The 50,417-nt window shown below is 61.6% G+C and carries 47 protein-coding genes and 2 riboswitches; of the genes, 24 read left to right on the forward strand and 23 right to left on the reverse strand.

All coding sequences use genetic code 11. The features are described from left to right. Window positions 1–489: 489 nt before the first annotated feature. On the reverse strand, window positions 490–1,413 hold the full coding sequence (locus D109_RS0111660) for a carbon-nitrogen hydrolase family protein (RefSeq protein WP_026077900.1): 924 nt from the start codon (window positions 1,411–1,413) through the stop codon (window positions 490–492). A 92-nt stretch (window positions 1,414–1,505) separates the two neighbouring features. On the opposite strand from D109_RS0111660, the gene D109_RS0111665 reads away from it, so the two are divergent. Next, a complete protein-coding gene (locus tag D109_RS0111665) occupies window positions 1,506–2,423 on the forward strand; it encodes a LysR family transcriptional regulator (RefSeq protein ID WP_026077901.1) in 918 nt (305 codons plus the stop codon). Here D109_RS0111665 and D109_RS0111670 read toward each other — a convergent pair. Continuing rightward, complete coding sequence (locus tag D109_RS0111670) at window positions 2,398–2,649, reverse strand: hypothetical protein (RefSeq protein WP_003217960.1); 252 nt, start codon at window positions 2,647–2,649, stop codon at window positions 2,398–2,400. The genes D109_RS0111665 and D109_RS0111670 overlap by 26 nt on opposite strands. Before the next feature lie 175 nt (window positions 2,650–2,824). On the opposite strand from D109_RS0111670, the gene D109_RS0111675 reads away from it, so the two are divergent. Further along, window positions 2,825–3,145: a YqjD family protein gene (locus D109_RS0111675; protein ID WP_003217958.1), complete on the forward strand. Its 321-nt coding sequence runs from the start codon at window positions 2,825–2,827 to the stop codon at window positions 3,143–3,145. A 40-nt stretch (window positions 3,146–3,185) separates the two neighbouring features. On the opposite strand, the gene D109_RS0111680 is transcribed toward D109_RS0111675, so the two are convergent. Beyond that, on the reverse strand, window positions 3,186–4,223 hold the full coding sequence (locus D109_RS0111680; protein ID WP_017477044.1) for an Ldh family oxidoreductase: 1,038 nt from the start codon (window positions 4,221–4,223) through the stop codon (window positions 3,186–3,188). Window positions 4,224–4,393: 170 nt separating this feature from the next. Here D109_RS0111680 and D109_RS1000000134900 point away from each other — a divergent pair, with 170 nt between their 5' ends. From D109_RS1000000134900 to D109_RS1000000132310, 3 genes are read left to right on the forward strand one after another with little or no spacing between them, the layout of a single operon-like run. After that, window positions 4,394–4,708 (forward strand): hypothetical protein, encoded by a 315-nt coding sequence (locus D109_RS1000000134900; protein WP_032868492.1) that lies wholly within the window; start codon window positions 4,394–4,396, stop codon window positions 4,706–4,708. Further along, entirely contained in the window at window positions 4,705–5,079 is a 375-nt protein-coding gene (locus D109_RS1000000134905) for a hypothetical protein (RefSeq protein WP_032868494.1), read from the forward strand. The genes D109_RS1000000134900 and D109_RS1000000134905 overlap by 4 nt, the downstream gene beginning before the upstream one ends. Then, window positions 5,045–9,535 (forward strand): DUF6543 domain-containing protein, encoded by a 4,491-nt coding sequence (locus D109_RS1000000132310; protein ID WP_256219490.1) that lies wholly within the window; start codon window positions 5,045–5,047, stop codon window positions 9,533–9,535. Before D109_RS1000000134905 ends, D109_RS1000000132310 begins: the two co-directional genes overlap by 35 nt. Here D109_RS1000000132310 and D109_RS0111690 read toward each other — a convergent pair. Continuing rightward, window positions 9,523–9,792: a PepSY domain-containing protein gene (locus D109_RS0111690; protein WP_017477045.1), complete on the reverse strand. Its 270-nt coding sequence runs from the start codon at window positions 9,790–9,792 to the stop codon at window positions 9,523–9,525. The genes D109_RS1000000132310 and D109_RS0111690 overlap by 13 nt on opposite strands. Before the next feature lie 150 nt (window positions 9,793–9,942). Between D109_RS0111690 and D109_RS0111695 the strand changes: the two genes are divergently transcribed. The 7 genes from D109_RS0111695 (at window position 9,943) to D109_RS0111725 (ending at window position 15,939) form a co-directional block, all read left to right on the forward strand. Further along, the gene (locus D109_RS0111695; protein ID WP_017477046.1) at window positions 9,943–10,938 is read left to right on the forward strand and encodes a FecR family protein; all 996 of its coding nucleotides are present in this window, start codon (window positions 9,943–9,945) and stop codon (window positions 10,936–10,938) included. Window positions 10,939–11,257: 319 nt separating this feature from the next. Beyond that, on the forward strand, window positions 11,258–11,704 hold the full coding sequence (locus tag D109_RS0111700; RefSeq protein WP_026077902.1) for a hypothetical protein: 447 nt from the start codon (window positions 11,258–11,260) through the stop codon (window positions 11,702–11,704). A gap of 1 nt (window position 11,705) precedes the next feature. After that, the gene (locus D109_RS0111705) at window positions 11,706–12,263 is read left to right on the forward strand and encodes a hypothetical protein (RefSeq protein WP_017477048.1); all 558 of its coding nucleotides are present in this window, start codon (window positions 11,706–11,708) and stop codon (window positions 12,261–12,263) included. Between the two features lie 79 nt (window positions 12,264–12,342). Continuing rightward, window positions 12,343–13,047 carry a hypothetical protein gene (locus tag D109_RS0111710; protein ID WP_017477049.1) on the forward strand — a complete coding sequence of 235 codons (705 nt, stop codon included), beginning with the start codon at window positions 12,343–12,345 and terminating at the stop codon, window positions 13,045–13,047. A gap of 61 nt (window positions 13,048–13,108) precedes the next feature. Further along, entirely contained in the window at window positions 13,109–13,789 is a 681-nt protein-coding gene (locus tag D109_RS0111715; protein ID WP_017477050.1) for a C39 family peptidase, read from the forward strand. Between the two features lie 37 nt (window positions 13,790–13,826). Further along, the gene (locus D109_RS0111720) at window positions 13,827–14,576 is read left to right on the forward strand and encodes a hypothetical protein (protein ID WP_017477051.1); all 750 of its coding nucleotides are present in this window, start codon (window positions 13,827–13,829) and stop codon (window positions 14,574–14,576) included. 49 nt (window positions 14,577–14,625) lie between these two features. Continuing rightward, window positions 14,626–15,939 (forward strand): hypothetical protein, encoded by a 1,314-nt coding sequence (locus tag D109_RS0111725; protein ID WP_026077904.1) that lies wholly within the window; start codon window positions 14,626–14,628, stop codon window positions 15,937–15,939. Window positions 15,940–16,004: 65 nt separating this feature from the next. On the opposite strand, the gene D109_RS0111730 is transcribed toward D109_RS0111725, so the two are convergent. Further along, window positions 16,005–17,333 (reverse strand): sigma-54 dependent transcriptional regulator, encoded by a 1,329-nt coding sequence (locus D109_RS0111730; RefSeq protein ID WP_026077905.1) that lies wholly within the window; start codon window positions 17,331–17,333, stop codon window positions 16,005–16,007. A gap of 343 nt (window positions 17,334–17,676) precedes the next feature. On the opposite strand from D109_RS0111730, the gene D109_RS0111735 reads away from it, so the two are divergent. After that, complete coding sequence (locus D109_RS0111735; RefSeq protein WP_010172941.1) at window positions 17,677–17,937, forward strand: hypothetical protein; 261 nt, start codon at window positions 17,677–17,679, stop codon at window positions 17,935–17,937. A 137-nt stretch (window positions 17,938–18,074) separates the two neighbouring features. On the opposite strand, the gene D109_RS0111740 is transcribed toward D109_RS0111735, so the two are convergent. From D109_RS0111740 to gnd, 3 genes are read right to left on the reverse strand one after another with little or no spacing between them, the layout of a single operon-like run. After that, entirely contained in the window at window positions 18,075–18,899 is an 825-nt protein-coding gene (locus tag D109_RS0111740) for a Cof-type HAD-IIB family hydrolase (protein ID WP_017477054.1), read from the reverse strand. Beyond that, window positions 18,896–20,419 (reverse strand): glucose-6-phosphate dehydrogenase, encoded by a 1,524-nt coding sequence (zwf, locus tag D109_RS0111745; protein WP_017477055.1) that lies wholly within the window; start codon window positions 20,417–20,419, stop codon window positions 18,896–18,898. Before zwf ends, D109_RS0111740 begins: the two co-directional genes overlap by 4 nt. After that, on the reverse strand, window positions 20,416–21,423 hold the full coding sequence (gene gnd, locus D109_RS0111750; protein WP_256219491.1) for a phosphogluconate dehydrogenase (NAD(+)-dependent, decarboxylating): 1,008 nt from the start codon (window positions 21,421–21,423) through the stop codon (window positions 20,416–20,418). The genes zwf and gnd overlap by 4 nt, the downstream gene beginning before the upstream one ends. A gap of 259 nt (window positions 21,424–21,682) precedes the next feature. Here gnd and D109_RS1000000134575 point away from each other — a divergent pair, with 259 nt between their 5' ends. From D109_RS1000000134575 to D109_RS0111770, 4 genes are all read left to right on the forward strand, one after another. Then, entirely contained in the window at window positions 21,683–21,844 is a 162-nt protein-coding gene (locus D109_RS1000000134575) for a DUF6026 family protein (RefSeq protein WP_017477057.1), read from the forward strand. Between the two features lie 156 nt (window positions 21,845–22,000). After that, window positions 22,001–23,743: a phosphoethanolamine transferase CptA gene (locus tag D109_RS0111760; protein WP_017477058.1), complete on the forward strand. Its 1,743-nt coding sequence runs from the start codon at window positions 22,001–22,003 to the stop codon at window positions 23,741–23,743. A 156-nt stretch (window positions 23,744–23,899) separates the two neighbouring features. Then, window positions 23,900–26,149 carry a TonB-dependent siderophore receptor gene (locus D109_RS0111765; protein WP_017477059.1) on the forward strand — a complete coding sequence of 750 codons (2,250 nt, stop codon included), beginning with the start codon at window positions 23,900–23,902 and terminating at the stop codon, window positions 26,147–26,149. 151 nt (window positions 26,150–26,300) lie between these two features. Then, the gene (locus D109_RS0111770) at window positions 26,301–26,516 is read left to right on the forward strand and encodes a hypothetical protein (protein WP_017477060.1); all 216 of its coding nucleotides are present in this window, start codon (window positions 26,301–26,303) and stop codon (window positions 26,514–26,516) included. Window positions 26,517–26,614: 98 nt separating this feature from the next. Here the strand turns inward: D109_RS0111770 and D109_RS0111775 are convergent, their stop codons facing one another. The 4 genes from D109_RS0111775 to D109_RS0111790 all read right to left on the reverse strand — a co-directional run bounded on the left by D109_RS0111775 (window position 26,615) and on the right by D109_RS0111790 (window position 29,464). Next, complete coding sequence (locus D109_RS0111775) at window positions 26,615–27,106, reverse strand: GNAT family N-acetyltransferase (RefSeq protein ID WP_017477061.1); 492 nt, start codon at window positions 27,104–27,106, stop codon at window positions 26,615–26,617. A gap of 91 nt (window positions 27,107–27,197) precedes the next feature. Further along, window positions 27,198–28,331, reverse strand: coding sequence for a cell division protein ZapE (gene zapE / locus D109_RS0111780; protein WP_017477062.1), 1,134 nt, complete (start codon window positions 28,329–28,331; stop codon window positions 27,198–27,200). A gap of 22 nt (window positions 28,332–28,353) precedes the next feature. Continuing rightward, window positions 28,354–28,695, reverse strand: coding sequence for a nuclear transport factor 2 family protein (locus D109_RS0111785; protein ID WP_017477063.1), 342 nt, complete (start codon window positions 28,693–28,695; stop codon window positions 28,354–28,356). A 52-nt stretch (window positions 28,696–28,747) separates the two neighbouring features. After that, window positions 28,748–29,464 carry a YafY family protein gene (locus D109_RS0111790; RefSeq protein WP_026077906.1) on the reverse strand — a complete coding sequence of 239 codons (717 nt, stop codon included), beginning with the start codon at window positions 29,462–29,464 and terminating at the stop codon, window positions 28,748–28,750. Between the two features lie 184 nt (window positions 29,465–29,648). Here D109_RS0111790 and D109_RS0111795 point away from each other — a divergent pair, with 184 nt between their 5' ends. Next, complete coding sequence (locus tag D109_RS0111795; protein ID WP_017477065.1) at window positions 29,649–30,704, forward strand: aldo/keto reductase; 1,056 nt, start codon at window positions 29,649–29,651, stop codon at window positions 30,702–30,704. 140 nt (window positions 30,705–30,844) lie between these two features. Here D109_RS0111795 and pepN read toward each other — a convergent pair whose 3' ends face one another. Genes pepN through D109_RS0111825 form a run of 6 tightly spaced genes read right to left on the reverse strand, consistent with a single transcriptional unit; the run spans window position 30,845 to window position 37,352 of the window. Then, window positions 30,845–33,502 (reverse strand): aminopeptidase N, encoded by a 2,658-nt coding sequence (gene pepN, locus D109_RS0111800; protein ID WP_017477066.1) that lies wholly within the window; start codon window positions 33,500–33,502, stop codon window positions 30,845–30,847. 13 nt (window positions 33,503–33,515) lie between these two features. Further along, on the reverse strand, window positions 33,516–34,346 hold the full coding sequence (locus D109_RS0111805; protein WP_017477067.1) for a DUF2797 domain-containing protein: 831 nt from the start codon (window positions 34,344–34,346) through the stop codon (window positions 33,516–33,518). After that, window positions 34,343–34,603 carry a YeaC family protein gene (locus D109_RS0111810; RefSeq protein ID WP_003217900.1) on the reverse strand — a complete coding sequence of 87 codons (261 nt, stop codon included), beginning with the start codon at window positions 34,601–34,603 and terminating at the stop codon, window positions 34,343–34,345. Before D109_RS0111810 ends, D109_RS0111805 begins: the two co-directional genes overlap by 4 nt. A gap of 15 nt (window positions 34,604–34,618) precedes the next feature. Then, window positions 34,619–35,494, reverse strand: a complete 876-nt coding sequence (locus D109_RS0111815; RefSeq protein ID WP_017477068.1) for a rhomboid family intramembrane serine protease — start codon at window positions 35,492–35,494, stop codon at window positions 34,619–34,621. Further along, entirely contained in the window at window positions 35,491–36,465 is a 975-nt protein-coding gene (locus tag D109_RS0111820; RefSeq protein ID WP_172834610.1) for a metallophosphoesterase, read from the reverse strand. The genes D109_RS0111815 and D109_RS0111820 overlap by 4 nt, the downstream gene beginning before the upstream one ends. Next, on the reverse strand, window positions 36,462–37,352 hold the full coding sequence (locus tag D109_RS0111825; protein ID WP_003217892.1) for an NAD(+) kinase: 891 nt from the start codon (window positions 37,350–37,352) through the stop codon (window positions 36,462–36,464). Before D109_RS0111825 ends, D109_RS0111820 begins: the two co-directional genes overlap by 4 nt. A 144-nt stretch (window positions 37,353–37,496) precedes the next feature. Here D109_RS0111825 and D109_RS0111830 point away from each other — a divergent pair, with 144 nt between their 5' ends. After that, window positions 37,497–38,540, forward strand: a complete 1,044-nt coding sequence (locus tag D109_RS0111830) for a DUF1853 family protein (RefSeq protein ID WP_017477070.1) — start codon at window positions 37,497–37,499, stop codon at window positions 38,538–38,540. A 55-nt stretch (window positions 38,541–38,595) separates the two neighbouring features. Here D109_RS0111830 and D109_RS0111835 read toward each other — a convergent pair whose 3' ends face one another. The 5 genes from D109_RS0111835 to D109_RS0111855 form a co-directional block, all read right to left on the reverse strand. Then, on the reverse strand, window positions 38,596–39,198 hold the full coding sequence (locus tag D109_RS0111835; RefSeq protein WP_026077907.1) for a VWA domain-containing protein: 603 nt from the start codon (window positions 39,196–39,198) through the stop codon (window positions 38,596–38,598). A 53-nt stretch (window positions 39,199–39,251) separates the two neighbouring features. Then, window positions 39,252–40,250 carry an ATP-binding protein gene (locus D109_RS0111840; protein WP_017477072.1) on the reverse strand — a complete coding sequence of 333 codons (999 nt, stop codon included), beginning with the start codon at window positions 40,248–40,250 and terminating at the stop codon, window positions 39,252–39,254. Then, window positions 40,250–44,023, reverse strand: a complete 3,774-nt coding sequence (cobN, locus tag D109_RS0111845; RefSeq protein ID WP_017477073.1) for a cobaltochelatase subunit CobN — start codon at window positions 44,021–44,023, stop codon at window positions 40,250–40,252. Before cobN ends, D109_RS0111840 begins: the two co-directional genes overlap by 1 nt. Window positions 44,024–44,026: 3 nt before the next feature. Continuing rightward, window positions 44,027–45,088: a cobalamin biosynthesis protein CobW gene (gene cobW, locus D109_RS0111850; protein WP_003217887.1), complete on the reverse strand. Its 1,062-nt coding sequence runs from the start codon at window positions 45,086–45,088 to the stop codon at window positions 44,027–44,029. Window positions 45,089–45,180: 92 nt separating this feature from the next. Next, a riboswitch (cobalamin riboswitch) is annotated at window positions 45,181–45,383 on the reverse strand. Then, window positions 45,380–45,898 (reverse strand): helix-turn-helix domain-containing protein, encoded by a 519-nt coding sequence (locus tag D109_RS0111855; protein ID WP_017477074.1) that lies wholly within the window; start codon window positions 45,896–45,898, stop codon window positions 45,380–45,382. It overlaps the preceding riboswitch by 4 nt. Before the next feature lie 113 nt (window positions 45,899–46,011). Here D109_RS0111855 and fabF point away from each other — a divergent pair, with 113 nt between their 5' ends. The 5 genes from fabF (at window position 46,012) to cobM (ending at window position 49,745) form a co-directional block, all read left to right on the forward strand. Continuing rightward, on the forward strand, window positions 46,012–47,280 hold the full coding sequence (fabF, locus tag D109_RS0111860) for a beta-ketoacyl-ACP synthase II (RefSeq protein ID WP_026077908.1): 1,269 nt from the start codon (window positions 46,012–46,014) through the stop codon (window positions 47,278–47,280). A gap of 36 nt (window positions 47,281–47,316) precedes the next feature. After that, a riboswitch (cobalamin riboswitch) is annotated at window positions 47,317–47,533 on the forward strand. A 94-nt stretch (window positions 47,534–47,627) separates the two neighbouring features. Next, a complete protein-coding gene (locus tag D109_RS0111865; protein WP_003217883.1) occupies window positions 47,628–47,816 on the forward strand; it encodes a CbtB-domain containing protein in 189 nt (62 codons plus the stop codon). A gap of 11 nt (window positions 47,817–47,827) precedes the next feature. Beyond that, window positions 47,828–48,526 (forward strand): CbtA family protein, encoded by a 699-nt coding sequence (locus D109_RS0111870; RefSeq protein WP_017477076.1) that lies wholly within the window; start codon window positions 47,828–47,830, stop codon window positions 48,524–48,526. Continuing rightward, entirely contained in the window at window positions 48,523–48,915 is a 393-nt protein-coding gene (locus tag D109_RS0111875; protein WP_017477077.1) for a cobalamin biosynthesis protein, read from the forward strand. The genes D109_RS0111870 and D109_RS0111875 overlap by 4 nt, the downstream gene beginning before the upstream one ends. An 83-nt stretch (window positions 48,916–48,998) precedes the next feature. Further along, window positions 48,999–49,745 carry a precorrin-4 C(11)-methyltransferase gene (cobM, locus tag D109_RS0111880; protein ID WP_017477078.1) on the forward strand — a complete coding sequence of 249 codons (747 nt, stop codon included), beginning with the start codon at window positions 48,999–49,001 and terminating at the stop codon, window positions 49,743–49,745. Window positions 49,746–50,417: the final 672 nt, after the last annotated feature.

Consider the following 50,417-nt stretch of genomic DNA (forward strand, 5'->3'; position numbering starts at 1 on the left):
GCTAAAGCGGGCACAGTCAAATGTGGGAGCTGGCTTGCCTCGATAGCATCAACTGGGTGTACCTGATGCACCGAGGTGTCTGCATCGCAGGCAAGCCAGCTCCCACAGAAAAGCAGAGCTGCATCCGCTTCAGATTTGGCTTTCGCTCTGGATCTTGCCTTTGCTTTTAACACTCAAGCCGGCCGGGAGGCCGCTGTGCTCTTGCTTTTGATCTTGATCTGCTGGCCCCGTTAACCACGATGGCCGCAAGTAGGCACGGTGGAGCGGGTAAATCGGCAGGGATGCCGATTTAGCCGCGCCGGGCCAATGGATGGCCCGTCGCGGCGGCCCGCGGTAATCGGGCCGGAGTGCGGGCATGCCGAGCCTAGGCGAGGCACCGAGTGGTGGGGCAAAGACCTTTTGGTTACTTTTGGGGCGGGCGTTTGCCAAAAGTGACCCGCTGTAAGAGCGGAACCATAAGCAGCCGTTACCTAAATAACGGATATGTACTCAACCCAAAAACCGCACCCCGGGCTTAGCACGCTCATCCACCGTCAACTCAAAAATATCCGGCCGGGCATAGTGCCCAACCACATCATAGTCATACCGCGCCCGCGCCAAATCATCCGTATCAATCCGCGCCACCAGCAACCCCGCCCCACCGAGCAATGGCCCGGCAAGAATGTCCCCCATGGGCCCGACAATCACACTGCCCCCCGCGATCAAAGGCCGATCCACCGGCCAGTTCGCAATCTCCACACCCAACGCCTGGGGTGACGCCTGCACCTGACACGCACTCACCACAAAACACCGCCCCTCATGGGCAATATGCCGCATGCTCACCTGCCACATTTCCCGCTCATCCACCGTCGGCGCGCACCACACTTCCACGCCCTTGGCGTACATCGCCGTGCGCAACAACGGCATCATGTTCTCCCAGCACACCGCACCACCGATGCGCCCTACCGCCGCATCAATCACTGGCAACGTCGAGCCATCGCCCTTGCCCCAGATCAGCCGCTCAGTGCCGGTAGGCATCAATTTGCGATGCTTGGCCACCAACCCGCCCACCGGCTCGAAATACAGCACCGTGCAATACAGCGTGCTGCCACTGCGCTCGATCACGCCCAACACCAGGCTGGCCCCGGTGCGCGCCGACAAACCGGCCAGTGCTTCGGTCTCCACACCCGGCACATCAATCCCATTGGCAAAATAACGGGCGAAGGCCTCACGGCCTTCAGGCAGGCGATAACCCAGCTGGGTGCCGAAACCTTCACCCTTGGGATAGCCCCCGAGCAACGCTTCGGGCATCACCACCAGTTGCGCACTGCTGCGCAGGATTTCGTCCTCGTAGGACAGGATCTGTTCCAGGGTCTCAGCCTTGCCACCCGGCAAGGAACCGATTTGCAGCGCAGCCACGGTAGAAACAGGCATCACGATCACTCCGAATCAATGGGGGTTGCCCATTCTCCGGCCAGCGGCAATCATGAATAAAGCCCACTTCGCTGCTAACTGATATGAGCCAAATGAATATCGTAAACGTCGATCTCAACCTGCTGAAAACCTTCGAGGCCCTGCACGACGAGTCCAGCGCCAGCCGCGCCGCTTTGCGCCTTGGCGTCACGCAGTCGGCGATCAGTGCGGCGTTGCGCCGGCTACGGGATGTGTATGGCGATCAATTGTTCGTGCGCACCGGTCGAGGCCTGGCGCCGACCTTGCGCGCCAACCAGTTGAAACCGGTGATCAGCGAAGCCCTGGATCGCTGCCGCCAAAGCCTGGCGATGGTCGACCCCCAGGGCAGCCAGTATCAGGGCCGCTCTGTGGTGCTGGGGCTATCGGATGATTTCGAGATCGCCTACGGCCGCCGGCTGATTGAAGAGATCGCCCGGCGTGCGCCGAAGCTGCGGCTGATTTTCCGCCAGACCCACAGCCAGATCGTTGCCAGCGCCCTGCTCGACCGCAGCCTGGACCTGGCGATCACCGCCGGCGGGTTTGCCGAGCGCCGGTTGAGCCGGCAGGTGCTGGGGGAAGGCCATTATGCGTGCCTGGTGGACCCCGCCAGCCTGGCGCCGGGGCAACCGGCCATCGACCTCGACGAGTTCGTGAAGCGCGAGCATCTGCTGGTGTCATCTGGCGGGTTTATCGGGATTACCGACGAGGGCCTGGCCGCACAGGGGCTGAGCCGGCACGTAGGCGCCTCAACCACGCACTTCGCGGCGCTGCCGTTCCTGCTCAAGGGCAGCCAGGCGGTGGCAACGATTCCCGGTCATGCGGCCCAGGCCATCGCGCAGATGACCGGGCTGAAGGTACTGCCCTGCCCGCTGGCCTTGCCGCGTTACCCGGTGGAGCTGGGCTGGCGCACCCAGGCACAACTGGATCCGTTGCTGCTCAAGGTGCGCGAAGCGATCGAGGCTTGTTTTACTTCGCCGCCATCAGGCGATTGACTTCACTGCGCACCATGTTGGAAAACTCCGGCGGTGACATGCCGTCCAGTTCTGCACGCACCCACTCGGCCCATTTGCCCTTGCGCTTGGCGCGCTCGCCAAACAGTCGGGCGGCCTCGCCCTTGGCCTTGCCCAGGTTGCTCTGCCACAGGTCGTAGAGACGGGACTTTTCATCTTCCAGCGCGGCGCGCTCGGCGAGGGGCTTGTTGGCCAGATTGAAGCTCATGTTGAATTACCTGCTGCACAAATAGGTGACATCTTACACTGTAGGTCGAAATTTCCTGACCTGGATTTCACCTAAGCTGACCGTAGGAAAAAAACTGCAACTTTTGCCTGCTTCAAACACTCCATTCTTCATCAAGCGCATTCATTGCCACATTCACCCGCAAGGAGTTAACCCAATGGCCCGCAAATCTGCCGCCCAAGCCGTCGAAGACCAAATCAAGGATCAAGCCTTCAGTGAACTGACCGCGCTGATCGAAGAATCGGACAAGCTGCTCAAAAGCAGCGCGTCACTGGTGGGAGAAGAAGGCGAAACCCTGCGTGAGCAGGTCGCCATCAAGCTCAAGCAGGCACTGGACTCGGTGTCCAATGTGCGCGAGCGCAGCAAGCCGGTGGTGGATGCCACCGAAACCTATATCGGTGGCCATCCATGGCAGACCGTAGCGATTTCCGCCGGGTTTGGCCTGGTGGTAGGCCTGTTGCTGGGCCGCCGCAACTGATGTGATGTAACGGCTGCGCCCTCCCTGGGCGCAGCTCGCTTCACGCCTGTGCCAATACCCGCAACCGGCTTAATTCTGCCGTTTCTATCTCAATCCCCCCTGCCAGCGACTTTGTCCTTGTGCGATGACGCCGGTCCCCCGGCAAACGCCGCAACCCCGCCGCATGCATCTGCCGCACCAGTTCCTGGCTGCGCTCGGCGAAGCTCTGCCCGGCGGTCTTGCTCGGGTCGATCACAATCAGCAGTTGGCCGGTCCATGGGGTGCGGGCGCCCGGGTGATCGGACCAGTTGAACTCAAACGAGAAGTTACCGCCCGTGAGGGCTGCCGCCAGCAACTCGACCATCATCGACAGGGCCGAGCCCTTGTGCCCGCCAAACGGCAACAGTGCGCCGCCTTCGAGGATCGCCTTGGGGTCCTGGGTGGGCTGGCCGAGGCTGTCCACGCCCATGCCGGGTGGCAGGCGTTCGCCCTTGCGCGCGGCAATCTGCACGTCGCCATGGGCAATGGCGCTGGTGGCCAGGTCAAACACGATCGGCAGGCCATCGGCGCGGGGCGCGGCGAAGGCAATGGGGTTGGTGCCGAACAGCGGGCGGTCGGCGCCGTGGGGCACCACGCAGGTCATGCTGTTGACCACGCTCAAGGCCACCAGGCCCTCTTCGGCGAAAGGCTCCACATCCGGCCAAAGCGCCGCGAAGTGGTGGGAGTTATGAATGGCCAGCAGAGCAATCCCGGCACTGCGGGCCTTCTCCACCAGCAGCGGGCGGGCGGCTTGCAGTGCAGGCTGGGCGAAACCATTACCGGCATCAACCCGCACAAACCCGCTGGCCACATCCTCGACCACCGGCACCGCCTTGCCGTTGACCCAGCCACTGGCCAGGGTCGAGACGTAACCGGGAATACGGAATACACCGTGGCTATGGGCACCGTCGCGCTCGGCGCTGGCGCAGTTCTCGGCAAGCACTTGGGCCACGTCGGCCGACGTGCCATGGCGCACGAATACCTGGCGCAGCAGGTCAGTCAACTGCGCATAACTGAGTCGCTCTGATGAAGACTCGACATCCAAAGGCGATGCAGACATCTGAAGCTCCCGTTTAATTATTGGAATGGGCAACAGCGTACAAGAACCGGTCCGTCGATTAGACAGGGTTTGCCCCGTGGCTGTCGACAGGGAGTGCCAGACATATCTAGCCCCTTGTGGCGCCAGGCCTGGATAGGTTGCAGGCCTCTACCCCTTCAAGGACCCGGATGATGAGCCACACCCCACTCCCCTATTTTTTCCCCGAAGCCCTGCGCGTGGACTGGAGGGCACTGGAGCGTGAGCGCCAGTTGAACATCGACAGCCGGGACATCGAGTTTCTCGGCAAGGTGTTTTTTGCCAGCGACGCAGGCCGTCGCCAACAGTCGCCGCCAATGATTGCGCAGCGCATCTGGCTGAATAAAAGTGCCGCCAACGCCGTAGAACTGGCGGGCAGCTTCATGATGAGTCCACCAGCGCCTACCCGCACGCCTGGCTCTACACCCCGTACGGCGGCCTGGAAAAATTCGACAGCCCCACCCACGTGATCACTGCGTTGACCCAGCGCTTGAAAATCCCCGCCGACGCTACGCGACTGCTGTGCTTCCTGCCCTTGCAACAACAGGCATCGCAGGTGCTGGACAACAGCTTGGTGCTGACACCGGAGACGATGCTTGATGATGTGTGGGGTGAACAGGAAAAAACCCTCAAGCGCTATCAGCAGGAAAATCGCCAGGCACTGTTGGCGGAGTTGAAACAGTTGCCGCCATTGGGCACCCTGCTTTCACAGCTGCTCGAAAGCATCTGCCGCCCACTCTTCCCCGGGCTCGCCCCCAGCGAAGCCCATGTCAGTTTTTTCGCCAGTCCCCCCCCCCGGGCACGCGGTGCCGCGCTGGCTCGACTCGTTGCAGCTCAATGACGCCGTGCTGTTGTATTACCGTGAGCAGGCTTGGCCAGCCGGGCAAACCCGGACGTTTTTCCATCCCAGGCGGCCTGACGACGCCAAAGACCCCGACCGCAAGGCCCGCGACGCGCAGCGTTGGGAAAGCGCGATCAAGCAAGCGGCCGGCCAACTGATCCCGTTCCTGCACAGTGCACTGGAGACGTTCTGGAACACCGAGATCGCGCCGGGCGTTTCACGTCGGGCCTGGTTCGCCCAGGCCATGGCGGCCAATGCGCGCCTGGATCTGTTGTTCAAGCGCCAGCAATCCATCATCAGTCCAGAGCAAAGCCTGGCATTGGCAGCGCTGTACTCATCCCAGGCCCCGCTAGGCGGCCAGACACTGCAGGTGGAGAACGTGAAGATCTGGGAGCAGCCAGCCAACGCCGTCGAACTGGCCAGCACCTTGATGATCGGCAACTCGCAGACCTTTCTCTACACCCCCGACAAGGGTTTGCAAGTACTCGGTACCTACGACGACCTGATAGACACCCTCAAGGCCATGGTCAAGGCGCCAGGGTATGAAGACGACCTCTACAACCTGATGTCTCTGGAGGAGCGGGCGTTGTTTGTCGGGCTCAAGACGCCGCAGTTTTCCGGCACTCCCATCGCAGGCCCTGTGTTTGAGCAGGTGCTCGAAGCCATCATCGGCAAGCAGCAACAGAACCTTCGCTACGCCCTCGATCTTTACCGGCGCACCCGCGCTGGCATTGACCCCTCGGCCTTGTTCGATTACGCGCTGGATGTGCGGTACATGATCGACAGCCACCTCCCGGGCCTGGATACAGCCGGACGCTGGACGCCCCATTCGGTGCTGGCCGACCCGACCCGACCGGTGTCACTGGCCGGCGACCGGGCTGCCCTGCTGCACAAGCAGATGGTCGACATCCGGGACTCACTGGCAGCCCAGGTGCACGCCCAGCCCACACTGGCCAACACCGTCCATCAGGCACTCACCTTAGAGTTCAACCGCCGGGGCCTGACTGGCCAGGATCCCGGGAAGATCTACGTCAATCGATACGCCGCCGGCGCAAGCGCGACCCACGCCACTGCGCCCCTGGAAAGCCAAAGCCTGCGCAGTTACTTTCTTGCGCGCCTGATACAGGGGCGCGGGCCAATTCCGCAAACGCCGCACTACGGCCTTTATGCCAATCAGGGCAGTGGGCCCGCCACACCACTGGCCGGCCTGGACATATCGCAAGCCAACGCCGTTCTCGATGCCGCACTGATCAAGTTTCATCACTACAACATCACCGATATTCCCCGCGAACACCTGGAACAACTCAAGGCGCCGATGGCCCATGCCATGGCGGTGGCGATCCAGGGCGAAGCCAGGCTCAGGCGCCTCAACCACAGCCTGGACGCCCGTGATGAATCGATCGTGCAAACGGTGTTTGATCTTCAACACTCTGATCGCCGACGGCGCCAGGGCCTGGGTGGCTTCATCCCGGATGCCTATGCGTTGACCGTCGAACCCGAGGGCCTGATGCAACGGGTGCCCCTGGCCCATTGCCTGATGCTCACCGAGCGCGGCGGCCTGGACCCGTCCCACTCAGGCCGGGCCGTGCTGTGGACGCCGGCCCGCGGCCTGGAGAGTTTCGCCAACGTCAGCCAATTGCAGACGGAACTGCAACGACGACTGGCCGCCCCGGACCTTCGCTGGCAGCTACTGGCCAATCTCGACCCGCGCTATCGCAAGCCGCACCAGGCCTGCCCACTCGGTCAGTTCATGCTGATCAGCGGCGCGGTCGCGCAAGACCGCCAGCAGTCCTGGATTGATCACTACAGGGCACAACGGGCCCACTGCCTCAGCCTGACGCTACCGGGAGACGCCTTGCTGAAGCGTCTCGGCGAGCTGGAAAAGGCCTTGCCGGCCAACGACCTGGGCCACGCCTCGCAAATCGCCCAGACCTTCTTGGCACAGCAATCACTGCCCGCCTGGTTGGGGATGGCGTCTGTCAGCCAACAGCGTCGCCATGTGGAAATCCTTGAGCAATACCGCCATAGCCTCACGGGTGACAAAGACTACCTGGACGATTTCCTGTCGCTGCCACAGTACGTTGGCAGCAAGCTCGGCGAGCTGTTGCAGGCCTATGACGTACGCCCCCAAGACGTCTATATCCTCCCCAAGCTGGTGTTGGCCGGCCAACGGCAGAACCTGGTGGACTACGCCCTCAATCACATCAGCCAGCAAGCCGCTGCGTTCGAGGTAGCGTCCACGGCCGCCGGCCTGACCGCGACTGTGGTGCGCCAGATACTCGCGCGCCTGCCGCTCAAGCAGGACAACCAGGCCTATCTGGCCGAAAGGCTCACGCCGGGCAAGCCAGGTGCCGAAGCACGGGAGCAGCGATATATCCGGCAACTGCCCTGGCAGCTGCTGCAAAACGCCCACGCGCTGACGCTACAGGAACTGTTATCGCCTTCGGGATTGAGCCTGATCGAACAAGTCCTCGACATGCCGGATGCAATCGCCCGTGCAGCGGTCAGCGGCGCAACCTCGACTGTCCGTCCCCTGGAGTTGATCGCCACGGCGGGCGCCCGCACCATCAAGGCCCTTGGGGTCTACCTGATTAACGCCGCCGCAAAGGCACCGCTGGTGATGTATGCGCCCTACGGGCCGCAGCAGGCGTTCCAGGAGTTCGAAAACGAGGCGGCTTTAATCCGCCGCCTCAACCTGCCCGGCCCGTTGCAGGACTGGGTGATCGCGCGCCTGCCAGAGGCTGAGCAAGCCACGTATAGAAACCTCTGGGCCAGCACGGTCGGGGAGTTCTCGGAAATCACCCTGGCGGACAATCCGATCAAGGGCCACGTGCTCAAGCAGTTGTACCGCGACAACATTGAATTGATCTCGAGCCTGTTTGAACAGCAAACCCAGGCCAATGGCCGGTCATCCTGGGACACCCTCAAAGCCCTGTTCAGCCGTGGACTGCAACAAGCGCCAGCGTTGCTGCCGGGCAAGCTGGTGGTGCCGTTGGTGATCTGGCAAAGCTACACACTGTTCAAGGCCTCTGCCGAAGACTTGCAGCAACACCGATGGCGCGAGGCACTGCAAACCTTTATTGGCGGGGTCGCGCAAATGGCTTCCATACGCGCATTGATGGATGAATCACCCACGCCTGGCGCCGCGCCACCGCAGCCCGCGCCGACGCAAACAGCCAGTGCCTGGCAAGACATCGATATCACCGCCCAGGCCCGTACCCGGCTGCAAGCGTACGAAGCCAGCGACATCAGCCTGGAGGGCCTGACGGCTGGCAACTCGGGCGCCTACACAACGACGGACAACCTGCATTACCTGCCTTGCGCAGGCAAGGTCTATCGGGCCAAACCGGTTGATGGCCATTGGCGGCTTTTCAGTGCACGGTCCAAAGGACCGTTTGTGCGACTGGATGCCGAGCGTAAATGGACCCTGGATCCGGACGCCTCGGTTCGCCGCCACGGCCCTGGCTGGAGTGCCATGATGGAACGCCGTCAGGTGAGGTCAGAGGTGGATCGGGTGATGAACGTCGAAGCCCGAGGCCTGGCCGAGATTCGGCGTGTTGCGCCCCACAGGGCCCAGGCGATCGTCGAGGCACTGGACCTGGCAACCTTCTACCTGCACAACTGCCAGCAGAACCTGAAACTGCTCGACCACCAATACCCGCCCGTGACCCGGGTGCATCGCTTCATCAACCGCTTCTTCGGCATCCCGATAGACGCCGACACCGGCCCGGCCAAGTTTCCGGCAGTCCTCGCGCAAAAGCTCATGGACACGGTGACCGCCCTCCTCGATGAGGCACTGGAGCCGACACTTTACTCGCTCAACTCCCGGCGTTTCGTCTCCGGTGCGCATACTTCCGAACCCGAACGGCATTGGGCGTTTACCATCGACGGCGACCCGGATCGGCGCATCTACCTCACTGAAAACTTCTTCAACCCGCCTACGGCCGATTTCGAAGGGCGCCTGATCAGTCACTTCGACCAAAGAGCCCATGCCCGGGCGGCTACGTTGATTCATGAGTTGACCCATATCGTGAGCAAGACCGCCGATGTCACCTACCTCAATTCCACCTCGCCTTTTTCCGACCTGATTGAAGTGCAGACCCAAGCCGGGCGCGATATTCAGGACTGGCTGCGCAACGTGCAGGAGAATGCGTACTCGATCAATACGCCACTGGGGCAATTGTTCAAATCATCGGACGCGTGGGGGGCTACCGGGTCTGATCTGGGAACCGATCCGGAAGATGACTACATCAAGCGGCAGATTCTTGCCACAACCGGCGGCGCGGACTTGAGCAGTGCACGGGGAATTTTCAAAACCAACCTGACTCGGCGGTTCAACACACAGATGGATAACGCCGACTCACTGACCTTGCTGATCACAACCCTGGGGCGCCAGCTGGACCCTGTGCCTTCGATTGCCCAAGCCACACCCTGTCAGCTCATTCAGTCTTTCTGATCACGCAACACATTGCCCGACTCACCGTCGATGCGGAACTCATAGACGACGCCATCGGCCTTGCGCCCCTCACCTTCCCAGTAGCCGTCGTTATCGGCTTCGATCTTGTAGATCTCGACGTAGCCGGCCTTGGTCTTGGCGGTCTCGATGGCTTTTTCAATGGTGATCCAGCCTGCGCCTGGCTTGTACGCGAGGGCGACACCGGCACTGAGCAGGGCCGAGGTTGCAACGATGGCGGCTAAGGTTTTCTTAAGCATTTTCGTGCTCCATTAGGGATTGAGTGTTAGCGGTCCTGATTTTTAGGGCCTTGCAGACGAGAATTAGTTCCAATTGATGTGCATTCGCCATGATGGTTGTTCTCGCCGTCCTGCTGTGGAGGTTAGAATGTGCGAAATCAGGATGAGTTAATGACAGATAAGTCCCTATCAGAAGCCGAATATGACGCCATCACCGATGCCGCTGCGCACTGGTGCATGCGTCTGCATGCCAGCGATTGCACGACCGCCGAGCGTCGCGCCTTCGAGCAGTGGCACGATGCGCATCCACTGCATGCCTTCGAATACGCGGCGATGCTGGAAATCTGGGACGTTGCCGATCACCTGCCCCGCAGCGAACCGGCCCCTGCCGTGGTGCGACTCCAGCCTCGCCGCCGTTCAAGCAACTACGCAATAGCGGCGGCGATATGCCTGGTGGCCTTGCCACTGGCGGCCTTTACCGGCTGGGAAGCCGGTTGGTTGCCCAGCTCCTATAAGCACTACGAAACCGAAAACAGCCTGCGCCAGGTCACCCTCGATGATGGCAGCCAGGTGGAACTGAACCTGGGCACCGAGTTGGTCTACAGCCATTACAAAGACCAGCGCCGGGTCACCCTGAAAAAAGGCGAGGCGTTTTTCAATGTCAGCCATGACCCGCAACACCCCTTCATTGTCCACGCCGGAGACGGTCAGGTTCGGGTGACCGGCACTCAGTTCAACGTGTGGAAATACGAAGACCATGTGCGGGTCATGCTGCTGCAAGGCTCGGTGCTGGTGAGCAGCGATGACGCCCACAGCGGCCTGCGCCTGTCGCCCGGGATGCAGGCCAGCTACAACCGTGGCGACGCCAGCCCCCTGGCCCAGCCAATTGCCCCGGGCGACACGGCCCTGGCCTGGCGTGACGGCAAGCTGATCCTCGACAACCTGGCCCTGGCCGACGCGTTGCCGCTGATCAACCGCTACTTGAGCAAACCGGTGATGCTGGCCGACGCCGGTACCGGCGCGATCCGCATTGGTGGCATCTACAACATCAACGAGGTGTCCAACCTCGTCCCCTCCCTGCCCAAGGTCCTGCCGGTCTACCTGACCCAGAACCAGGACGGCAACCCCGTACTCAATTCGATTCCGCGTAAAACACCCAAGGGCTGATCCTGGAGACAGGGCGCATGCTCTCCTCCACGGACGTTCTCTGCCTGGAACTGTCCACTTTTGAAACACTTGCACCGGCTGAGCTGACAGCCGGCTGCGGGCTGCCAGGTTTATGGCGGCCGGTGTTTCATTCCTGAGACAGCTGCCAGGCGAGTTGAATTCAGGCCTGTTGTCTCACCTTTGAAACACATCCCGCCGTCCTTTCTTTTTCATCGATCCCAACTAATTGAATTTCTTCATAAAATCAAAAGCGGCACAGCTCCTGCTCTATTCCTGACAGCGCTGTTTAGGGTCAGCGCCAAGAATAAGGAATGCCGTCGTGAAGACACTTCATACAGGCTCATTGAGCCTTCTGCTGATCAGCTGTGTACTGAGTACCAGCGTGAGTCTCCCAGTGCTCGCGGCAGGCGACGGCGTGATCGTGATTCAACGCACCGTCCACGGCCACATGGCCGGCCGCTCTGCCGGCGTCGATCCCAACCCCACTACCGTGAACGCCAACCCGGCGCCCCAGATCCTGCGGGCCACCAGCGAACTGAGCGACAACGATTACGCCAACATCAGCAGCGGTTCCAGCATCACTCGCGCCATCCTGCCTGGCGGCAACCTGCCCGGCCTGACCAACAACGGTGGCGGCGCGGGTCTCGGTGGTGGCGCAGCGGCCGGTCATGGCGGCGGCTCCAGTCTCTCCGGCCAGATCAACGGCTCAATTTCCCGCGGCATGGCGCCCCTGAACAACATCGGCAGCCTGATGGGGGGCCAGTGAGATGAAACATTCCTGGTTATTCCTCGCGATCCTGGGCTGCTCGGCCGCCATGGCTGACAACAGCGCAGTGATCGACAACTCCGGCAAGCAATACAACGGCGTCGTCTCGATCAACCAGGCGGCCGGCGATCAGCAGCAACAACTCAACAGCCGCGCCATTTCAGCAGGCACTAACACCCAGGCTGGCGGCTCGATCAGCCAGACCCTCGGCGGCGCACCCGCCGACCGCTCCCAGAACGCCAACGTGGCGATCCAGGGCAATTCTTTCAGCAATGGCAGCGGTGTACTGGGTGTCAACCAGTCGGCCGGGGCCAACAACCAGATGATCAATGCCGTGCGGATCAGCGTGAACGCTGGCCCGCAAAGCATCGACGACAGCGCCATGTCGCAACAGAACGTGGCGCTGTCACCAAACTCAGGGTTCACCTCTACCACTGGCAGCCGCCAGGTCGTCACAAGCGACCAGGCCTTCACCGGCAGCCGTGGAGTGGTACAGGTGAATCAGAGTGCCGGGGTGGGGAACCGCATGGCTAACGCCCTGAACGTACAGATCCAATGATTCATTGGAGCTTGAAGCTGGACCGTACCAACACTTAACCAACTAATTAGAAGCAAGGGGAAATACCATGAAAACTACAATGGCTCTTAAACCACTGGCCTTCGCTCTCGCTGCAATCGTCGCCAGTGCCGCACACGCCGGTGGCTATCACCACCCTAAACCTGCTCCTACCTCGGTAGTGGCAGCGGTTTCCGATGCACAGTCGAGCCACGACAACAAAGTGCTCAACCTGGGCACCCAGAACAACGCATCGGCCAACAACTCGTTGAACGGCAGCAGCGGCAACGCCCAGGCCAACATCGCCGCCGGTGACGGCAACCAACAAGACAACCAGACCGCCATTGCGGCCGGCGATGCGGCTACCGTGTTTGCCCTGGGCACCATTACCCAGGACAACCACAGCAACACCTCGATCCAGGTGGCTACCCACAACAACGCGTCGCTCAACAACTCGGCCAACGGCAGCTCCGGCAACCTGGGTGTGAACGTTGGCGCGGGTAACTTCAACCAACAGAAAAACCAACTGGCAATTGCTACTGCCAATGGTGCCGCCGCCGCTGCATCGAGCAACACCACTCAAACCAGCGTCGACAACACCTTCCTCAATACCGTGGCCACTCAGTCCGGGCACTGGGGCAGCACCACCTACCTGCCTGTCGTGAACAACGCCAGCGCCAACAACTCGCTTAATGGCTCTTCGGGCAACCTGGGCGCCAACATTGCTGCAGGCGTGGGCAATCAGCAGGGCAACACCACTGTGATTTCCTCCGGCGTACGTTTCTGATGCAACGGGGCCTTGGCAACAAGGCCCCTTTTTATTCCAGTGTCCATCAGGCCATTCGATCATGCGGATCATCGCCCTCACCCTCCTGTTATTGCTCACCGGCCCGACCTGGGCGGGGCAAATGGCGATTGCTGCCATGCCCGGCGGTGGCGTGATCTTCAAGAAGGTCGAGAGCATCCGTGAACGCAAGTTCGCCAACCTGGTGGAACAGAAAACCGATTTCAGCTGCGGTGCCGCCGCCCTGGCCACCATCCTGCGCCAGGCCTACTGGATGGATGTGGATGAAGACCACATCATCAAAGGCATGCTGGTCAACGCCGATCAGGACCTGGTCCGCACCCAGGGCTTCTCCATGCTGGACATGAAGCGCTACCTGGAAAGCATCGGCATGCGCGCCCGGGGTTACCGGATCAACGCCGACACACTGCTCACGGTGAAAATCCCGGTGGTGGTGCTGCTGGAGATCCGTGGCTACAAGCACTTTGTGGTGATGCAGCGTGCCGACAAGGACTGGGTCTACATCGGCGACCCGGTATTGGGTCACAAACGCTATGCCAAGGACGACTTCGTCAAAGGCTGGAATGGCATCGTCTTCGCCGTACTGGGCGAAGGCTATGACAAGACCAACGTGCTGCTTGACCCGCCCACGCCGCTGACCGCAAAAAACAGAATCAATGAGTTCAGTCCGGTTCGGGACAGTGAGTTGATGGACTTCGGTTTTATCCAGAGCGACTTCTTCTAGAAGCGCAATAAGGAGCAGGACGCTCCAGGAGCAAACGATGAACACTTACCGTTGGCTGACGGTCATGTGCCTGGCAGCCTCAATGCCCGCTTACGCGTCATCGGTGTTCAAGCCGATTGAAATAAGGGACTCGGAACTGGCCGACTTGCGCGGCCGCTACGTGATGCCGGGACGGATCATCAGCTTTGGCATTGTGATGAGCAGCACCTGGACCAATGCCGCCGGCGACAGCGTGACCGGCTCGGCCAGCATGAACGTCAACGCATCGACCGTCACCCCGCAGTTTTATGTGCAGGTAACCGACAGCCCCACCAAAGTCTCGCCCAACCAGCCAAATGGCACCGGCACGGTGGTCGGTGGCGCGGGCCTGGGCAGTGGCCAGGGCGTGACCCAAAGCGTGCGCGCCGCCGGCGATGGCAACACCGCCAGCAATAACGTGAATATCAATGTGAACCAGAACGGCTTGTCACCGGCCAATATCGTGCAATCCGGGCAAGCGCTGGTGGCTGGCCAGTCGGTCACCGGTAGCACCGGCGCCGGCCAGGTTACGGTATCGGCTGCCAATGGCGGGCTGCAAATGGCGATCCTGGCCAACAACAACCAGGGCAACTCGTTGCAGCAGATCGGCGCCGGTAATGTCCTGCAAGGCACGGTTTTGCAGGGTAACAGCAACTTTGTGAGCAACATGACGCAGCTCAATGTGGTGCTGGGCAACAACGGTTTGAACAATTTGGGGCAGAACCTCAACCTGAATCAACTCAAGGGCCTACGCCCTAACGGATATTGAACTACGCTGTGCCTCGACACTTGCGCATTAGAAAGGGACGGCTTATTTCATGCATCGATCGCTATCGCTCCGGGCTGTAATTTGTTTAAGCACGCTCCTGCCCGCATCCATCTTGTATGCAGCGCCGGACGCCGACATCGACACGTTGAAAAAGGAATTGCTGGAACTCAAGCAACGCTACGAAGTGCAGCAAAAAGCACTGGCGGTGCTGGAACAACGGGTACGCCAGGTTGAAGAGCAGCCGGCGGCCCCGCCACCGAAACGCCTGGCCAAATCCCCGGCAGATTTCCAGAAAGGCGGCAACACGGTGGCCGGCAACACGCCTGGCGTCGGCGCGGCTGCGGCCTCGGGCGGTGCAGCCGGTGGCGCATCCTACGGCCAGTCCCTCAAGGACGATTCAGCCCCGGCGCAGAGCGTGAGCAACCTGTACAACGAAGCCAGCGGATTCTTTGGCAACGGCAAGTTCAGCTTCGAAACCGGCGTGACCTATTCCCGTTATGACGCGCGTCAGCTGACCCTCAACGGCTTTTTGGCGCTGGACTCGATCTTCCTTGGCAACATCAACCTGGACCGGATCAAGTCGGATAACTGGACCGTCGACCTTACGGGCCGCTATAACCTCGACAACCGTTGGCAGTTCGACGTGAACGTACCGGTGGTGTACCGCGAGTCGACCTACCAGTCCGGCGGTGCCAACGGCGGCAGCGGCACGGCGACCTCGGAACAATCGGTCACGCGTAATCCAACCATTGGTGACGTCAACTTCGGGATTGCCTACAAGTTCCTCGACGAGAGCGTCAACCTGCCGGATGCGGTGGTATCGGTGCGGGTCAAGGCGCCCACCGGCGAAGACCCGTTTGGCATCAAGCTGATCCAGTCGCCTAGCAACACCAACCTCTATGTGCCGGAAAACCTGCCGACCGGCAACGGTGTGTGGTCGATCACGCCGGGGATTTCGCTGGTCAAGACCTTCGACCCTGCGGTGCTGTTTGGCTCGCTGTCGTATACCCATAACATCGAGGACTCGTTCAGCGATATCAGCTCCAACCCTGTCGAGAAAGTCCCCGGCAAGGTACAGCTGGGCGACAGCTTCCAGATCGGCGCAGGCGTGGCGTTTGCGTTGAACGAGAAGATGAGTATGTCGTTCTCGGTGTCCGACCTGGTGCAACGCAAGAGTAAGCTCAAGCCGGATGGCGGCGACTGGCAGTCGGTGGTTTCCAGCGACGCCAACGCGGGTTACTTCAACGTGGGCATGACGATTGCGGCGACCGACAACCTGACGATCGTGCCGAACCTGGCCATCGGGATCACGCCGGATGCGCCTTCGTTCAGCTTCAGCCTGAAGTTCCCGTACTACTTTTAACGCATGACAACGGGAAAAGCCCCGCAACGATAAGGGTCGTTGCGGGGCTTTTCGGTTTACCCGCCCTAGCGGATCTGGTGTTTGTGCAGCAACCGGTAGAACGTCGGCCGGGAAACCCCCAGCACACGGGCCGCGACACTCAGGTTGTCGCTGTGCCGGTTGAGCACATCGCACAGCGCCTGACGTTCGGCACGGTGCTTGTAATCTTCCAGTGTAGCCATCGGCAGCGCGATTGCCTGCTGGCTTTGCAATCCCAGATCAACGGCTTCGATTTGCCGCCCTTCAGCCAGTACCAGGCCACGCCGCACGCGGTTGGCCAACTCCCGCACATTGCCCGGCCAACCGTGCTCGCCCATGGCCACCAGCGCGTCTTCACTGAAGCTGCGGGGACGCCGGCCGGTTTCCTGGCTGTAGAAGTGTGAGAAATGGTTGGCCAGCATCGCCACGTCACCATGGCGCTCGCGTAACGGCGCAGTCACCACTTGCAGGACGTTGAGCCGGTAATACAAGTCTTCCCGAAAGGCGCCCTTTGCCACCGCGGCTTCCAGGTCAACGTGGGTGGCTGCCAATACGCGTACATCCACCGGAATCGGCTGGCTGCCGCCGACGCGCTCGATCTGTTTTTCCTGGAGAAAACGCAGCAGGTTGGCTTGCAGTTCCATGGGCAAGTCGCCGATCTCATCGAGAAACAACGTGCCGCCATGCGCCGCCTCGATCCGCCCGATCTTGCGCTGATGGGCGCCGGTGAAGGCGCCCTTCTCATGGCCAAACAGTTCGGACTGGATCAGGTGTTCGGGGATCGCCCCGCAATTGATCGCCACAAACGGCTTGGCGTGGCGCTGGGATTGCCGGTGCAAGGTGCGGGCGACGAGTTCCTTGCCGGTGCCGCTGTCGCCGCGAATCAACACCGGGGACTCGGTCGGCGCCAGTTTGGCGAGCAGTTTGCGCAGTTCGCGAATGGGGCGGCTGTCGCCCAGCAATTCATGTTCCGGCTGGCCGGCAGGCGCGTTGTTGCCCTTGCCCCGCAGGCGCGCCATGCCAAAGGCGCGGCCCAGGGTGACCTGCACCCGGGACACATCGAACGGCAAGGTATGAAAGTCGAAGAACCACTCGCAGACAAAATCGCCGACATTCTGCAGGCGCAGCACTTCCTGGTTAAGCACGGCAATCCACTCGGTGCCGCTGCGGCTGATCAGCTCCTTGACCGCTTCAGGCCGCTCCAGATGGAATGGCTGCAGGCGCAACAATCCCACGTCGCAGGACCGCTCACCCACCGACTCAAGGGCACAGCTGTCTACGTCCCACCCCGCTGCGCGCAAACCGGGTAATAGCCGGTGGCAGTCATCACAGGGATCGACCACAAGCAGGCGGCGCGGGGCAGGTGTTACAACCATGACTATTCCTTGGCGTCAAAATCGTTAAAGTTATTTAAAAACAGTTATTTGGAAAGCCTGTTGGTAACCCTAGCAAGATTTTGACGCAGCCTTTGTACCTATTCGTTATAAGCCGCGTACAAATTTGCCGTTTTCGGTCAGCCGGGTGCGGTCAATTGCCGCGGCGTAACTTTCATGAGGCTTTCAAAATAGCCCCTTACATGACTTTAATCAGGGAAAGTTAAAAAATCTTCTTCTAACATGTGACCCGTACCCGGTGATCGTGCATCAGTACAAGTAACCAGTCGTTAGGCACGCCCAACCAACGGCTTTCACTTGAATGGGCATTTAGAGAGAAGACCCCATGAACGCCCCGCTCCGCATCAACGAAGCTCTTTTGATCGCAGACCGTGCTTTCCAGCCCTTTCAATGTGTGGCCTGGCACGACGGCAACGGCGCCCTGAGCCTGAGCGTCATCGACCGCACCAATACCCGCATCGGTAGCAAGCAGCTGTCTTCCAGCACTTATTCCGACCCGGCACAGCTTGAGAACTTGCTGTTGCAAGCCCGTGCCGAACTCGACAAAGATGGCTATCAGTTGCAATCCTGGGCAATGCCCAAGTAACTGAAACTCGTGCGGGGCGGCATCAGAAAGTGTGCCGCTGGACTGCGCAGTATATTGACCCGTAATAACACGAGTAGAGAGTCAGCTATGCAAGTTGAAACTTTGCATAGCTGACTACTTATTAGTGGGGTTGCCAATCAATCGGCCGAGAGAATAAACCGCTCTATGGCTTCCGCTGCACCGTCATCGACATTACTGCCGGTTACGACGCTGGCTTGGCGCTTGACCACTTCTTCGGCCTGGCCCATGGCGATCGACAACCCCGCCACGTGAAACATCGCCGGGTCGTTGCCGCCATCGCCGATGGCCGCCGTCTGTTCCAGCGGCACACCGAGGTGCGCCGCGAGGGTCTTCAAGGCTTCGCCCTTGTTGGCCTTCATCGCGGTCACATCCAGGAACACCGGTTGCGAGCGGGACACTTGCGCCAGCCCTTCGACTCTCGGCTGCAACTGCGCCTCGAGTTCCACCAGCAGTTGGGTATTGGTACTGGCCGCCACAATCTTGTCGACCCGATCCAGAAACGGCTCGAAGCTCTCCACGACGATGGCTGGATAGCCCAGGCCATGTTCCTCGCGAACCGCCATCGGCCCGCCAGGATCGCGCCGCAGCCAGTCGCCGTCGGCAAACAGCCAGACTTCTACGTCCGGCTGCGGCGTAAATAAAGCCAATGCCACCAGCGCCGCTTCTGCCGGCAAGTGATGCGCCACCAGAATACTGCCGTCGGGATTGACCAGCGTGCCGCCATTAAAGCCGGCGATGGGCACATCGACGCCCAGCGCTTCGACCTGCTGACGCATGGCCTTGGGCGGTCGCCCGCTGGCCAGGCTGAAAAACACCCCGGCCGCGCGCAAGGCGCGAACCGTATCAATGGTGCGCTGGCTGAGGCTGTGATCCGGATGCAGCAACGTGCCATCCATATCACTCAACACAAAGCGGATGGGTTGACTCGGCAAGTCGCTCATCCGAGGCTGTGCCAGGTACGGCCATCGCGGGCCAGCAATGCATCGGCTGCCGCCGGGCCATCCTCACCTGCCTTGTAGGCCTGGATGCCGTCATCCTGCTTCCACGCATCGAGGAAAGGCTGCACCGCACGCCAGCCGTTTTCGATGTTGTCGGCGCGCTGAAACAAAGTCTGGTCGCCGGTCATGCAGTCGTAGATCAGGGTTTCGTACCCCGTCGACGGCTGCATTTCGAAGAAGTCCTTGTAGGCAAACCCCAGTTCCACGTTGGCCATATCCAGGGTCGGCCCGGGCTTTTTCGCCAGCAGGTCGAACCACATACCTTCGTTCGGCTGGATCTGGATCTTCAGGTACGTCGGCTTGAGTTCATCGACCTCGGTATCACGGAACTGCGCGTAAGGCGCCGGCTTGAAGCAGATGATGATCTCAGTGTCGCGGATGCTCATGCGCTTGCCGGTGCGCAGGTAAAACGGCACACCCACCCAGCGCCAGTTGTCGATCATCACCTTGAGGGCGACGAAAGTCTCGGTGCTGCTGTCGGGCGCAACGTTGGCCTCTTCGCGGTAACCCGGCAGTTGCTTGCCGGCGACTTCACCGGCGGTGTACTGGCCGCGCACCGAGTTGGCCCGTGCATCTTCCAGCGACCAGGGCCGTATGGCTCCGATCACCTTGGCCTTCTCGCCCCGCACCGCATCGGCGCCAAAGGCGGCCGGCGGCTCCATGGCGACCATCGCGAGCAACTGGAACAGGTGATTGGGCACCATGTCCCGCAACGTGCCGGTGTGTTCGAAGAAGCTGCCACGGGTTTCCACGCCGACGGTCTCGGCGGCAGTGATTTGCACGTGGTCGATGTAATGGTTGTTCCAGAACGCCTCGAACAGCACGTTGGAAAAACGGCTGATCAGGATGTTCTGGACGGTTTCCTTGCCCAGGTAATGGTCGATGCGATAGATCTGCTTCTCGCTCATCACCTTGAGCAGGCAGGCGTTCAGCGCTTCGGCGGTGGCGAGGTCGGAGCCGAAAGGCTTTTCGATCACCACCCGGCGGAACGCCTCCGGGGTTTCTTCGAGCAAGCCGGCAGCGCCGAGGCGCTGCACCACTTCGGCGAAGAAACGCGGCGCAGTCGCCAGGTAGAACACCGCGTTGCCAGTGCCACTGTCAGCGATCTTCTTGCCTATGTCGGCGTAGGTGCTGTCGTCGAGGAAGTCACCCTCGACGTAGCTGATGCCCTTGGCCAACTGGGCCCACAGTTGCGGGTCCAGGGCGTCCTCGCCATTGCCCTTGACCTTGCTCGCGGCCTCGGTGCGAATGAAGTCCTCGAGTTTCTTGGCGAAATCGGCGTCGCTGATGGCGTTGTGATCAACGCCCACGATGCGCAAGCCGTTACCCAGCAGTCCATCACGACTGAGGTTGTACAGCGCCGGCATCAGCAGGCGCTTGACCAGGTCACCATGGGCACCAAACAGAAACAGGGTGGTGGGCGGAGCGGGTTCGGCCTTGGGTTTCTTGCCGTTGGCGGTCATTTTTTGGGCGTCTCCACATGGCCGCCAAAGCCGAAGCGCATGGCAGAAAGCATTTTGTCGCCATAAGTACTTTGCTGGCGGGAGCGGAAGCGCGCGAACAGCGAGTTCGACAGCACCGGAACCGGTACCGATTGCTCCATGGCGGCTTCGATGGTCCAGCGGCCTTCACCACTGTCGGCGACCGAGCCGGAATAACCGTCGAGCTTGGGATCGGTGGCCAGGGCGTCGGCAGTCAGGTCCAGCAGCCAGGACGACACCACGCTGCCACGACGCCAGACTTCGGCGATGTCGGCGACATTCAGGTCGAAGCGCTGGTCTTGCGGCAGGTTTTCCGAGTTCTTGGTCTTGAGGATGTCGAACCCTTCGGCGAAGGCCTGCATCATCCCGTACTCGATGCCGTTGTGGATCATCTTGACGAAGTGCCCGGAACCGGCGGGGCCCGCGTGGATATAGCCGCGCTCGGCACGGCTGTCAGCGGCAGCAGAACGGTCCTTGGTGCGCGGGATGGTACCCAGGCCCGGCGCCAGGCTTTCGAAAATCGGGTCCAGCAGCTTAACGGTCTCGGCGTCGCCGCCGATCATCATGCAGTAGCCGCGCTCCAGGCCCCAGACACCGCCGGAGGTGCCGACGTCGACGTAGTGCAGGCCTTTTTCCGACAGGGCCTTGGCCCGGCGGATGTCATCCTTATAGAAGGTGTTGCCACCGTCGATGATCACATCACCGTCTTCCAACAGATGGCTCAATTCTTCAATGGTGTTTTCGGTCGGGTCGCCTGCCGGCAGCATCACCCAGATCGCCCGAGGCTTTTGCAACCCGGCCACCAGGCCCGCCAGGTCGGCAACGCCCGTGGCGCCCTCGCCCGCCAGACCTTTTACGAATGCTTCATTGCGGTCGTAAACCACGGTGGTATGCCCATTGAGCATCAGGCGCCGCGCAATGTTGCCACCCATGCGGCCTAGTCCAATAATCCCCAGTTGCATGTGCTGATGCTCCTTACTACGAATAAATGTGTGTCACAGTTTATAGCGCAATGAGGCTAATGAGGGTTAGTCCAGAGCGGATTGGCATAGTTTCATGACAAAAAGTGGCCATCCTTTAGCCTTCAGTGGGTTAAAAGTCACAACGACCATCAAAAATAAAAAAGTTCCATTCACTTAAAAAAGAATTCAGAATTGCCCCGACTGTTGCCGAGGGCCTCGAATCAAGCGCTCTGGCACCGCGATACACCGGCTATTTGCGAGGTAAGCAATGCGCACTGCACACATGACCCGTCCGCCCCAGACCCTCTATGTCACCCTTCGCCGCGATGAATTGCGCCAGTTAAAAGACGAGCGCGATCAACTGCAGCAGGAAGTCATGCGTCTGCGCTCGCACTTGCAGGGCCAGCTCAATCAGGCGTCCGGCACCCAGCCCGCCGTTTGCTGAACCTAAGCTGAACGAACCGTTCAGGAATAACTCACGAAGTTTTCACATCCTCATCCCGATACTCCCGCCGAATCGGGCCGCGCCACGTGCGCAGGCCCTCTGTTGGCGTGCATCCCTGCGCGCTGACACTGAAAAATTCTCGGGTTGGAGCGCTGGATGGCGATGTTCAAACGCAGCACTACGTCTGCGAAAGGTTTTGATTGGGCCGGCCTCGGCTGGATGTTCCTGTTCTTCTGGTATTTCTCGGGCATTACCCAACTGCTGATCCAACTGACCGGCACCTCCGGCTTCAGCGGTTTCCGCCAGGCATTTTTCATGAGCGCCCTGTGGCTGGCGCCGATGCTGTTGTTCCCGCGTCGCGCGCGCCTGGTGGCAGGCTTGATTGGCGTGGTGCTGTGGGCCTGCTCCATGGCCAGCCTGGGTTATTTCTTCATCTACCAGCAGGAATTCTCCCAAAGCGTCATCTTCATCATGTTCGAGTCGAACATCTCTGAAGCGGGCGAGTACGCCACCCAATACTTTGCCTGGTGGATCGTGCTGGCGTTCATTGCCCACACCGCCATGGCGATTTTCCTGTGGACCCGCGTACGCCCGGTTTACCTGCCACGTGGCCAGGCCATGCTGGCGGCTGCCGCAATCGTGATTGCCATCGTCGGTTACCCCCTGGTCAAGCAGATCGCCAAGAGCGAGACCATGGAACTGGCCATCGATCGCTTTGAAACCCGCATCGAGCCGGCAGTGCCATGGCAGATGATCGTCGCCTACCGCCGCTACACCGAACAACTGGATAACATGCAAGGCATGCTGACCAGCGCCAGCAAGATCCCGCCCCTGACCAACCTCAAAGACAGCATGGCCGGCCAGCCGTCGACCCTGGTGCTGGTGATCGGCGAGTCCACCAACCGCCAGCGCATGAGCCTGTATGGCTACCCGCGCAACACCACACCGGAGCTGGACAAGCTACGGGACCAACTCGCGGTGTTCGACAACGTCATCACCCCGCGCCCGTACACCATCGAAGCACTGCAACAGGTGCTGACCTTCGCCGACGAAGAAAACCCGGACCTGTACCTCAAGACCCCGTCCATCGTCAGCGTGATGAAGCAGGCCGGCTACAAGACCTTCTGGATCACCAACCAGCAGACCATGACCAAGCGCAACACCATGCTCACGACCTTTTCCGAACAGGCCGACGAGCAGGTGTACCTGAACAACAACCGTAACCAGAATGCGCGCCAGTACGACGGCGACGTGCTGGAGCCGTTTGCCAAGGCGATGTCCGACACCGCCGAGCGCAAATTCATCGTGGTGCACCTGCTGGGCACCCACATGAGCTACCAGTACCGCTACCCGCCGACCTTCGACAAGTTCACCGACCGCCAAGGCGTGCCCGAGGCGATCAGCGACGCGCAGTTGCCGACCTACAACAGCTACGACAATGCAGTGCTGTACAACGATTTCGTAGTGTCGAGCCTGATCAAGGACTACGCCAAGACTGACCCCAACGGCTTCCTGCTGTACCTGTCCGACCACGGTGAAGACGTGTTCGACTCCGCCGGCCACACCACCCTGGGCCGTAACGAAGGCAAGCCGACGGCGCCGATGTACACCATTCCGTTCATGGCCTACGCATCGCCCAAGTGGCGTGAAAGCCATGACTGGAGTTTTGCCGGTGACTTGCAGCGGCCCTACACCAGCTCGCAGCTGATCCATACCTGGGCCGACATGGCAGGGTTGAGCTTCGATGAACTGGACCACAGCAAGAGCCTGGTCAGCGACAGCTTCAAGCCTCGGCCGCGGCTGATTGGCGATCCCTATGCACGCCAGCAAAAACCGCTGATTGATTTCAGCCTGATCAAGCCCAAGCAAAACGACGCCGCCAACGTGGTCCTCAAGTAGCTTGAATCCCCCGGGTTTCATCCGCGCAATGCGGTGAAACCCGACTTGGCCGCCAGCGCAAAGATAATAATTATTCTCGTTTAGCGCTAAAGTTCCCCGCCTCCTTTCGTCTTTGAGCCAATGGCATTTTTCATAGACGACAAGGAGTTCGCCGCGATGTTCGCGCCTATTACCCGTTCCATGACCTTGACCCTGGGCCTCTTCAGCGTGATGCTGAGCCCGGACCTGCTGGCCGAAAACGACCCCGACCAGGAATCGCAAGCGCCGACCAAAGCCCTGGAACTGGGCAGCACCCGCATCACCGCCGACAGCCTTGGCGCCAACACCGAACACACCGGTGCCTACACCACAGGCTCAATGAGCACCGCCACCAAGTTGAACCTGTCCATCAAGGAAACGCCGCAGTCGGTCTCGGTGATCTCCCGCCAACAGATGGACGACTTCAACCTCAACACCCTGACCGAAGTGATGCGCCAGACCACCGGCGTGGTGGTGCAACACCTGGACTCCGACCGGGTGGGCTACTCCTCCCGCGGCTACGGCATCACCAATTTCCAGATTGACGGCATGCTCAACACCTTCGGCCGCATGAAGTCTGACGCCGACACCATCATCTACGACCGGGTCGAAGTGGTACGCGGCGCCACCGGCCTGACCACCGGCGCCGGTGATCCGTCGGCCACGGTCAACATGGTGCGCAAACGCCCGACCGCCCAGTGGCAGGCAAAGACGGGCATCAGTGGCGGCTCCCATGACAATTACTACAGCTACCTGGACGTCGGCGGCCCCTTGGCGTTTGATGGGCGCCTGCGGGGTCGCACGGTGCTTGCCTACCGCGACAGCCAGTCCTATCGCGACAACTATGCGCTGCAACGGGAAGTCGGCTACGGCATCCTTGAAGGCGACCTCACCGAGGACACGGTGCTGGCGGTGGGCTTTGATTATCAGAACAAGCACGTGCAGGGCACCGCGTGGGGCACCTTGCCCTACTGGAACAGCGACGGCAGCAAAGCCAAGCTGCCCCGCTCCGCCAACATCGCGGCTCATTGGAGTTCCTGGCCGCTGAAAGATGAAACCACGTTCGCCACTCTCGACCACCGACTGGCCGGCGACTGGCACCTTAAGGCGGCGTACACCCACCGCGAAAGCGACACGGACGGCAAGGTGTACTACGGCGGCTCAGGCTTCCCCAATGCCGACCGCAGCGGTATGACAGCCTGGACCAGTCACATGCTCGGCACGTCGAACATGGACGTGGTGGACTTGAACCTGGCTGGCTCCTATTCCCTGCTGGGTCGTGAGCACGAATTGATGGTGGGTTACGGCGAGTCCGAACAGCGCGATTCTTCGCCACACCTGCGCGACGGTCCGGTGCCGAAGAATTACACCAGCATCGACGACTGGAAACACATGGGCGGGATCGGCAAATTCCCCGACGCCAATACCGGCCTCAAAGGCGAACAAGGCAGCACCCGGCAAAAGGCCGGCTACCTGGCCACCCGCCTGAGCCTGACTGACCGTCTGCATGCCGTATTGGGCAGTCGTTATGGCAGCTGGGAGATCGAGAGCACCACGTACAACTACCATGAGGACACCGACCAGTTTCTCGGCACCTCAAAATCCAGCCAGACCCACAACGACATGTGGACGCCCTACGTCGGCCTCCTCTACGACTTGACCCCGCAGTACACCGTCTACGCCAGCTACACCGATATCTTCAACCCGCAAGAGCAGCGTGACGCCGGCAAGCAATACCTGGAGCCGGTGGTGGGCAGCAACTATGAAGTGGGCATCAAGGGCAGCCTGCTGGAAGAACGCCTGAACCTGGCAGCCGCGTATTTCTGGAGCAAGCAGGACAACGTCGCGGAACTGGACAGTTCGACGCCACCGGACCCAGACACCGGCGAGCAGTTCTTCGCGTCCGGCGGCAAAGGCAACAAAGTGCAGGGCTTCGAGATAGAGGCTTCCGGAGAGGTGCGCCCCGACTGGAACCTCACCGCCGGCTACACCTACACCCACTCCCTGAACGGCGACAAGCAGCGCAATAACACCCACCTGCCGCTGAACTTGCTGAGGGTGTCCACGGCCTATCGCCTGCCCGGCGAATGGCACGCGCTGACAGTGGGTGGCGCGGTGAATTGGCAGAGTGATTTCTACGATATTGCTTATCGCCCCGTGGGCAGGGACTCCAGTGGAACGTTGATCAGGGAGCAGACCCGAATCACTCAGCAGGCCTATACCGTGGTCAACCTGATGTCCCGCTATGAGTTCGATGACCACTTGTCGGCGTCACTTAATATCAACAACCTATTTGATAAAAAATATTACGAACGTGTCGGCTTTTATAACGGCGTGTATTGGGGAGACCCGCGCTCCATCAGCCTTGCACTGGACTGGACGCTCTGAATTCATCGCTGCGAAAGATGGGAAGTTAACGAAATCGTTAACTTTCGGTCAGCGTGAGGTTAACCCTTACTTAATATCATTGGCCCACAGTCTCCCCATCCCGCCGCTGATCACAACGCGCGGAACCCAACACACTTAATGAGACACTGCCATGAAAATTTCGACTGTTATCCTTGCCGGCCTGATGACCATGACCTCCGTAGCAGCCTTTGCAGAAGGCGGTTCAGAGCGTTCGAAGGCGTTCTACAACAACTTCGCCTTCGTTCAGGAACAGACCCACGGTGCGGCCCAGCAAACAGCAATGGCTGACGGCAAGACTGCAAAACCTGCCACTGCCGATCAAACTACCACGACCCCTAACACCTGATTTATCCGTAATACCCTGTGCTATTCCGCTCTGATAGCTAAGGTCAACTTGGCGCCACTTGCTGGCGCCTTTTTTGCCTTTAATTAAATAAACATTAATTAAAGCGGTTTGCTCCAAAACAACATGCGGCCATGCTCGGTATCAAATACCGCATCGTCGAAACCGAACTTTCGATAAGCCGACTGCGCCACGCCATTGCCCTCAAGCACCTCGAGGGTGATCTTGCAGCAGCCGCGCTGACGAGCAATTTCCTCGACCTTTTGCAGCATCTTCTGGCTCAAGCCCAAGCCGCGGAATTTGTCCATCACCACCACGTCGTGCACGTTAACCAGCGGACGGCAAGCAAAGGTGGAAAACCCTTCAAAGCAGTTCACCAGACCCGCCGGCGTGCCGCCGACAAAGGCCAGCACGCTGAATGCATGGGCACGCTTGGCCAACTCCGCCGGCAGTTGCTGCAAACGGTCGGCCGGCAAACTTTGGCCACCGCCCATGGGGTCTTCGGCGTAATGATTGAGCACCAGGCCAATGGCCTCGGCGTGTACCGGATTGGTGTAGCTGGCTTGCAGCACCAGGATGTCTGCGGTGTCCATTTCCTTCCTCGTTAACGGTGCAACAGAGACTCGGTCCCCATAGAAGGGCTCGATTGTAAGCATGGAGCAGGCATTAGATGAAGGAGATTAACTACATTTGCCCGCGTGAAAGCGCGCCAGCCTCGCCAAACCGCGCCAGTTGCATCTCTTGCAGGCGGCTCAGGGTGCGACGAAATGGAAACTCCAGGTAACCCTCGGTATAGAGGCTTTCCAGGGGTACCTTGGCCTCGATATACAGCGGCACCTTGCGGTCGTAGCACTCGTCCACCAGGGCGATGAACCGCCGCACGCTGTCGTCATGCACCGACAGTTCCGGCAGCTCCCGGTCACCGGCATCCACCCGTTCGGCCGCATCTTCGGTGCCACGGGCGATTCGTCCCGGACGCTTTTGTGCACTTAGATTCGGCACTTCGCCGAGCAAAATGGCCTTGAACCGATCACACAGCAGCATGAAATCCATCGCGGCCAACGGCTGCTCGCACAGATCGGCATAGCGACACCACAGCACCGTCTCACTGGACTGCACCGCCACGATGGTGCGGTAGCCCACCGCAACCGGCGCGCGGCTCACCGCCTGCCCATGGCTCAACTGGCGAAACACCTCGGCCAACGCCTCAGGCTGATCGACCCAATAACGTTGCAGCGCGGCGCCTGGATGCAGGCGATGATCTTCCCCGCCGTCCACCGCCACCACTCGCATATGCCGCTTGATGGCCTCGATTCCCGGCAGGAAACGATCGCGATTGAAGCCATCTGCGTACAGTTGGTCCGGTGGCTGGTTGGACGTGCAGACCATCACCACGCCTTCCTCGAACATCACCTGGAACAGCCGACCGAGGATGATGGCGTCACCGATGTCATTGACGAACAACTCATCAAAACACAGCACCCGCACTTCCCGGCTCAGTTCACGGGCCAGGGCCTGCAAGGGGTCGTGGGTGCCCGTCAGTTGGAACGAGCGCTGGTGCACCCAGCCCATGAAGTGATGAAAATGCTGGCGCCGCGCCGGCACTCGCAGGCTTTGGTAGAACTGGTCCATCAGCCAGGTCTTACCCCGGCCGACCGGGCCCCACAGGTACACCCCGGTGATAGGCCCATGCCCGTGATGCAGGGCTTGATGGCAGTCTTGCAGGGCTTGCACCGCCTCACGCTGGGCGTCGTCGGGGACGAAACCCTGTTCGGTGATGGCGTGCTGGTAGGCGGCGAGTGGCGAGTCAAAAGTCATGCCCGGCAGTATGCCATGACCGCTACAGGGAAATATCCAATCGGGCAATCTTGCCCTGCTCGTTGAGGCGGAAGGTATAGCGCAGCTCCAGTGGGCTGCCGGGAAAGCTGCCGGTGATCAGGTTGCTGACCAGCACCTTGCCCGTGCGGTGCTGCACATTCAGCACCTGGACCTTGGGCTGGTAACGGCGCCCGGTGTCTTCCATCCAGCGCGCAATGGCGGCGGTACCGACCTGATGCTCGCCTTCGTCGAACACGTTGGCATCTTCGGCAAAACAATCGGCGACCAAGGATGCGTCGCCGGCATTCGCAGCGGCAATGTAGGCCGCAATCGCCGGGGCCAGTTCAGGGGTGGGTTGGGACATGGTGACAGCTCCTTGTTAGTGATTTATGGAGCCATGCTAAAGCAGCGTTGTGTCAGTTCTTGTCAGGAGTGAACGGCCCGGATTCGTTCTGCTCCATCAGCTTGCGCCAGCCCCGCAGCCAGTCGCTGCGCCGCCCCGGATAACGCTCGCCGTGAAGGCTGGCGGCGGCCACGCGGTCGGTACGGAAGGTGCGATAGGCCCCACGCAATTCGCACCACGCGACGATCACCCGCACTTCATTCAGAAAGCCCAGGGCCAGGGGCCAGATCAGGCGCTGGCTGGCGGTCTGGCTGGCATCGGCGTAATCGATGTGCAGCTTGGCCTGGCCGCGAATGGCCTCGCGGAACACATTCAACGGCACGCGATTTTCCGGGTAGCCGAACCCTGGCGGGCCCGGCAGCAAGGTGGGATTGCGCAACGCTTCCTGAGCCGCCGGGTCGAGTACATCAGCAATCTTCGCCAGGGCATTGGCCGCCGCCTGGCTCAGTACGTCATCACCGCGCTGGTCGACATACCGCAAGCCCAGCACGATGGCTTCGGTCTCGTCGGCATTGAGCATCAGCGGCGGCAGGAACAGGCCCGCACGCAGCACATAGCCCACGCCCGCCTCGCCATAGATCGGCGCGCCCAACGCCGTCAGCTCGGCGATATCGCGGTACAGCGTGCGTTCGGATATCTCCAGTTCCGCCGCCAGCACGGCGGCCGTCACCGGGCGTTTCTTGCCCCGCAGGACTTGCAACAAGGTCAGCAGACGACTGGTACGCGACACGTTGATCACGCTCGAAAAAAGGAAGGTGGCGCAGCTTAGCAGAGGCCTCTGTCAGAAAGTGTCAGGAGCAGACGCCCTTCCCTTCAACGGTAAAAAAAGCCGCTTGACGAGAAATATGACTCACATCATATTAAATAGATGTTGCAAAACATTTAAATAAAATCACAGCGTCAGGAGTTCTCGTATGCGCAATAAAGTCTTTGGCCGTCGCAGCGGCCTGCGGGTTTCAGAGCTGGCCCTGGGTACCGCCAACTTTGGTACAGGCTGGGGCCACGGCGCCGAGCGCGAAGAATCCAAGCGGATTTACGACGGCTACCTTGAGGCCGGTGGTAATTTCCTCGATACCGCCAACGGCTACCAGTTCGGCCAATCGGAAGTGCTGCTCGGCGAGTTCATTGCGTCAGAACGCGACCGCCTGGTGATCGCCAGCAAGTACACCTTGCGCACCCAGCCTCAGGACGAAGGCACCCTCAAGCTCGGCAATAACCGCAAGAACATGGTGCGCGCCGTCGAAGAAAGCCTTAAACGCCTGAACACCGATCACATCGACCTGTTCTGGGCGCATATCAGCGACAACGTCACGCCGATGGAAGAGATCCTGCGGGGGTTTGATGACCTGGTGCGTGCTGGCAAGATCCACTATGCCGGGCTGTCCAACTTCCCTGCCTGGCGCATTGCCCGCGCCGACCTGCTCGCCGAAGTGCGCGGCTTTGCGCCACTGGTAGCGATCCAGACCGAGTACAGCCTGGCCGAACGCACCGCCGACCGTGAGTTGCTGCCCATGGCCGAAGCCCTGGGTCTGGCCGCCACATTGTGGTCACCGCTGGGGGGTGGTTTTCTCACCGGCAAGTACCGCAACAACCAGGACGATACCCGCGCCAGCAAGCTGGGGATTCTGGTTCACGCGGAAAAAAGTGCCCGGGAAACGGCAGTGCTCGACACCTTGCTGGCCGTCGCCGGTGAACTGGACGCCACGCCGACGCACATCGCCATCGCCTGGCTGCGGGAAAAAGCCCGTCGCTCCACCACCGCGCTGATTCCGATTCTGGGCCCGCGCACCCGCGAACAGCTGGATGGCACCCTGGGCGCGCTGACGGTGCAACTCTCGGCTGAGCAAGTGGCCCGTCTGGACGCTGCCAGCGCGATACCGCTGGGGGTGCCCCACGAGATGATCGCCGAGCGTTTCCCACGCTACACCGACGAAGATGCTCAAGACCTGCGCTGGCCGCCGGTTGTCTAAGGCCAACTTGCTCCCGCTGGACCAGGCTGGCGCTCCAGTGCGCAGCGCTCCCAAGATTTTGGGGCCGCTACGCAGCCCAGCGGGAGCAAGCTCCCTCGCCACATAGGCACTGCTCAGCCTTGAGAAAACGGCGGTCTCAGTTACGCAAGGCTCTTGCTCACCACCTCAAACACGTCACTGGACAGCTCGCCCGAAGCGCGAATCCGCTCCAGTTCACCTTTCATCAACGCCTGCCGCGCGCTGTCGTATTTGCGCCAGCGGGTCAACGGCGCCAACTGCCGCGAGGCGATCTGCGGGTTGAAGCCATTCAACTGGATCACCAGATCCGCCAGGAACCGATAACCCGAACCGTCGGCCGCGTGGAAGTTGATCAGGTTCTGCCCGGCAAACGCGCCCACCAGTGCCCGTACCTTGTTCGGGTTCTTGATATTGAACGCTGGATGCTGCATCAACGCCTTGACCCGCTCCAGGGCGCCCGGCAAACCACTGCCCGCCTGCACGCTGAACCACTGGTCCATGACCAGCGGGTTGTCCTTGAAGTTCTCGGCAAACACCGCGAGGGCCTTGGCCTTCTCTTCTTCGAACGGCGAGTTGACCAACACCGCCAACGCCGTCAGGCGCTCGGTCATGTTGTCGCACGCGTCAAACTGCTCAAGGGTCGCTGCCAGCACTTCCGGCTTGCCGCTGAGCATCAGGTACGACAGTGCGATGTTCTGCAAGGCGCGACGGGCAAAGTGTTCCGCCTCGGCCACGTATGGGGTTTTCTTCGACAGGTCGCGATTGGCCTGGTAGCGCAGCCACAAACCTTCGAACAGGTGATCGGCCAATTGCTTGCGGGCGAACTCGCGGGCCACGTGGATGGCCTCGACGTCCGCCACTTCGCTGATTTCAGTCAGGTAGGCTTCGCTCGGCAGCGACAGCATCTCGGCGACCATCGCCTGGTCCAGGCTTTCGTCGCTCAATACGCTGCGCAGTGCGGTGATCAGGCGTTGATCCAGCACCAATGCCTTGCCCTGCTGATGTTGGGCGATCAGCTCCTGCAACACCTGCACCGACAGTTGCTGGCCGGCGTCCCAGCGATTGAAACCATCGCTGTCGTGCTGCATCAGGAACATCAATTGGTCGCGGTTGTACGGGAAGCTCAGTTTCACCGGCGCCGAGAAGCCGCGCAGCAGAGACGGCAGCGGGTGTTCGGCGATGTCGACAAAGGTAAAGGTCTGCTCGGCTTCGGTCACCGAAATCACCCGGGACGTGGCGCCCGCAGCGGCTTCACCGGCCAGACGCAAGGCGATACCCGCGCCCTTGCTGTCCAGCAGGCCCAGTTCAACCGGAATCACGAACGGCAGTTTCTCTACTTTGTCCGGGGTTTCCGGGCAGCTTTGACGGAAGGTCAGGCTGTAGGTTTTAGCCGCCGCGTCGTAGGACTCGCTCACCGCCAGGCGTGGTGTACCGGCTTGGCTGTACCAGCGCTTGAACTGGGTCAGGTCGGCGCCATTGGCGTCTTCCATGGCCTTGATAAAGTCATCGCAGGTCACAGCCTGGCCGTCGTGGCGTTCGAAGTACAGGTCGCTGCCCTTGCGGAAGCCTTCGGCCCCGAGCAAGGTCTGGATCATGCGGACCACTTCCGAGCCCTTTTCGTACACGGTCAGGGTGTAGAAGTTGGAGATTTCGATAAAGCCGTCCGGGCGTACCGCGTGGGCCATCGGGCCAGCATCTTCAGCGAACTGGTGCGTGCGCAGATAGGCCACATCCTGAATACGCTTGACGGTGGCCGAGTTCATGTCGGCAGAGAACTGCGAATCACGGAACACCGTGAAGCCTTCCTTCAGCGACAGCTGGAACCAGTCGCGGCAGGTGACGCGATTGCCCGACCAGTTGTGGAAGTACTCGTGGGCGACGATCGCCTCCACACGCTGGTGCGCGGCGTCGGTGGCGGTTTCGGCACGGGCCAGCACGGCGCTGGAGTTGAAGATGTTGAGGCCCTTGTTCTCCATGGCGCCCATGTTGAAGTCGTTGACCGCGACGATCATGAAGATGTCGAGGTCGTACTCGCGACCATAGGCTTCTTCGTCCCAGCGCATGGACTTCTTCAGGCTGTTCATGGCGTGCTGGCACTTGTCGATGTTTTCCGGCTCGACATAGATGCGCAGCGCCACGCTGCGCTCGGTCATGGTGGTGAAGGAGTCTTCGACGCACCACAAATCACCGGCCACCAGTGCGAACAGGTAAGCCGGTTTCTTGAACGGGTCTTCCCAGGTCGCCCAGTGCCGGCCGTCTTCGCCAGGGCCGGAAGCAATCGGGTTGCCGTTGGACAGCAGCACCGGGTAACTGTGTTGCTCGGCGATCACCGTGGTGGTGAACACGCTCATCACGTCCGGGCGATCGAGGTAATAGGTGATCTTGCGGAAACCTTCGGCCTCGCACTGGGTGCAGAACATGCCGCCGGACTTGTACAGGCCTTCCAGGGCCGTGTTGGTTTCCGGATGGATCCTCACCGTGGTGTCGAGGGTGAAGGTCGCGCTGGTGGGGTGCACGGTCAGGTGGCTGTCGCTCAACTGGTAGTCGGCGTCGGTCAGTTCCTGGTCTGCCAGGTTCACCGACAGCAGCTCCAGCAGCTGCCCGTCCAGCACCAGTGGCGGCAAGCCGGCGCCGCGCTCGGGGTTGCGGCGCATCACCAGCTGCGCGTGGACCAGGCTATGGTCCTCGAACAACTCGAAGGTCAGGTGCGTCTCGTCGATCAGGTAGTCCGGCGCCTGATAGTCCTTCAGGTAAATCATCTTCGGCTGTTCGGTGCGCATGTCTGTCGTCCTTCTACTGATGCACGGCGAGCTGGTAGGCCGTGTATTTACGAATGTTGATCACGCCGGTATCAAAGATCAGGTATTGGCCCTTGATCCCCATCAGCGTGCCTTCGGCAATCGGGTTCTTGTCCAGGTTGAAGCTGACAATCTTGGTCGGGTACTGCTCGATCGGGTAGCGGATTTCGATCGGTTCGATGTCGGAAACCGGTTGGATGGCTTGTAGGCCAAAGCGCTCCTGCAAACCCAGCAAGCCTTCGGCACAGCTGGCGAACAGTTCGTCGCGGACCTGCGCAAGATTTACCGCCTGGGCGTCGCCCTTGAGCAGCGCGCGCCAGTTGGTCTTGTCGGCCACCTGGCTGCGGAACAGGTCTTCGACGAAGCCCGACTGCTGGCGCGTGGCAACCCGCATGATCGGCAGCGCCTGGCTCGCGCCCTGGTCCAGCCAGCGGGTAGGCAACTGGCTGGCGCGGGTAATGCCGACCTTGATCCCCGACGAATTCGCCAGGTACACCACGTGGTCGGTCATGCAGAATTTTTCACCCCAGGCCGGATCGCGGCAGGTGCCGGCGTCGTAATGGCAGCGCTCGGGGCTCATGATGCACAGGTCGCACTGGGCCAGTTTGGTCATGCACGGGTAGCAGTAACCCTGGCTGAAACTGGTCTTGGTCTTGCGACCGCAATGGGTGCAATGGATCGCACCGAGGTATTCCAGGCGCACGGTGGTGCCAATCAACGGGTTGACCGGCACCTCAATGTCGCCCAGGCGAAACGCGTATTGAACGGTCGGCTCACCCAACTGCGCCGACATCTTGCTGACTGCACCACGGCCAATCTCAATCAATGGATGGCATCCGACTTGAACAGGATGTTCGGCACCGGCGCCGACTTCGAAGCGCACTCCTGCGGGCCCATGTAGCCAGTGCGCTGGTCTTCCGGCAGGTTCTGCAGTTCCCAGGCGATCACCGCCTGCAACGACAGTTCACGCTGCTCGGCGGTGAGCTTGCGGCCATCGGACCACTTGCCGATTTCCACGGCGAGCTTAAGGCTCTCGTAGATGTCCGGGGTGATGTTTTCGATCATTTCGACAAAAGAGGACATAAGACTCTTCCTTAACTAAATAGGAGACATTTTGCGGCGGCTGTACAAGCCACCCAGCAAACCGGTCAGGCAACCCATCACCAGGCCACCCACGTGGGCCGCGTTGGCGATTTCGCCGAAACCGATCATCGAAACCAGGCCCGACAGGCACAGCACCAACCACACCAGCATCATCACCAACACCCCGCGAGGCAGGCGATACGCCGGGTTCGGCGACAACAACTGATAGATCCAGCAATGCCCGAGCAAGCCGTACAGCACCCCGGACAACCCGCCAAACAGGCCAGGACCACCAAAATAGTACTGCGCGTAGTTCGACACCAGGCTGAACAACAGGGTCAAGCCCAGCAGGTTGATACTGTCCTGGCGCAGCTCGATACGCCGCCCCAGTTCCCAATACCACATGCCGTTCATGGCCAGGTGCAGGATGCCGAAGTGGATCAGCATCGGCGTGACCAACCGCCACCACTGCCCCGATGCGAGACTGTCGGCCAGCGGCGTGAAGTGCAGGTACTCGCCCGACACACTGAACGGCAGGAACGTCAGCCAGCTCATGGCTTGCAGGTTATCCCCCAGCAGCGTCACGGCGCCGACGATGATGCTCAGCAGCAGGACAAGTCCGGTCACCGGGCTGTGGCGCAGCTGCTGGACAAACCCCGGACGCTTGGCCGTCGCTGCCTGTGCCGGAATATCCAGTTGCTGGTCCGGGTCACCGGCCGGAAAGCGCTGGTACAAGACCTTCACGTCTTCGCTGATGGAATCGGGCACCCACAGCACTTGCTCCCCGGCTTCTTCGCTGACGCGATGGGGCACTTGCATGCGTTGCAGAAGCTTGACGAAACCACTCAAATCCACCGCCAGCGGCAGACGTAATACAGCCACGGTACTCATGTAATAACCTCAGGGCGCTCGACATCGACCCAAACAAATTTACGCGGGTCCAGGCGGGTTTCCTGATCCAGCCGGTAAGCCACCAACTTGCCGTACAGCACCGCGCTGTAGTCCAGGCAGGCCAGGTTCGGACGGATCGGCGCGGGTTTACCGCTGCGCCAGTAATGGCCGACGAACAGCAACGGCTCGTCGACGCCGTAGCGCAGCAGGGAATTTTTCTCGGTGGACGACAGCGGCGTGGCGGCCACCGGTTCCGGCAGCGCATCAGGTTGGAACACGATGTCGCCGTAGGTTTTCGGGTCATCTTCCCAGAACTTGGTGCGGAAGAACGAGCGCGTCAGCCCGTCGCCGCCAGTCAGGGTGAGGCCGTCCGGCAGGCGCATGTCGGTGCCGCGCAGCAGGCGGTCGAAGGCGTTGCTGGCGAAACTGCCGGGCACGGCGGCGGCTTGCAGGAAGTGCTGGTCGATGCAGCCGTCCGGGAAATGCGCGCGCAGGGGCTCGATAAAGCCGTTGTCCCAGCAAGCGTGCACCACGCGGAATCGCCCGGCATCGACAAACAGCGGCATGTCATAGAACCAGCCGAGGAAGTCATGCCAATCCGCCGGGTGCTGCTCGAACTGGGTCAGGGTTTCATGGATCAACCGCGCATGGCGTGGCGTGTGCTCGCGCACGAACTGCTTGCCGCTGCCGGGGGGTGCGGGCGTGCTCCAGCCCAGGGCGTTGAACTCATGGTTGCCCATGATGCACAGCGCCTGGCCGGCCTCGGTCATGTCGTGGACGATATGCAGCGCCTCGCGAATGCGCGGGCCACGGTCGATGATATCGCCGAGGAACACGGCCATTCGCGACGGATGCCGCCAGGTGCCGCCCTGCTTGTGGTAACCCAACCGGTCGAGCAAGTGCTCAAGGGTATGAGCGCAACCGTGCACGTCACCAATCAGGTCGTAGCTACGCGCGGGATCGAGCATCAGTCGCCTCCACCCCCCAAGCGGCTGCCCCAGCCCAGCTTGGTGCGGCACACTTCGTAGTAGTTGTGGTCCAGCGGGTGGATCAACCGCAACTTCTGTGCCTTTTTGCTCACGGTGATGGTGTCACCGGGGGCGCAGGTGAAATGGTTCTGCCCGTCGCAGGAGACTTGCGGGTAGATCTGCATGTCTTTGGACACCACGATTTTCAACTCACTGTTGCCGTCGACCACGATAGGTCTGCTGGACAACATATGGGGGTACATCGGCACGATCACAATGGCATCCAGCTTGGGATGCATGATCGGCCCGCCGGCCGACAGCGCGTAGGCCGTGGACCCGGTAGGCGTGGCGACGATCAGGCCGTCGGCCTTCTGGCTGCACACGAACTGGCCGTCGATGTACAACTCGAACTCGATCATCCGCGTCGACTTGCCGGGGTGCAGCACCACGTCATTGAGGGCGTCGCCCTGGCCGATGGCTTCGCCGTGGCGGCGCACTTCGGCTTGCAGCAGGAAGCGGTTTTCCACCAGGTAATGGCCGTCCAGCACCTTGGCCACTTCGACTTCCAGCTCGTCGGGGCGAATATCGGTGAGGAACCCCAGGCTCCCGCGGTTGATCCCCAGCACCGGCACGTTATGCCGCGCCAGCGCCCGGGCCGCGCCCAACAGGCTGCCGTCGCCGCCTACCACGATCACCATGTCGCAGACTTCACCGAGCATCTTGCGCGACGAGGTTTGCAGGCCGTGGCCGGGGAGGATTTCAGCGATGGTGTCTTCGAGGATCACATGCAGGTGGCGCTCGAGCAGAAACTTTTTCAGTCGGCGGACGGTGTCCAGCACCTGGGTACTGCCCAGGCGACCGATAATGCCGATATTGCGAAATTGCTCCATGGGGCTCCTGCGGGGTTCGGGTTCTGGCAAAAAAGAACGATTATGGGCGAAAGCCGGCGTTACACAAAATCCTTTGTCGCCGCAAACCCCAGACGACAACGGTTCTCAGCCCCCTTCCCGACTGTAAAAGGCTATGCTCGGACCATGACTCTGTTCCCTGATTTACAGCACCTGCCCCGCCAACTGCGTCACCCCGAGGTGCGCGACCTCGCGTGGGTGATGCTCGCCCCGCCGATGCTTGAGCAGACACCCTGGCCACAACGCCACCCGCTGACCGGCAGCGACTGGGTGCAGGCCCCGCATTTGCTGGAACACTGGCTGCGCCAGCTGGACCAGGACAGCAGCGCCTTGCTGCATTGGCTGAGCCAGGCACGTACCCGTCGGTTGGGGCTGTATTACGAACGGCTGTGGCAATTCGCCGTGCAGCATGCGCCCGGCGTGGAATTGCTGGCGGCCAACCTGCCGATCCGCCAAGCCGGGCATACCCTCGGCGAGCTGGACATGCTGCTGCGCGACCGTGATGGCGTGCATCATCTGGAACTGGCGATCAAACTTTATCTCGGGCCCCAGGACGGCGACGGCCGGGACACCGCGCAATGGCTGGGCCCGGGCTGTCATGACCGGCTCGACCGCAAACTGGCCCATCTGGCGCAGCATCAATTGCCGATTTCCGCCCGGCCGGAAAGCCGCGAAATACTGGCGGCGCTGGATATCCAGAGATTTGATGCCCATCTATGGCTGGGCGGGTATTTGCTCTACCCATGGCCCGGCATGGCGCAGGCGCCGGTGGGCGCGCATCCGCAGCACCTGAATGGCCGCTGGCTGCATCAGCGCGATTGGTCACGGTTTATCGAGCAAAGCCCCGCCGGTCGCTGGCAACCGCTACCCCGCCATGCGTGGCTGGCACCGGCGCACTACCCGGCGGATGAAGCTTGGGATGCGGCCCGGATGCAGCACTGGCTAACCGAACTGGACCCCATGGCGCCCGCGCAATTGCTGGTGCGCCTGGTGGAAAACAGCGAAGGAGAATGGGAAGAAGCCGAACGGCTGTTCCTGGTGGCGGATCTATGGCCGAACGTACCCGGCACCCCCGTAGCCGCTGTCGAGCGCCAGCGAGGCTGCGTCGGCAGCCCCGCAATTGCCGAGTCATCCTCCATTATCGAGTCGCGCCCGACGCAGCCTCGCTGACGCTCGACAGCTGCTACGGACGAATTTACGGACGGATTTGCGGGGGGGGGGGGGCTTACAGGTGATCGATGTGCCGATAATCCACCTGCAGCCCGGTAGCCAGCGCTTTCGCGCGACCCAAGCGAATCGGGCCACGCTCGATATCCACCAGCAAACCCGGGCAGTCCAGTTGCGGCAGCCCCGCCACATCCTTCAGCCGTCCATCGGTGATCACCAGCAACCGCTGCTGCTCCACCGGGTAACGCTTGCGCCGAGCCGCCAACCAGTGCCCCGCTTCGTCCAGCGCTGCCAACAATGGCGTGCCGCCGCCTGCGCCGAGGCCATCAAGCCAGTGACCCAGCCCTTTCGCCGCCTTTAATCCCTGCACCTGCCATTTTGGCGATTGTCCGCTCGCGGTGAGCAACGCCATGCGCGCCCGCTGTCGATAGGCATCGTCGAACAACTGGGCCAGTAACCCCTTGGCATCACTCAGCGCCTGATGCCGCCGGGTGGAGGCCGAAGCATCGACAATCACCAGCCACAGCTCATGGGGCGTGCGGCTGCGCAGTTGATACAGCAGGTCTTCACGGCGTTGGGGCCGTCCGCCGAGCAAGGTACCCGGCCAGTTGATCGAACCTTCGGCCGCGCTGCGCGCCTGGCCTCGCCGGCCCTTGTCCAGTCGACCCGCCTTGGGCCGTGCATCCGCCCCCGCGTGAGGCCTGGGGCGGATGCCTAGGGCTTTTTTGGCCAGGTGGGCACATCACGGCGAGCGCCTATCGACAAGGCGGGCGCGGGCATGTCGCCCCATTGGCCCTGGCCTTCTGTTGAATCCTCGGGCTTGGGTGATTGACCGCCTGCAGGCGGAGCAGCAGGCGGTGAGTGCTCCTGGCGCCGGTGACGTAGGGCGAATTCCGCGACCGCTTCAATATCTTCTTCACTGATGACCGTCGCACCCCGCCAGGCGGCATGGGCACGAGCGCCACGCAGCCAGACCAGGTCGGCGCGCAGGCCGTCGACGCCCGCCGCAAAACAACGTTCGGTGATCTGCGCCAGCGCCTGGTCATCCAACGGGATGCTGTCCAGCAACGCGCGGGCCTGTGTGCAGCGCTCACGCAACGCGGCCTGCCGGTCGGCCCATTGCCCGCAGAAACCCTGAGGGTCACTGTCGAAATCCAGCCGGCGACGGATGATCTGCCCACGCTCGGCCGGATGGGTGTGCCCGCTCAGCGCCACGTTGAAGCCAAACCGGTCGAGCAGTTGCGGGCGCAACTCGCCCTCTTCCGGGTTCATGGTGCCAATCAGCACGAAACGCGCCGAATGCCGGTGGGAAATGCCGTCGCGCTCGATCAGGTTGGTGCCGCTGGCGGCCACGTCCAGCAGCAGGTCCACCAGGTGATCGGGCAGTAAATTGACTTCATCGACATAGAGCACGCCGCCGTCGGCCTTGGCCAGTACGCCGGGGGAAAACTGGGCGCGGCCTTCGCCGAGCGCCGCGTCCAGGTCGAGGGTGCCCACCAGACGCTCTTCGGTAGCGCCCAACGGCAGCGTAACGAACTGGCCGCTGGCGAGCAGGTCCGCCAGGCCACGGGCCAGGGTGGACTTGGCCATGCCGCGCGGGCCTTCAATCAGCACGCCGCCGATTTTCGGGTCGATGGCGGTCAGGCACAGGGCCAGTTTCAAGGCGTCGGCGCCGACAACGGCGGACAGCGGGAAATGCGGGAGGTCGGTCATCAACTGCCTTCTTCTATATCCAACAACAGGTTTTCCAACGCCTCGCGGTACGCCCCGGGCGCCTGCCACATGCCACGCTGCTGGGCTTCGAGCATGCGTTCGGTCATGTCCCGCAGGGCATCCGGGTTGTGCTGCTGCACAAAGGCGCGGGTGTCCGGGTCCAGCAAATAGGCGTCCGCCAGCAACGCGTATTGATGATCGTCGATCAGCGCCGTGGTGGCGTCGAACGCAAACAGATTGTCCACGGTCGCGGCCATCTCGAACGCGCCTTTGTAGCCGTGGCGCTTCACCCCTTCGATCCACTTCGGATTGGCCGCCCGGGCACGAATCACCCGGTTCAGCTCTTCCTTCAGCGTGCGGATCTTCGGCAGGTCCGGCTGGCTGTGGTCACCATGATAGCTGGCGGCCTTGTCGCCGCTCAGGGTTTCCACGGCGGCGAGCATGCCGCCCTGGAATTGGTAGTAGTCATTGGAGTCGAGCAGGTCATGCTCGCGGTTGTCTTGGTTCTGCAACACCGCCTGCACCTGGCTCAAGCGCTGGGCAAACTGTTCACGGGCGGCGGTGCCTTCGTCGGAGCCGCCATAGGCGTAGCCGCCCCAGTTCAGGTAAACCTCGGCCAGGTCTTCGCGGCTTTGCCACAAGCGCCCATCAATCGCGCCCTGCACGCCGGCCCCGTAGGCCCCGGGCTTGGCGCCGAAGATCCGCCAACCGGCCTGCTTCGCCGCCGCTTCCTCGTCCAGGCCCGACAGGCGCAACGCTTCGCGCTCGCTGCGCACCTTGGCGGCCAGGGGGTTCAGGTCGTCGGGCTCGTCCAGCGCCGCCACCGCTTGCACCGCTGCGTCGAACAGGCGGATCAAGTTGGCGAACGCATCGCGAAAGAAGCCCGACACGCGCAAGGTCACATCCACTCGTGGCCGGTCCAGCAGGCTGATGGGCAGGATTTCAAAGTCATCCACCCGCTGGCTGCCCGTGGCCCATACCGGGCGCACGCCCATCAGCGCCATGGCCTGGGCAATGTCGTCGCCGCCGGTGCGCATGGTGGCGGTGCCCCACACCGACAGGCCGAGTTGGCGCAAGTGATCGCCATGGTCTTGCAGGTGACGCTCAAGAATCAGGTTCGCCGATTGGAAGCCGATACGCCAAGCGGTGGTAGTGGGCAGGTTGCGCACATCCACCGAGAAAAAATTGCGCCCGGTAGGCAACACGTCCAGGCGGCCCCGGCTCGGCGCGCCGCTGGGCCCGGCCGGGACGAACCGCCCGCTCAATGCGTCCAGCAACCCGCGCATTTCCGCCGGGCCGCAAGCATCCAGGCGCGGCGCGACGACGATGCGCAGGCTCTCGATCACCGACTTGACGTCTTCCCAACCGGGCTCTTCAAGCTGCTCCACCGCACCTTCCAGGGCCTGCTCGATCAGGCGTGCGGCATACAACTCCAGGCGTTCACGGGTGTCGCCGGCGGTACGCCACAATTGCGTGTCGATATCCTGCAACACCAATGGACGACGCCCGGTCCACGGCTCGGCCAAGGCGCAATCCAGCGGATCGAAACCCAGCTCAAAAGCCTTGGCCAATACTCGCAGCAGACTCGATTGCGGCCCGCGACCATCGCCACGGGGAATGCGCAGCAAGGCCAGTAAGGTGTCGATGCGCAAACGGCCCTCGGGCGACTCGCCGAAAATGTGCAGGCCATCGCGAATCTGCGACTCCTTCAAGTCACACAGGTAAGTGTCCAGGCGCGGCAGCCAGATCGCCGCATCGGCGTCGCTGTCGAGGTTTTCGTCCAGGGCCAGCTCCTGGTCGATCCGGGTTTCCCGCACCAGCTTGAGAATGTCCTTTTGCAGCTCGCGGGCGCGCCGTGGGTCGAGCAGTTGTGCTTCGTAATATTCGTCGGCCAACAGCTCCAGGTCGCGCAGCGGCCCGTAGGTTTCGGCACGGGTCAGCGGCGGCATCAGGTGATCGATGATCACGGCCTGGGTGCGGCGCTTGGCCTGGGCGCCCTCGCCCGGGTCGTTGACGATAAACGGGTAGATATTCGGCAACGGCCCGAGCAATGCGTCCGGCCAACAGTTCTCGGAAAGCCCGACGCCCTTGCCCGGCAGCCACTCCAGGTTGCCGTGCTTGCCGACGTGGATCACGCCGTGGGCGCTGTAGGTCTGGCGCAACCAGAAGTAGAACGCCAAGTAACCGTGGGGCGGCACCAGGTCCGGGTCGTGATAAACGGCACTGGCGTCGACCTGGTAACCCCGGGCCGGCTGGATGCCGACGAAGGTCAGGCCGAAACGCAGGCCGGCAATCATCATGCGGCCGTCGCGGAACATCGGATCGGTATGAGGTGTGCCCCAGCGTGCCAAAACCGCTTGGCGGTTAGACTCGGGCAAGCGGTTGAACATCGCTTCGTAGTCGTCGAGCGCCAGGCTTTGGTGACACGGACGCAGGTCGAGGCTGTCCAGGTCGTTGCTGACACCGCCCAACAGTTCCTGGATCAGCGTGGTACCGCTTTGCGGCAACACGTCCGGCAGCGGATAACCTTCAGTCTTTAATGCACGCAAGATGTTCAGCGCGGCGGCTGGGGTGTCGAGCCCCACGCCATTGCCGATACGCCCATCCCGGGTCGGGTAGTTGGCGAGGATCAGCGCGATGCGCTTTTCGCCATTCGGCACCCGCGCCAGCTCCACCCAACGCCGTGCCAGTTCGGCGACGAAGTCCATGCGCTCCGGCTGTGCGCGATAGCACACCACATCCGACTGGCTGCGCTCGCTGCGCCAGGCCAGGTCTTTGAAGCTGATGGGCCGGCTGATGATGCGCCCGTCCAGTTCCGGCAACGCGATGTGCATCGCCAGGTCCCGGGGGCCGAGGCCTTGCTCGCTGGCCTGCCAGCCGGGCTCGTTGTCCTGGGCGCAAATCGCCTGGATCACCGGGATATTGCGGCGAAACGGCCGCAGGTGCGGGGCTTCGGGGCTGGATTGGGCAAAGCCGGTGGTGTTCAGAATCACCGAGGCGTGCACTTCGTCCAACAAGTCCTCGACCACCGTCAGGCAGCCGGGCTCTTTCAAACTCGCCACCGCCATCGGCAACGGGTTAAGACCCGCCGCCTGCAAGCGTTGGCAAAACACATCGATAAAGCCGGTGTTGGCCGCCTGCAAATGGGAGCGGTAGAACAGCACCGCCGCCACCGGAAAATCAGCTTGCCAGTCCGCCAGCCAATCGTTGAGACGGGCATTGGCTTTGTGCGGGTGATAAATCGCCGTGCGCGGCAGGGTTTGCGGCTCGTCCCAGGCGTAATCGCGCCCAAGGTAGCTCGCCGCCAGGCAACGATAGAAATCCAGCGCATTCCCCAAGCCGCCCTGGCGCAGGAAGTGCCAGAGCCGGTCACGCTCCTCCGCTCCCACGGTGCTGAGGCCGCTGAGCTCCGGGTCCGGGCGATCATCACCCGGCACCAGGATCAACTGCACACCGCGCTCGGCCAACTCCACCAGGCGCTCGATACCGTAGCGCCAATAACCGATGCCGCCGTGCAGCGAAATCAGGATGACCTTGGCGTGACGCAGTACCTCGTCCACATACAGGTCGACCGAAGCATGGTTCTGCACCTGCATCGGGTTGGCCAGACGCAGGCTCGGGTAATCCTCGGGCAACTGCTGGGCCGCTTCGGCCAGCAGCGCCAGGCTGGAATCGCCGCTGCACAGGATTACCAGCTCGGCGGGGGTTTGCCCAAGGTCGGCGATGTTGTCATCCGAAACGAAACCGCCGGGCTGGGTCCTGAGCAGGTGCATGGTTTAAACGCTGAGGGCAGCGCGCAGTTGCGCTTCAAGCAAGGCGGCGTCGAGTTCCTGGCCGATCAGCACCAGGTGCGTGGCGCGCGGCTCATCGGCGCGCCAGGCGCGGTCGAAGTGCTTGTCAAAACGGGTGCCCACGCCCTGGATCAGCAGGCGCATCGGTTTGTTCGGGATCGCCGCAAAACCCTTGACCCGCAGGATGCCGTGCTTGACCACCAGTTGGGTCAGGGCGTCCAGCAGCAGGCTTTCGTCAGCCTGGGGCAGTTCGATGGAGATGGAATCGAAGGCGTCGTGATCGTGGTCGTCTTCACCTTCGTGGTGATGATCGTGATGACTGTGGCGGCCGTCGATATGTTCTTCGGAGCCCGCGCCCAGGCCGATCAACACGTCCAGCGGCAGGCGACCGCTGCTGGCTTCGATGATTTTGACCGCCGGCGGCAGTTCTTCAGCCACTTCCAGGCGCACACGGGCCAGGTCTTCAGGGCTGATCAGGTCGGACTTGTTGAGGATCACCAGGTCGGCGCTGGCCAGTTGGTCGGCGAACAGCTCGTGCAGCGGGGATTCGTGGTCCAGGTTCGGGTCGAGCTTGCGTTGGGCGTCGACCTGGTCCGGGAAGGCGGCGAACGTGCCGGCGGCCACGGCCGGGCTGTCGACCACGGTGATCACGGCGTCAACGGTGCAGGCACTGCGGATTTCCGGCCACTGGAACGCCTGGACCAAGGGTTTTGGCAGGGCCAGGCCCGAGGTTTCGATGAGGATATGGTCGAGGTCGCCGCGACGGGCGACCAGTTCGCGCATCACCGGGAAGAACTCTTCCTGGACCGTGCAGCACAGGCAGCCATTGGCCAATTCGTAGACGCGGCCGTTGGCTTCTTCTTCGGTGCAGCCGATGGAGCATTGCTTGAGGATTTCACCGTCAATGCCCAGCTCGCCGAACTCGTTGACGATCACCGCGATGCGGCGACCCTGGGCGTTATCCAGCATGTGGCGCAGCAAGGTGGTCTTGCCCGAGCCGAGGAAGCCGGTAACGATGGTGACGGGGAGTTTGGCCAGTGTTTTCATCGGATGCCCTTTGGGGCGGGCATACGGGACGAGTGGCCCTGCGCGGGTGCGCAGAAGCAGAATTCGCCACCGGATCACCCCGCCCGGTTGAAGTAGAAAATCGGTTGCGAGGCAGGTCTCCTGGCTTGGGGCTTGCCGACGGCGACGCCGGCGCTGGCTGCGCCTTCCCGCCTTGTTCAGGCAGTGGCGTGGCAGTCAGATAAACCCTTTACAGTTGCGGGGGCAGCCGCGGCATTGACCGCGTTCCCTTCTTAGCTTCGGCCTGGGCCGAAGAACCTCGAAGGTGCAAGGCTACGCAGTGCGCGGGGACGGGTCAATGTCCGAGCGTTTGGCGCGAAGCAGCGCCAGGCGCTCCAGCATGCCTTCGCTCGCCGCCGGTCCGGCCTGGACGCTGCACTGCTCGAAAGGCACCCGTGCACCGTCGGCATCCACCACCGCCACTTCCACCGGGCGCCGGGTTTCCCGGTCGACCAATTGCAGGCTTTCACCTTCGGTAGCGAAGTGGCGGTTGCCCCAGCCGATAAACGCCATGATCACCACCCGGAAATCCTCGCCGACCGGCGTCGGCACGTACTCGAAACGTGGCGGCCGCTCGCTGTATTGCCGACGCTCCAGCAGCCCCGCTTCCACCAGGCTGTTGAGCCGGCGCGTGAGCATGTTCGGGGCAATCTCCAGGCTCTGGGAAAACTCGTCAAAGCGCCGCAAGCCTTGGAGCGCATCGCGCATGATCAGGATGCTCCACCACTCGCCTACCCGTTCCACTCCACGGGCTACCGGGCATTCGGCATTTACCAGCGACTTACGTTGCATTGCAGTTCCTCTGTGGGGTGGGCACGCAAATTTAAGCTATCCGATGTTACTTTCATAATGATAGCTTCGTCCTTACAGGGCTACCAACCTGAAATTTGCGGAGCTAAGCGATCATGAGTAAGCGAATTGTTGTGACCGGCATGGGTGCAGTGACCCCGCTGGGAACCGGCGTCGAACAGACCTGGAAACGCCTGCTGGCAGGTGAATCCGGCATTCGCAGGTTACCCGAGGCATTGGTCGGCGACCTGGCAATCAGCATCGGCGGCCAAGTGTTGGACTGCGTCCAAGACCCTGAAGCCGGCTTCGACCCGGACACTGTCATCCCGGCGAAAGAGCAGCGCAAGATGGACCGGTTCATCGTGTTTGCCCTGGCCGCCGCGCAAGAGGCGCTGGCCCAGGCGGGATGGAGTCCGCAAACGCCCTCGCAGCAGGAACGTACCGCGACCATTATTGCCTCCGGCGTGGGTGGTTTTCCCGCGATTGCCGAGGCCGTCCGAACGGCTGACAACAAAGGGCCGCGCCGCCTGTCGCCGTTCACGATTCCGTCATTCCTCGGCAACATGGCGGCCGGGCACGTGTCGATCCAGCATCAACTGAAAGGCCCGCTGGGCTCCCCCGTCACCGCTTGCGCCGCCGGCGTACAGGCGATTGGTGATGCCGCTCGGATGATCCGTGCAGGGGAAATCGACATCGCCGTGTGTGGCGGCGCCGAAGCCTGCATCCACCGGGTCAGCCTCGGCGGTTTCGCGGCGGCGCGTGCGCTGTCCAGCGATTACAACGACACGCCGGCACTGGCTTCGCGCCCATTTGATCAAGGCCGAGATGGATTTGTGATGGGCGAAGGTGCCGGGATATTGGTGATCGAGGAACTGGAGCACGCACTGACTCGCGGGGCAACGCCTATCGCCGAGCTGGTGGGCTACGGTACCAGCGCCGACGCCTATCACATGACCTCGGGGCCGGAAGATGGCTCCGGCGCACGCCGGGCAATGGAACTCGCGATTGCGCAGGCGGGCATCAGCGCCGCACAAATCCAGCACTTGAACGCCCATGCCACGTCGACACCCGTAGGTGACAACGGCGAGCTGGCGGCGATCAATACGCTGTTCGGTGCAAATGCCAGCGTCGCGATCAGCGCCACCAAGTCGGCGACCGGCCATCTGTTGGGCGCAGCAGGCGGGATCGAGGCGATCTTCACCGTGCTCGCCCTGCGCGACCAGATTGCCCCGGCCACCCTCAACCTGGACAACCCGGACCCCGCTGCCGAAGGGCTGGATATGGTCCGAGGCCAAGCCCGGCCGCTGCCGATTGAATACGCGATATCCAATGGATTCGGCTTTGGTGGCGTGAATGCCAGTTTGTTGTTCAAACGCTGGGGTTAACGCGGCGATTTGACGCCCATCGCCCGCCCATGCTCTCCTACACATCTTGTTTCGGGTGCCCTTCACAGGGTGAAACGGGAAACCGGTGAGTCATGTTCCTTTACTCAAGGGCGTGACGAGTCCGGTGCTGCCCCCGCAACGGTAAGCGAGTGAAGCGTCAAATCCACTGTGCCTCCAGGGCATGGGAAGGTGATGCTTTCAAGGCCAAGGCCCCTCGCAAGCCCGGAGACCGGCCCGAAAAAATCAGATAACAAACCCGCGGTGGGCGGGCGCTGTTCAGAACCCTGCGTGCCTGGCTCGCGGGGTTTTCATGCGCTCGTGCACCCTGAACCCTGAAGGGACGCGCCATGTCGATCATCAGCAGCACCGCCTCTACCGCCAGCACCACTGCCACCCTGAGCCAACGCCTGACCGCCGCCATCGGCGCGTCGATCCTCGGCGCGTGCCTGGTGTATTTCGCCGGTTTCTCGCACATCGAAGCGGTGCACAACGCCGCCCACGATACCCGCCACAGCGCCGCGTTCCCGTGCCACTGAGACCTGCCGACATGATCAAGCGTATTGCCCAAACCGCAGGTTTCACCGGTCTTCTGGCCGCCTTGTTGCTGACCTTGCTGCAAAGCTTCTGGGTCGCCCCACTGATTCTGCAGGCGGAAACCTTCGAAAAAGCCCCCGTGGCCACCGAAGTGCATGAGCATGCCGGCGCTGCGGCCCACACCCACGACGCCGAAGCCTGGGAGCCGGAAAATGGCTGGCAGCGTGTGCTGTCGACCACGGGCGGTAACCTGGTGGTTGCCGTGGGTTTTGCCCTGATGCTTGCCGGCCTGTACACCCTGCGTGCACCAACCCGCACGGCTCAAGGCCTGCTGTGGGGCCTGGCCGGTTACGCCACCTTTGTGTTGGCGCCGACCCTGGGTTTGCCGCCTGAATTGCCGGGCACGGCTGCCGCAGACTTGGCACAACGGCAGATCTGGTGGATCGGCACCGCCGGCTCCACCGCTGCCGGTATTGCGCTGATCGTATTCGGTCGCAACGGGTTGCTGAAAGTCCTGGGCGTAGCGATCCTGGCGGTGCCCCATGTGATTGGTGCGCCACAGCCGGAAGTCCACTCGATGCTGGCACCGGAAGCCCTGGAAGCTCAGTTCAAGGTCGCCTCGCAGCTGACCAACGTTGCCTTCTGGCTGGCGCTGGGCTTGATCAGTGCGTGGCTGTTTCGCCGCAACCGTGATGGTCAGTATTCGGCATGATCCTGGCGGTGGGCCTGGGTTGCCAGCGGGGTTGTTCTGTCGACGCCCTGCTTGAGCTGTTCAATGCCGCCCTCGCCGAGGGTGGCATTGAACGTCAGTGCGTCACTGCGTTGGCCAGTCTTGATCGCAAACAGGATGAGCCGGGGTTGCTGGCACTGGCTCAGGTTCTGGGTCTGCCGTTGATGTTTTTCAGTGCGGCGCAATTGGCGTCTTATGAAGATCGATTGAGCCATAAGTCTGAGACGGTTTTTGCTTATACCGGCTGCTACGGCATCGCGGAAAGTGCCGCCCTGGCCCTGGCAGAACACCTGTCCCAAGGCCCTGCTACCCTACTGGTCACCCGCAAAAAAACCGCCCAGGCCACCTTTGCATTGGCTTGCGCCGGCTGAATTCCCGATAATCGTCAGCTTTGATCATGAGCAACCTTCATCTGGGGGGCTGCTCGCGTGCTTTTTTTCACAGGAATGTATCCATGACTGTCTTTTTCATCGGCGCAGGTCCAGGCGACCCGGAACTGATCACCGTCAAGGGGCAGCGGCTGATTCGCAGTTGCCCGGTGATCATCTATGCCGGTTCGCTGGTGCCGGCGGCGGTGCTTGAGGGGCATCAGGCGGAGTTGGTGGTTAACAGTGCGGAGCTGCATCTGGAGCAGATCATTGGGCTGATCAAGACGGCCCATGAGAAAGGCCAGGATGTAGCGCGGGTGCATTCCGGGGATCCGAGTTTGTACGGGGCGATTGGGGAGCAGATTCGGCTGTTGCGGGAGCTGGGGATTGGGTTTCAGATCATTCCCGGGGTTACGGCAGTGGCGGCGTGTGCGGCGTTGTTGGAGGCTGAGCTGACGTTGCCGGACATTGCGCAGAGTGTGATTTTGACGCGGTATGCGGATAAGACCGCGATGCCTGAGGGTGAGGCGTTCAGTAGTTTGGCGCAGCATGGGACGACCATGGCGATTCATCTGGGTGTGAATCATTTGGAGAAGATCGTGGCTGAGTTGGTGCCTCACTATGGGGACGATTGTCCGATTGCCGTGGTGCACCGGGCGACCTGGCCGGATCAGGATTGGGCCATGGGTACGCTGGCGGATATTGCCGGGAAGGTGGCGGCCAAGGGGTTTCGGCGTACGGCGTTGATTGTGGTGGGTCGGGTTTTGGCCAGTGACAGTTTTGGTGAGTCGTCTTTGTATCGCGCGGGGCATGCGCATTTGTATCGGCCCTGAGGGTGGTTGCGGTGATGATGGTGTACATATCCGTTATTTAGGTAACGGCGACTATTGGTTCCGCTCTTACAGCGGCTCACTTTTGAAAAGCGCAAAAGTAAGCAAAACGCTCTTGCCCCACCACTCGGCACCTCGCTTAGGCTCGGTGTGCACTCCGGCTTTGGACCGTGGGCCGCCGCGATGGGCCATCCTTGGCCCAGCGCGGCTAACCTGGCGTCCTGCCAGGTTACCCACGCTCCAAAGCCTGCGTTCGGCCAGCGTGGTTTAACGGGGCGCCTAAGATCAAGATCAAAAGCAGATCAAGAGCACAGCGGCCTCCCGGCCGGCTTGAGTGTTGAAGAGCAAAATCAAAAGCTAAAGCGGGCACGGTCAAAAATGTGGGAGCGGGCTTGCTCGCGAAGGTCGTTAACGATGACGTGGGCATTCTGGATGAACGCGGCGCTCTCAGGTTTTTCGCGAGCAAGCCCGCTCCCACAGAAAAGCAGATCTGTTTTCGCTCTGGTCTTTGCTTTTGCTTTTAACACTCAAGCCGGCCGGGAGGCCGCTGTGCTCTGCTTTTGATCTGCTTTTGATCTTGATCTTAGGCGCCCCGTTAAACCACGATGGCCGCAAGTAGGCACAGTGGAGCGGGTAAATCGGCAAGGATGCCGATTTAGCCGCGCCGGGCCATGG

The organism is Pseudomonas sp. PAMC 26793, from assembly GCF_000313235.1.
Taxonomy (GTDB): Bacteria; Pseudomonadota; Gammaproteobacteria; order Pseudomonadales; family Pseudomonadaceae; genus Aquipseudomonas; species Aquipseudomonas yamanorum.

Bases quoted from the DNA above. Each gene is read 5' to 3' on its own strand.
- D109_RS0111660 (WP_026077900.1), bottom strand. From the start codon at position 1,413: ATGCCTGTTTCTACCGTGGCTGCGCTGCAAATCGGTTCCTTGCCGGGT.
- zwf (WP_017477055.1), bottom strand. From the start codon at position 20,419: ATGACCGCCAACGGCAAGAAACCCAAGGCCGAACCCGCTCCGCCCACC.
- D109_RS0111730 (WP_026077905.1), bottom strand. From the start codon at position 17,333: ATGGTTGTAACACCTGCCCCGCGCCGCCTGCTTGTGGTCGATCCCTGT.
- D109_RS0111875 (WP_017477077.1), top strand. From the start codon at position 48,523: ATGATCCTGGCGGTGGGCCTGGGTTGCCAGCGGGGTTGTTCTGTCGAC.
- D109_RS0111670 (WP_003217960.1), bottom strand. From the start codon at position 2,649: ATGAGCTTCAATCTGGCCAACAAGCCCCTCGCCGAGCGCGCCGCGCTG.
- D109_RS0111830 (WP_017477070.1), top strand. From the start codon at position 37,497: ATGACTCTGTTCCCTGATTTACAGCACCTGCCCCGCCAACTGCGTCAC.
- D109_RS0111710 (WP_017477049.1), top strand. From the start codon at position 12,343: ATGGCTCTTAAACCACTGGCCTTCGCTCTCGCTGCAATCGTCGCCAGT.
- D109_RS0111765 (WP_017477059.1), top strand. From the start codon at position 23,900: ATGTTCGCGCCTATTACCCGTTCCATGACCTTGACCCTGGGCCTCTTC.
- D109_RS0111690 (WP_017477045.1), bottom strand. From the start codon at position 9,792: ATGCTTAAGAAAACCTTAGCCGCCATCGTTGCAACCTCGGCCCTGCTC.
- D109_RS0111680 (WP_017477044.1), bottom strand. From the start codon at position 4,223: ATGTCTGCATCGCCTTTGGATGTCGAGTCTTCATCAGAGCGACTCAGT.
- fabF (WP_026077908.1), top strand. From the start codon at position 46,012: ATGAGTAAGCGAATTGTTGTGACCGGCATGGGTGCAGTGACCCCGCTG.
- D109_RS0111665 (WP_026077901.1), top strand. From the start codon at position 1,506: ATGAATATCGTAAACGTCGATCTCAACCTGCTGAAAACCTTCGAGGCC.
- D109_RS0111720 (WP_017477051.1), top strand. From the start codon at position 13,827: ATGAACACTTACCGTTGGCTGACGGTCATGTGCCTGGCAGCCTCAATG.
- D109_RS0111725 (WP_026077904.1), top strand. From the start codon at position 14,626: ATGCATCGATCGCTATCGCTCCGGGCTGTAATTTGTTTAAGCACGCTC.
- D109_RS0111715 (WP_017477050.1), top strand. From the start codon at position 13,109: ATGCGGATCATCGCCCTCACCCTCCTGTTATTGCTCACCGGCCCGACC.
- D109_RS0111760 (WP_017477058.1), top strand. From the start codon at position 22,001: ATGGCGATGTTCAAACGCAGCACTACGTCTGCGAAAGGTTTTGATTGG.
- cobN (WP_017477073.1), bottom strand. From the start codon at position 44,023: ATGCACCTGCTCAGGACCCAGCCCGGCGGTTTCGTTTCGGATGACAAC.
- pepN (WP_017477066.1), bottom strand. From the start codon at position 33,502: ATGCGCACCGAACAGCCGAAGATGATTTACCTGAAGGACTATCAGGCG.
- D109_RS0111770 (WP_017477060.1), top strand. From the start codon at position 26,301: ATGAAAATTTCGACTGTTATCCTTGCCGGCCTGATGACCATGACCTCC.
- D109_RS0111815 (WP_017477068.1), bottom strand. From the start codon at position 35,494: ATGAGTACCGTGGCTGTATTACGTCTGCCGCTGGCGGTGGATTTGAGT.
- D109_RS0111865 (WP_003217883.1), top strand. From the start codon at position 47,628: ATGTCGATCATCAGCAGCACCGCCTCTACCGCCAGCACCACTGCCACC.
- cobM (WP_017477078.1), top strand. From the start codon at position 48,999: ATGACTGTCTTTTTCATCGGCGCAGGTCCAGGCGACCCGGAACTGATC.
- zapE (WP_017477062.1), bottom strand. From the start codon at position 28,331: ATGACTTTTGACTCGCCACTCGCCGCCTACCAGCACGCCATCACCGAA.
- D109_RS0111825 (WP_003217892.1), bottom strand. From the start codon at position 37,352: ATGGAGCAATTTCGCAATATCGGCATTATCGGTCGCCTGGGCAGTACC.
- D109_RS0111740 (WP_017477054.1), bottom strand. From the start codon at position 18,899: ATGAGCGACTTGCCGAGTCAACCCATCCGCTTTGTGTTGAGTGATATG.
- cobW (WP_003217887.1), bottom strand. From the start codon at position 45,088: ATGAAAACACTGGCCAAACTCCCCGTCACCATCGTTACCGGCTTCCTC.
- D109_RS0111735 (WP_010172941.1), top strand. From the start codon at position 17,677: ATGAACGCCCCGCTCCGCATCAACGAAGCTCTTTTGATCGCAGACCGT.
- D109_RS1000000134575 (WP_017477057.1), top strand. From the start codon at position 21,683: ATGACCCGTCCGCCCCAGACCCTCTATGTCACCCTTCGCCGCGATGAA.
- D109_RS0111855 (WP_017477074.1), bottom strand. From the start codon at position 45,898: ATGCAACGTAAGTCGCTGGTAAATGCCGAATGCCCGGTAGCCCGTGGA.
- D109_RS0111870 (WP_017477076.1), top strand. From the start codon at position 47,828: ATGATCAAGCGTATTGCCCAAACCGCAGGTTTCACCGGTCTTCTGGCC.
- D109_RS0111695 (WP_017477046.1), top strand. From the start codon at position 9,943: ATGACAGATAAGTCCCTATCAGAAGCCGAATATGACGCCATCACCGAT.
- D109_RS0111840 (WP_017477072.1), bottom strand. From the start codon at position 40,250: ATGACCGACCTCCCGCATTTCCCGCTGTCCGCCGTTGTCGGCGCCGAC.
- D109_RS0111810 (WP_003217900.1), bottom strand. From the start codon at position 34,603: ATGTCCTCTTTTGTCGAAATGATCGAAAACATCACCCCGGACATCTAC.
- D109_RS0111675 (WP_003217958.1), top strand. From the start codon at position 2,825: ATGGCCCGCAAATCTGCCGCCCAAGCCGTCGAAGACCAAATCAAGGAT.
- D109_RS0111795 (WP_017477065.1), top strand. From the start codon at position 29,649: ATGCGCAATAAAGTCTTTGGCCGTCGCAGCGGCCTGCGGGTTTCAGAG.
- D109_RS0111785 (WP_017477063.1), bottom strand. From the start codon at position 28,695: ATGTCCCAACCCACCCCTGAACTGGCCCCGGCGATTGCGGCCTACATT.
- D109_RS1000000134900 (WP_032868492.1), top strand. From the start codon at position 4,394: ATGAGCCACACCCCACTCCCCTATTTTTTCCCCGAAGCCCTGCGCGTG.
- D109_RS0111705 (WP_017477048.1), top strand. From the start codon at position 11,706: ATGAAACATTCCTGGTTATTCCTCGCGATCCTGGGCTGCTCGGCCGCC.
- D109_RS0111775 (WP_017477061.1), bottom strand. From the start codon at position 27,106: ATGGACACCGCAGACATCCTGGTGCTGCAAGCCAGCTACACCAATCCG.